Below are 57,347 nucleotides of genomic sequence, written 5' to 3' on the forward strand. Positions count from 1 at the left end.
CCTATGCCCTGGGGAGGGTTGATTCAGACCAACAGCGCCCCAGAAGGGCCTTTTATTTCGTTTTCGAAATAAAACCGGCCACTCTATATCATTTCGGAACCGTACACATGCCGCCCCGCAGACAAGCCCCCCGCCGCCCCGCCCAGCGCCCCGCCCCCGAACCGCCCACGCGCGGACCGGTGGAGGTGGTGATCACCCGTGTCGGGGGCCGCGGCGATGGTCTGGCGGAATGGCAGGGAAGCCGGCTTTATGTGCCGCAGACCCTGGTCGGCGACCGGCTGATGGTGAAATTCGGGGCCCATCGCGGCGATGGCTGGGAAGGGGTGCCTGTCTCCCTGCTGGAGGAAGGGCCGGGCCGGGCGGAACCGCCCTGCGCCCATTTTGGCACCTGCGGCGGCTGCGTGGCACAGCATATGGATGAAGCCACCTATGACCGGTGGAAGCTGGAGGCGTTGACCACAGTGCTGTCGCGCTGCGGCCTGCTGGGTGACGATGTCACACTGCATCCCGTGTCGCGCACCCCGCCGGGCAGCCGCCGGCGCGCCGTCATGAACGCCGCCCGGCGCGGCAGCCGTGTCTGGCTGGGCTTCAACGAAGCGCATTCACACCGGCTGGTCGATCTGTCGGACTGTGCGGTGCTGGCCCCGCCGCTGGTGGCGCTGATCACGCCGCTGCGTCAGGCGCTGGCCCCGCTGCTGGCCGACGGACAGTCGATCGACGTGGCCATGACGCTGCTGGATGACGGGGTGGATCTGGTGCTGGAAGGGCTGGCCCGGCCCGACCTGCGCACCCTGGAACATCTGGCGGAATTCGCGGCGGCCCAGGATCTGGCCCGCCTGTCCTGGCGCGGACGCGAAGGCCAGCCGGCCGAGCCCATCGCCCTGCGCCGCACGGGCCTGCTGGGTTTCGGTGCGGTCAGCATCTCCCCGGCCCCCGGAGCCTTCCTGCAGGCCAGCAAACAGGGTGAGCAGGCGCTGGTCGCCGCGACCCTGGCCGGGGTGGGGGCGGCGGAAACCATTGCCGACCTGTTCGCGGGCAGCGGCACCTTCAGCTTCCCGCTGGCCGCCAAGGCCAAGGTGCATGCGGTGGAGGGCGACCCCACCGCCTATGACAGCCTGATGGGCGGGGCCCGACAGATGGCGGGCAAGGTGACGGCGGAACGGCGCGACCTGTTCCGGGATCCCTTGACCCCCTATGACCTGAACCGTTTCCAGGCGGTGGTATTCGACCCGCCGCGCGCCGGTGCGCAGGCGCAGGCGGCGGAGATTGCGGCCTCGACAGTGCCGACGGTCGTCGGCGTGTCCTGCAACCCGGTCAGCTTTGCGCGCGATGCCGAACTGCTGATCCGGGGTGGATACCGGCTGACGGATGTGTGGCCGGTGGATCAGTTCCTGTGGTCGGCCCATATGGAACTGGTGGGGTGGTTCCGGCGGTAAGGGCGGCCATTGGTCCGTTGTCTGCCCGCCGGCCTCTCATCACCGCAATTCCGCCCCTTTCAAAGTTCATGCACTTTGTTTGCACGGGGCGGGGACCTCGGGCTATCAAAGCGCTGTATCTTTACAAAGGAACGCGGACATGTGCGGCATTGCGGGTTTTCTGTCGAACCTGACCTGGCACCGGGATCATGAAGTCTCCTGGATCGCCTTGCTGGCCGATGGTTTGCGCGATGCCGGGATCGGCGATCTGGCCGGCATTGATGCGGTGCTGGACCAGTTGCATGCCCGTTTCGATGATCTGATGGCCTTTGCCACACATCTGGCCCTGGTGGAACGCGCCGACCTGCGCGACCGGCTTTCCCAGGCCGCCAGCCGGATCGAGGGGTTGGAGGCGGAACTGAAGGCCAGCCCCATCGCCCGCGACCCGGCCGCCGAGCGCACGGCCGAGCGCCTGCGTGATTATGGCTGGCAGTTGCGCAACGAGGTTCTGGCCAATATCGACCGCACCCTGTCGCTGATCGGCGGCGTGCCGACGCCGGCCCGTGCCCAGCATTTCGCCGCCTGGTCCATCGAACAGGTCCTGGAGAATCTGGACCGGCTGGAGGTGCGCGGGCGTGACAGTGCCGGCTTTGCGGTGCAACTGCGCCTGCCGGCCCCCGTCTCCGACGGGCAACTGGCCGACTGGCGGCGTCAGGCGGCATCGACCGGGCGCGACGGTTTTGATGCCGACGGAGCCGTCACCTTCCACGCCCTGGCCGATGGCGGGGCCACGGCGCGCTTCACCTACAAGGTGGCGCAGTTGATCGGGCAGCTTGGTGATAATGGCGCCACCTTGCGGGCCAAGGTGCGGGCCGATGGCCTGCTCTGGTCCATCGCGGCCCGCGCCGATCAGGTGGGCATTCTGGCCCATACGCGCTGGGCTTCGCACGGGGCCATCAACCTGCCCAATTGCCACCCGCAATCGGGCTGGCTGGCCGGGGACAATGCCCCGACCCTGGCGCCCGATGCCGACACGATGTGTGTGCTGAACGGCGATATCGACAATTACCGGGGGCTGAAGGACGGTCTGGTACGCACCGCCGGGCACGAGGTGCCGGCCCAGGTGACCACCGATGCCAAGATCATTCCCGTCACCTTCCGTCTGACGCCGGGCGCCGCCACGCAAGACCGGTTCCTGTCGGCGCTCAGGCAGTTCGAAGGGTCGGTTGCCATCGGCCTTCTGCACCCGACGGAGCCGCAGCGGCTTTATTTCGGGCAGAAGGGCAGCGGCCAGTCGCTGTTCCTGGCCGAAGTGCGCGACGGCCTGATCATCGCGTCGGAGAATTACGGTCTGGCCCCGCGCGCCCGTTCCTCCATCGCCATGGCCAAGGTGGAAAAGGGCGGGTTGCAGGTGACCCTGTCCACCCTGGACGGGGACGCTTCCATCACCGCCCGCACCATTGATGACGGCGCGGCGACGGAACTGAAGCCCGAGACGATCGAGATTTTCAGCCGCGACATCTTCCGCGGCGACTTCGCGCATTTCTTCGAAAAGGAAGTGCATGAAAGTGCGGCGTCGGTGCGCAAGACGCTGGTCGGCCGCTATACCCGCCAGGGCCGCGCGGCCAGCTTCGACCTGGGTCCCGACGGCATCTGGTCGGGTCTGCGCCGCCGTCTGGCCGATCCGGCCAGCCCCGCCATCCGCCGCATCTTTGTGACGGGCCAGGGCACGGCCGCCATCGCCGGCATGGGCGTGGCCCATCTGCTGCGTCAGGCGCTGCCCGGCACGGCGATCCATGTGGAGGCGGCGAAGGCGTCGGAACTGTCGTCCGATCTGGACGGTGTGCGCCTGGACGATGCCATCGTCATCGCCATCAGCCAGTCCGGCACCACCACAGACACCAACCGCACCGTCGATCTGGCCCGCGCATCCGGCGCCTGGATCCATGCCATCGTCAACCGCCGCAACAGCCCGCTGGTCCGCAAGTCCGACAGCCACCTGTTCACCAGCGACGGGCGCGACATCGAAATGGCCGTGGCCAGCACCAAGGCCTTCTACAGCCAGGTGGCGGCGGGCAAGCTGACGGCGCTGTGCATCGCCGATGCGCTGGGCACCCTGTCCGCCACGCAGGTGCATGACGAGCTGGTGGCGCTGGAAGGGCTGCCGGCCCGTATTCAGGAAGTGCTGGACGAGGAGGCGGTGATCGCGGCCTGTGCCGAACGCTATGCGCCGCAGAACCGCTATTGGGCGGTGGTGGGCAATGGCCCCAACAAGATCGCGGCGGAGGAAATCCGTATCAAGCTGTCGGAGCTTTGCTACAAGTCGATCCCCGTGGATTTCACGGAGGACAAAAAACATATCGACCTGTCGACCGAGCCGCTGACCCTGGTCATCGCCAATGATCTGCCGCCGCTGCTGGCCCAGGATACGGCCAAGGAAGTGGCCATCTTCAAGGCCCATGCCGGCAAGCCGCTGGTCATCGCCGCGAAGGGCGAAACCTGTTTCGACACCTATGCCGAAGCGGTGATCCGCGTGCCGTCGGCGGGGGCGGGTCTGGATTTTGTGCTGGCCACCGTGGTCGGCCATCTCTGGGGCTTCCATGCGGCGCGCGCCATCGACCGCCGGTCGCAGGGTTTCCGCGCCCTGGGCGTGGCCATCGAACAGGCTTTGGTCGAAAGTGACCGGCCGCTGTCCCCCATCATCGATGCCATCGGCGTGGAACTGCGCCGCATTGCCGATGGTGAACAGGATGCCGCCCTGCCGCCGCGCGCCGTGGCGCAACTGGCTGCCCTGTCGGTGTCCCTGTCCACGGCCGATGCCGACAATCGTGCCGCCCTGCTGTCGGGCGGCGTGGAGCTGCTGCGCAAGCTGTTTGAGGAGACGAGCCGTCCCGTCGACACCATCCGCCACCAGGCCAAGACGGTGACCGTCGGCATTTCCCGCCCGTCGCGGGAGGTGGCGCCGTCCATCCTGTCCACCCTGTCGGCGCTGGGCGTGTCGCACGAATCCCTGGCCGAGGCAGACCGCCAGACCCTGATCGCCTTCTCATCGGTCCTGACCAATGTGACGGGCGGCATCCTTTATACGCTGAAGGGGGAAGGCAAGGACGGTACGCCCGTGCTGGCGGCCGGCGCGCGGGTCGGCGTGTCGGCGGGGCGGGCATCTGGCTATGATACCGGCCGCGCGGCATCGGGCAGCAAGCGCCGGGCCTTGCGCCTGGGCCGGATCATCTTCTCATCGGGCAATCGCGCGGCGGAAAATCTGGTGCTGATCCCGTTCTTCGCGGGCGCCGACTGGCGCGTGGCGGGGCTGGCCATGCTGCATACCGACCTGATGCAACAGGCGTCGTTGCAGCAGAAGACGGCGCTGCTGAAGGAACTGCACCTGTATGAGGATCTGTTCGACGCCTATCACGATGTCGTGCATGGCGAAGATCGCGACTTCGCCGCCTTCGTGGCCGATATCAGCCCGCGCGACCTGCTGTTCCGCGCGGCGGGGGAACTGGTGAAGGGGTGATCGTCACCCCTTCACCATCATGACCAGCCATTCGGCGGCCAGGGCCGGCTTGGCCGCGCCCTCGGTTTCCACCGTCACGGCATAGCGCATCAGGTACTGGCCCGGTCCCTTGGCCTCCACCGCCAGCAGCGACAGGACGCCCCGGATGCGGCCGCCGCTGCGCACCGGCGTGATGAAGCGCAGCTTGTCGAAACCGTAATTGACAATCATCGCCGCCCCGGCCAGCGGCGGCAGCATCTGCATGCCCAGGGCACCCAGCAGCGACAGGGTCAGGAACCCGTGGGCCACGGTCCCGCCGAAGGGGGTGGCGGCGGCGCGGACAGGATCCACATGGATGAACTGGTGATCGCCCGTCAGGTCGGCAAAGCGGTCGATCATACCCTGATCAATCACCAGCCAGTCGGACCGGCCCAGTTCCGCGCCGATCCGCGCCTGATATTCGTCCAGCGTCAGTGCCGGCTGCGTGGGGCGTTCCATGATGCACTCCCTTCCCAGATTTCAAACACTTGTTTCAGGGTATTGTGGGCAGGAAGCGGCATGATGGCAAGGTCCATGCCGATCTGCCGGAAAGCGGGTTTCCGGCAGATCGGGCCAGGGTGGTGCGGATGCCGTTTCCCGGTTTCTGAATGAACCGGGAAACGATCAATCCTCGAACGGGTCCTTCATCAGGATCGTGTCGTCACGCTCGGGGCTGGTGGACAGAAGGGTCACCGGAGCCTCGATCAGTTCTTCGATCCGGCGCACATATTTGATGGCGGCGGCGGGAAGCTGGGCCCAGGAACGTGCGCCCTGGGTGCTTTCGCTCCAGCCTTCGAAGGTTTCATAGATCGGTTCCACCTGCGCCTGGGCCGTCTGGCCGGCGGGCAGATGCTGGATCACCTCGCCATTCAGCTTGTAGCCCGTGCAGACCTTCAGTTCTTCGAACCCGTCCAGCACGTCCAGCTTGGTGAGTGCAATGCCGGTGATGCCGCCGGTCTTGATGGCCTGACGGACCATGACGGCGTCGAACCAGCCGCAGCGGCGCTTGCGCCCCGTGACGGTGCCGAACTCGTGCCCACGCTGGCCGATCTTGTCCCCGATCTCGTCATGCAGTTCGGTGGGGAAGGGGCCGGAGCCGACACGCGTCGTATAGGCCTTGGTGATGCCCAGCACATGGCCGACAGCCCCCGGACCCATGCCCGACCCGGCGGCGGCATTGCCGGCCACGGTATTGGAGGAGGTGACGAACGGGTAGGTGCCGTGATCCACGTCCAGCATGGCGCCCTGCGCGCCTTCGAACAGGATACGCTTGCCCTGGCGGCGGGCCTCGTCCAGGCGCTTCCAGACAACGGCGCTATAGGGCAGCAGCTTCGGCGCCACCTCGCGCAGTTCGGCCAGGACCTCGTCCTTGTTCAGTTCCTCGGCGCCCAGGCCGCGCAGCAGGGCATTGTGGTGGAACAGAAGCTGTTCGACCTTCTGCTCCAGCACCGCCTCATCGGCCAGATCGCAGACGCGGATGGCGCGACGGGCCACCTTGTCCTCATAGGCGGGGCCGATGCCCCGGCCCGTGGTGCCGATCTTGTTGACGCCGCGCGCTTCCTCACGCGCCTTGTCCACCGCGCTGTGCAGCGGCAGGATCAGGGCGCAGTTCTCGGCCACCAGCAGGGTTTCGGGCGTGATCTCCACGCCCTTTTCCTGAATGGCCGCGATCTCCTTCAGCAGCGCCCAGGGATCGACGACGACGCCATTGCCGATCACCGACAGCTTGCCGGGGCGGACCACGCCCGACGGCAGCAGCGACAGCTTATAGACCACGCCGTTGATCACCAGCGTATGGCCGGCATTGTGACCGCCCTGGAAGCGGACCACCACATCGGCCCGGCTGGACAGCCAGTCGACGATCTTGCCCTTGCCTTCGTCGCCCCATTGGGACCCGACGACCGCCACATTGGCCATGATATTCCTCGCTTGCGTGAGACGTCCGGGAGCATGGCCCTGTCGGACCCGCCCCCTTTGTTGGTTTCGGTCAGGATGGTCAGACGGGCGTGGGCCCGTCTGTCGTCAATAGATGTGAACAGGCAAGGCGCCGGGCTTCCGCATGCGCATCGCCGGTCGGTGCCATGGCGGCCACGGTGTGCCAGCCCTGGGCGCGCAAGGCCTGCGCCTCGGCATAATCGGTGCCCAGCGGCAGCAGCACACGCTTGACCGGCATGGGGCCGGGCAGGGCACGCAGTACCGTGTCGGTGTAAAGCGTGAAGCCCGCGGCGGCTTCGCCGACCGGATCGGCCCCACCCGTGCGATAGCGGCCGCCGCGCCCCAGCTCGCCCCGCACACCGCGGGCGAAGATCGTGAAGCTGACGCCTGTCTGATACTCGAATCCACGCATTTCCACGGGATCGATGGTTACCGCCAGGGCGGGGTCGGCCTGGGCGATCAGGCGGACGACATCGGTCAGTTCCTGACGCGCCTTTTGCGCCACGTCCGGCAGGTCGATGGCCGCCAGCCGTTCCACGGCGGCGGGGGCCGGGCCGCTGGCATTCAGGATGGCCAGGAACAGGGGGGCGTTGGCGCCGGCCGCCTCGGCCACGGCCGCCGCGTCGCGATGGTCCAGGGCGGCGCGCAGACGGGCGTAATCCTCGTCCGACAGGGAAAGGGCACGGGAAACAGCGGGCACCAGCGTCGGCACCGTCAGGTCGATGGAAATGCCCTTGGCCCCCACCGATGACAGGGCGGACGCGGCCAGCAGGATGATCTCCGCATCCGCCTCGGCCCGGTCGGGGCCGATCAGTTCCACGCCGACCTGCCCGAACTGCCGCTCCTGCCGCAGGCTGCTGCCCTTCACGCGCAGCACCTGACCGGCATAGGACAGGCGCAGGGGACGCGGCGCCTTGCGCAGGCGGGTGGTGGCGATGCGGGCGACCTGCGGCGTCATGTCGGACCGCACGCCCATCATCCGCTGGGACACGGGGTCCATGATGCGGAAGGTCTGATTGGCCAGCACGGCGGCAGAGCCGGAAAGCAGCCCTTCCTCGAATTCCACCAGCGGCGGTTTCACCCGCTCATAGCCGTGGCGATGGAATTCCTTCAACAGACGGCCTGTCACCTGCGCCTCATGCTCCGCATCCGGGGGCAGCAGGTCACGCAGTCCGGTGGGCAGCAGCGCCTTGGCCGCCAGGGCCTTGGGGGGCGTATCGGTCATGTCTTGAGCTTACCGATGGTGAGTGCCGTCAAGCGAAGGGAGGAACCCCAACACCGGTAACCGGTCTTAGCCCAGGGGCCGGTTTCACGCAAATGCAAACACCCCGCTTGCGTGGGCGGGCAGCCTTGCGCGCGGCTAAGGCTTTTCCGTCGATCCGTTCTGCTTGAGCTGAATCTCGTTCGCCAGCCACAATTCGTAATGGCGGGGTCGGATCGCGGTGTTCGCTTCAAATCGCTCGCTAAGGTCGGCTATCTTCACCACCGGCGCTGTCAGCAGATCGTTGATCATGGTTTTGATCCGGTCTGCATCCCGGCAATCCGCAGCCTTGAAGCAGCGCAGCACGTTGACCTTGAAACCGCTGACGCGCTGTATGCCTGGGACGACAATTCCGGAATTGTCACCCGGCTTCGCCGGATACGCTTCAAGCAGAAGTTCCAGCTTCCTGGCCGCCTCTCGCTGTCTGTCATCGGCGATATGGAAATATACGCGCGGAGGCAGATTGGCGTTCGGGTCGGTCTGCGCGGGGGGTGCCTTTGTATCACCCGTCGCTTTGCCTGGATCGGTAGCCGAAGCAACGGATTGACCAGAAGAGGCACCGCTTGGCGCGCTATCGGCTTCGGGAGGGCCGAGGGGAGCTGACAACACAGAAGTAGGGGTTTGGTTTATCGCCTGAAGGGCCAGAAGTGCTTTTTTTGCGATCTGTTCGTTGGGGGATACCCGTACCGCCTCTTGCAGCAGTTGAATTCTTAGGGGGTCGTCAAGAATATTCACTTTACCATTGCATATTTCTTCAAACTCAAGAGAGCTGTGCATTAGAGAATACATAATGTTTGGGTTCTGAAATGTATTCTTGTTTGAATAGTAATTTATCAATTGCTCTTGAAGGACTTTTCTTTGATCAAAGCAGCTTAATTTGTGGCTGCTTTGATCAACTGTATATGCAATGATTCCCAATACACATGGAATGGCAATTCCTGACAATATACCTAAAGCGGTTTCAAGTTTCTCTTTCTTTGTATGTTCCGGTCCTGACATGGCGCTTCTCCCCGCGAGCAACCAACATCTGAAAAACAGGTTTCAGCCCTTGCTGAAACCTTACCTCCCACACAATTTGGAATATGCCTATATCTACGTTTTGAGTCAATTTACAAAATTACACAACTTTATAGTGACGGATGGTGGCCGGGGCTAAATTTAGTCGATCTGACTGGCACGCATTATCCCGTTACGCATGTTTCAAACAACGGCACCGTTTCAGCGATCCGCTTCACGCTGCTCGGTTTCAGGTCTGCCGAAAACCGCTAGCCCTGCGCAGCCAGAACCAGTTGCAGGGGCAGGGCGTCGGTCGCCAGCAAGGTCAGGATTTCCAGTGCCACCAGACCGGCGGCCACCGCGCCGGGGCAGCCGAGGGCCGTGCGCACGGCGAACCAGCTATAATAGAGGCTCCACAGCACCAGCCCCAGGCCGACGCCGCTCGCCACCGCTTGCGATGCGTTCAAGGCCACGGACAGGGCAACCAGGCCCGCCACGTTGTTGACCACGCTGCACCAGGCATAGGTGGAAAGGAAAAGCGGGAACCGGTCGTCGCGGCCCGTCGCCTCCAGGATACGCGACACGATCAGCAGATAACCCGTCATCTGCATTGCCGACACAACGGCCGCCAACAGCAGGTAGGGCATGGGTTCCACCCCGTCCGGCAGGGTGGCCAGATCGGCCACGGCACTGGCCAGCAGCAGCGGCACAAGCAACAGAAGGTTGCGCCATGCGGCCGCCGGCGACGGGTCGATCAGGGCGATGCCGCGCGCATCCAGCGCGGCCAGCCGCAAGGCCCCAACCAGCGCGCTCATGCTGCGGCCTTGCCGAAAAAATCGGCCAGGACGCGGTCATAGATGGCGGCCAAGGTACGGATGTCGGCTACATCCACATGTTCATCCACCTTGTGCATGGTCTGGCCGACCAGCCCGAATTCCACCACGGGGCAGAAATTCTTGATGAAACGGGCGTCCGACGTGCCGCCGGAGGTGGACAGTTCCGGTTCCCGGCCCGTCACCGCCTTCACCGCCCCCGCCACCGTGGCAACCAGCGCGCCGGGCGGGGTCAGGAATGCCTCCCCCGATACCGCCATCTTCAGATCCCAGGTTCCCCCCACCTCCTCCAGCACATCGCGGATGTGGGCCTCCAGGCTTTTCGGCGTGTGCAGATCGTTGAAGCGGATGTTGAACTTCGCGGTGCCCTTGGCGGGGATGACATTGCTGGCCGGGTTGCCGACATCGATGGTGGTGATGGCCAGCGTGCTGGGCTGGAAATGCGGCGTGCCCTCGTCCAGCGGGCTGTCGGCCAGCATGGACAGGGCCTTGGTCAGGCGCGGCAGGGGATTGTCGGCCAGATGCGGATAGGCGACATGGCCCTGCGCGCCATAGGCGGTCAGCGTGGCCGTCACCGACCCGCGCCGCCCGATCTTCATCATGTCGCCCATGGCGCGCGGATTGGTGGGTTCCCCCACCAGACAGGCATCGATCACTTCGCCATTGGTCCGCATCCAATCCAGCACCTTGCGGGTGCCATTGATGCTCGGCCCTTCCTCATCCCCCGTGATCAACAGGGAGATGGAGCCGTCGGGCGGACCATTCCGGTCAAGGAATGATTTGACGGCGGACGTGAAGGCAGCGATGGCGCCCTTCATGTCCGACGTACCGCGACCGTAAAGCTTGCCGTTAATTATTTCGGCACCGAAAGGATCGGTGGTCCACGATGCCTCGTCCCCCACCGGCACCACATCGGTATGACCGGCGAAGCAGAAATTCGGGCTGCCGGTCCCCAGCCGCGCATAAAGATTGTCGACCGGGTCGGTCCCCGCCTCCTCGAACACCAGCCGCCGGCAGGTGAAACCCATCTCCTCCAGCACCCTTTGCAGCACGCCCAGGGCGCCGGCATCGGCGGGCGTGACGCTGGGGCAGCGGATCAGGTCCTGGGTCAGGGCGACGGGATCGATGGTCATGGCGCGGGGGCTCTGTCCAGATTGGGTGATGGCCTTTTACTAGCAGATGCGCGCCGCCGCCATCCCGGTGATTGACGCGACCCAGGTTCCGCCCCCCGGCATTGCCCGGCATGAGGGGAAAACTCTTGCTGCAAAAATGCCTATTTTTTAATCTTCGGCCAAGGCCGGGCTGGAATCCGGTCGCGACTCCGCCGGCACCCACAGGTTTATCCACAGATTCTGGGGATTGCGGCGGACATGAAGGGGCTTGTCTTGACCAGCGACCCGCAATACCCATTTATGGACGATCAAATGGTGACCATCCGGTGCCTGTAAGGGCCGGTGGGACCGACGGGGACAGTGAAGCCCCGGACTCGCTCGATCATGAGGGGACCAGACGTGACGACCCGCCTGTCGCTGTTCAACAGCCCGTTCCTGCTGGGCTTCGACCAGTTCGAACGCACGCTCGACCGCATCGCCAAGAACGCGAACGAGGGCTATCCGCCTTATAATATCGAACAGACCGGCCCGGACGGGCTGCGCATCACCCTGGCCGTCGCCGGCTTCACCTCGGAGGATTTGGCTGTCCAGATGGAGGACAACCAGTTGGTGATCCGGGGCAAGCAGGCCGACGACAAGAACCGCATCTATCTGCATCGCGGCATCGCCGCCCGGCAGTTCCAGCGCAGCTTTGTCCTGGCCGAAGGGATCGAAGTGGTGGGCTGCAATCTGGACAATGGCCTGCTGCATGTCGATCTGCGCCGCCCGATCCCCGAACCCAAGGTCCGCACCATCAAGATCGGCACAGGCGAGAATGGCACCGGCGAAAGCCCCCGCACCATCGACGTGTCCCCCGACCGTCGTGGATAGGTGGGGGCGCCTGAAAACAGGCACTGTTTGTCACACGCCGTAAACCATATCTCAACGGTTGACCGCCTAAATAGGGATGCGCCAACCCTATTGTTTCCTGCCGGACGCGGGCAGGGAGAAGACGTGGAGTTTCGGGGGACATGAATCCGACCACCCAGTATTTGCGCCGGTTGAGCCCCAAGGATTTCGCCGCCTTCGGCGTCAATGACCTGGCCTATGTCAAGCCCACCGAGACGGAGGGCAAGCCCGCCTATGCCATCCATGCGGCCGACGGCACCATCCTGACGGTGGTGGAACGTCAGGACGTGGCCTTCGCCACGGTGCGCCAGCACGATATGGAGCCGCTGAGCCTGCAATGATGCCGGCCCGGCGCGGCGCCTATTTCATGCGGGCGATGGTGCTGGTCGTGCTCTGCCCCTCGGTCAGTTCGGCCAGCACGACACGGCCGCCCCAGCCCATTACGTCGCTGGCGCCCACCACATTTTCCACATTGTAATCCGCCCCCTTGACCAGGATGTCGGGCCGCAGGGCCTTGATCAGGGCCAGGGGCGTGTCGTCGGTGAACACCACGACCAGATCCACGTCGCCCAGCGCCGACAGGACGGTGGCCCGTGCCGCCTCGGTCTGCACGGGGCGTGTCGGGCCTTTCAGGCGGCGGACGCTGTCATCACTGTTCAGGCCCAGGACCAGCCGGTCGCACTGCGCCCTTGCCTGGGCGATCAGGCTGACATGGCCCGGATGCAGCAGGTCGAAGCAGCCATTGGTGAAGCCGACGCGCAATCCCTGCCGCCGCCAGCGTTCCACCTGTTCCACGGCGCGGTCCAGCGACACACGCTTGGCCCCCGGCCCCGTGGCGATGGCCAGACCGCTGGCATCGCGCAACTCGCCCGGCCGTACCGTGGCCGTGCCCACCTTGGCCACCACGATGCCGGCCGCGATGTTGGCCAGCGTCGCGGCATCCACCAGATCGGCGCCGGCGGCGATGGATGCGGCCAGCACGGCCACCACGGTATCCCCGGCGCCTGACACGTCGAACACTTCGCGCGCCTGGGCCCGCAGATGGGTGACGGGGCCGTCGGCGGGCACCACGCTCATGCCCTGTTCGCTGCGCGTGGCGATCACGGCGCCGATACCGCAGTCGCGGGCCAGCGCACGGGCGGCGGCCACCACCGCGGCATCGTCGCGTACCCCCATGCCCGTGGCGTCGGCCAGTTCGCGGGTATTGGGGGTGATGCACAGGGCGCCACGATAGCGGCGATAATCCCGTCCCTTGGGATCGACCAGCACCCGGACCCCCAAGGCGGAGGCCAGATCGATCAGGGTGGCGGTCACGTCCGCCGTCAACACGCCCTTGCCATAGTCCGACAGGACCAGAATGGCGGCGCCGGGCAACCGTTCGGCCACGGCGGCCAGCAGCCGGGCGGCATCGGCGTCACCCAGGGGGGCGTCGGTTTCACTGTCGGTCCGCAGCAATTGCTGCCCCCCGGCGATGAAACGCGTCTTGGTGGTGGTGGCGCGGCCGGCGACGGGCAGCAGGCCGGAAGTGTCCAGGCCCAGCCCCGCGCCCAGCGCGCAAAGCTCGCGCCCCGCCGCATCATCGCCGATGACGGCCACAAGCTGTGGCATGGCGCCCAGCGCCGCCAGATTGGCCACGACATTGCCGGCGCCGCCCGGCATCGCCGTTTCGCGCTGGACCCGCAGCACGGGAATGGGGGCTTCGGGCGAAACCCTGTCCACCCGGCCATGGGTGAACCGGTCCAGCATGACGTCCCCCACCACCAGGATGCGGGTACCGGCAAGCGCGTCGATCAGGCGGTGAAGGTCGGTCATCGGGCCAGGCATGGACAAGGGACAATGGCGTGAAAGGACAGGATAACCCGCCCACGGCCCCCGCCGCCAGCGTCAGGCATCATGACCCCGGTATCGGCCGGGAAAGCGGTTCAGCGCTCCGTCCGCCGGAACAGGGTCAGCAGCCGCCGTGCCGCCGCCCCCGGCGTGACGCTGCCCGCCGCCGCCGCCTGTTCCAGGCCTGACAGTTCGGCCCGCACGGCCGGGTCCCTCTGAAAGGCGGCGATCAGGGTTTCCCGGATCTCGTTCCACATCCAGGCGCGTGCCTGATCGGCCCGGCGGCGGTCGATGGAACCATCATCGCCCAGAACGCGCTGATATTCGCCGATCCGGTCCCAGATACCGTCGATGCCGACCTTGTTCAGCGCCGAACAGGACAGGACCGGCACCCGCCAATTGCTGTTGGCGGGGCGCAGCAGGGCCAGGGCATGGCGATATTCCGCCTCCGCATGGCGGGCGGCATTGGCCAGGTCGCCATCGGCCTTGTTGACGACGATCATGTCGGCCAGTTCCACAATGCCCTTCTTGATGCCCTGCAGCTCATCCCCCCCGGCGGGCGGCAGCAGCAGCAGGAACAGGTCGACCATGTCGGCCACGGCCGTTTCCGACTGGCCCACGCCCACGGTCTCCACGATCACCACGTCGAAACCCGCGGCCTCGACCAGCAGCATGGCCTCCCGCGTGCGGCGGGCCACACCGCCGAGCGTGCTGCCGGCGGGGGAGGGGCGGATGAAGGCGCGGGTGTCCCGCGACAGCAATTCCATGCGGGTCTTGTCGCCCAGGATGGACCCGCCGGTCCGCTGGCTGGTCGGGTCGATGGCCAGCACCGCCACCTTGTGCCCGCGATCGATCACATGCAGGCCGAATGCCTCGATGAAGGTGGATTTGCCCACGCCCGGCACGCCGGAAATGCCCACCCGCACCCCCTGTCCGCTGTACGGCAGCAGGCTGGCCAGCAGAAGCTCCGCCTGTTCACGGTGATCGGCGCGTGTGCTTTCCACCAATGTGATGGCCTGTGCCAGCGCACGGCGGTCGCCGCCGCGCACGCGGTCGGCCAGATCGGCGATGGGCAGGGCGTCGGGCATGGGGCATCTCCGCTCGGCAGGGTGGGGCGGTAATGTGTGACAGCGGGGCGGCCTAGTCAAATCGCCAGGGTGAGGGTGCGACACCTACGCCTTTGGTGTGTGGCCTTCGGCAGCACTATCCAGGCGCTGGGAATCCATGCGATTCTGACGTTGTCCACCGTTCTGTCCACAGGCTTGTCCCATGACTGCCACCGTCCAGACCCATGCCGGTCCGACCCGCCCCGTGGCGGCGATGCCGCCGCTGCGCCGATGGCTGACCCGCCTGTTCCGCCGCCGGCCCCAGACCTTTCCACCCTTGGCGGGGGTATCGGCCCTGGTGAATGAACAGGCGCTTGCGGTGACAGAGGTGAATGGGTCCGGCATGTGCGTCGTGGGCTATCGCGGCCTGCTGAACCCGCAGGACCGGTTCAGCTTTGTCCTGTCGCTGGATGGGATCGACATTGCCGGTGACGCGGTGGTCGCCTGGCGCCGCCATGGCGGCCTGGGTGTCGCCTTCTACGACCTGTCCCTGGCGGAGCGTGACCGGCTGGGCCAATGGCTTTGCGCGCGGGGCGAGGCGGTTTGATATCAATCGCCCGGAGTTTGAGCTTATGGGCGGCAGACGGGCATGATGCCTATCTGACACAGGCATCCAGGGCGTCGCGGCGCACGATCTCCATCCGCTGCTGCAACACGCCGCCGCGCGACGCGACATAGCGGCCGGGCGGGTTGGCCTTCCATTTCTGCGGGTTGGGCAGGATGGCAGCCAGCAGGGCGGCTTCGCGGGCGGACAGATCGCCAGCCCCCTTGCCGAACCAGGCCCGTGCCGCCGCTTCCGCCCCATAGGCGCCGGGGGCCCATTCGACAATGTTGAGATAGACTTCCAGGATGCGCTGCTTGGACCAGAAACTTTCCACCAGCAGGGTGAACCAGAGTTCCACGCCCTTGCGCAGCCAGGACCGGTCGGGCCAGAGGAACGCGTTCTTGGCCACCTGCTGGCTGATCGTGCTGCCGCCGCGCAGGCGCTTGCCGGTCTGGTTGCGCTCCATGGCCTTTTCCACGGCGTCCAGGTCCACGCCCATATGGTCGCAGAAGCGGCTGTCCTCCGCCGCGATGACGGCCCGCACCAGATGGGGGCTGATCTCCGCCATGGGCCGCCATTCATGACGCCAGCCATTGCCCTCCACCGCGCGGATGGCCATCAGCGGGGTGGCCGGCACCGGCAGCACGGCATAGGCCAGCACCCACAGGATGGAAAAGCCGAACAGGCCGGCCACGGTCAGCGCCGCGATCCGCACCATCCGCCTTGTATTCCATCGCCTGCCGTCCGCCATGCCGTCCGCGTCCCGCCCGTTTGTCCGAAACGGTCCGCATCTTGTCGCGGACAGGGGCGATGAAGCACCGTAGAAGGGCATGCCCCCGGCACATTCAATGAAGGACCCACCGGCGATGTACAAGCTTTATGGGAATTCGGGCATGGCCAATCTGGCGCCGCACATGGCCCTGGAAACCATCGGCGTCCCCTATGAGATGATCCTGGTCGACACGCAGGCCAAACAGCACCAGATGCCGGCATATCTGCGCCTCAACCCCACGGGCCGGGTGCCGACGCTGGTGGATGGCGACCAGCCGGTCTTCGAAACGGCGGCCATCCTGCTGCATCTGGCCGACCGGCATCCGGCGGCGGGTCTGATGCCGCCCCTGGGCAGCCTGGAGCGGGCGCTGGCCTATCAGTGGCTGATCCACCTGACCAACTCCGTCCAGGTCGCCTATCTGGCCTATTATTATCCGGAGCGGCAGGTGGCGGACCCGGCCTTCGCCGACAGTGTCAAACAGGCCGCCGAATCACGGCTGAACGAATTGTTCGACGTGATCGAGACGGCGCTGGAAGGGCGGGAATGGTTGACGGGCGACCGGCCGGGCATCGTTGATTTCATGCTGATGATGCTGGTCCGCTGGGGGCGGAACTTTGCCGCCCGCCCGCCCCGGACCCTGCCTAACCTGGGCGCCCACGCGGCCCGCACGGCATCCTTGCCGGCTGTCATCCGGGCATTCGAACAGGAGGGGCTGGCCCGGCCCTGGTACTGATGGGGACCAGCCTCACCCCTTTCGCGGTGGGATCAGTCCCGTGGCGCGGGCGGCGTTGGCCGCCTGCACAGCGAATCCATAGACCGCCGCACTGAACGGGGCCTGGACCTGCGGTGTCTGCCACTGGTCCATTTCCTGATACATGCGGCTGGCCTTGTTCCAGACCTCGACCCCCACCTTCTCCACCAGTGGCTTTTGCAGCTCGTACCAGCGCACGGCCAGCCGCTGGGCGTGTTCGTCCTCCGGCGCTACCTTGCAGGCGATGGCCGCCTCGATCTCCGCCACCAGATCGGCCCATTGCCGGGCATAGTCGGCCTCCCCTTCCGGGCTAAAGGCGGCCTTGGCCTGCCGCCATTTTTCCTGTTCCTCCGGCGTATAGTACCGGTCCAGCACCGGCTTCCAATTTTCTTCACTCATGCTCTGTTCTCCCATCTTGATCAGGTCGCACAGGGCATCGACGGAAAGGCATTCCCCATCGGAAAGCCGGCGGCGGGCCGCGCGTAACAGGCCCAGGCTTTGGGTCAGATTGCGTTCGGTCTGTTCCAGCGCCTCGATCTGCGCATCGATCAGCCGGGCCGGCTCAAAGGGCTGCCGGTCCAGCAACCGGCCGATCTGGCCCAACGTGCAGCCGGCCTTTTTCAGCAGCAATATCTGCTGCAGCCGCGCGACATCGCGCGTCTGATAGGCTCGCCGCCCGGCCTGGGTGCGCAGCGGTTTGATCAGGCCCTCGGCCTCGTACAGCCGCAATGCCCGTACCGAAATGCCGGACCGTTCCGCCAGTTCGCCAATGGATAATGCCTTGTCCATCTTCATGCTCCTTGCCCGCCCCTTGTCGGACCTGACGCAGCGTCAGGAGCAAGCGGGAAAATGCAGGTGGTGGCGGAAAAGAAAAAAGCCCGCCGCTGGCTTTCCAGGGGCGGGCTTTTCGACCATGTTCCTTCACCCCTGCCGCAGACGGTGCAGCAGGGCCTGGGTGGGCTTGCCATCCGTGGGCAGGCCGACCGATTTCTGATAGGCCCGGATGGCGGCGACGGTACGCTTGCCCAGAAAACCGTCGGCCTTGCCCTTTTGGAAGCCCAGCTTGACCAGACGTGTCTGGATCTCCCGCACGCCGGCCTGATCCACGGGGATGGGGCGGTCGCCGGCGGCCGCACCGCTGATCGTCACGGTGCGCTTGGGCGGAGCAGGGCTGTCATCCTCGGCCCCGTCCTCCTCATCCCGGCCGGCCAGATTGCCGGATGTGGTGGAACGGCGGATGCTGGCGCTGCCCGGCGGGCCGCCCAGCATGCCGGCCGGCGGCCCGGCCGCCACCTGCACGTTGCGCCCGCCGGCATCCAGCCGCCGCAGCGCCTGACCGGCGCCGCTGTCGCCCGCTTCCTGCGCCTGCCGGTACCAGGCCCGTGCGGCTTCCAGATCGGCGGCGCCATCCACCCCCTGCTCATACAGCGTGCCCAGCATATAGAGCGCGCGCGCCACGCCGGCATCGGCGGCCTGCTGGAACCAGCGTGCCGCCTCGCTGGTGTCGCGCTCCACCCCATATCCTTCGGTGTAGAGCAGGCCCAGGTCGAACGCGGCTTCGGCGTGGCCCATCTCTGCTGCCTTCCGGTACCAGCCGGCCGCCTGTTCCATGTCGTCGGGAATGCCCAGGTCGCCGCGGAACAGTTCGGCCAGGGTCCAGGCGGCGTCGGCATCACCCTTGGCCGCCGCCTGCCCGTACCAGTACAGCGCGCGGCGCATGTCCAGGGCGCTGGTCGGCGTCTGGGAGGTCAGGGCATCGGCCAGTCCCACCTGCGATTCGACATCGCCGTCGCGGGCCTTGGCCTCCATCGCCTTCAATTCGGGATCGGCAGTGGCCGGCAGCGCCGGGGCCACCTGGGTGCCCGCCGCCAGGGCTGCCGCCCCGCCGCCCGCCGCCGCGGCCGCTCCGGCAGCGGCCACCGTCCTGCGCTTCGGCTTGGCGGGTGCGGTCGCCTTTGCCGGCTTGTTCGCCACCGGCTTCTTCACGGTGGGTTTGACCGGTTTCTGCACGGTCGGCTTTTTCGGCTCCGTCACCTGTGCCGATGAGGACGGGGCCGTCCCGGCCAGCAGCAGCGGCAGCAAAAGGGAACAGGCGATTCGGCGTAGCGTGGTGGCGGGGATTTTCAGCGGCATTCTAGACGATTCCGGCGGTGACCGGTCTTTCCGACACAAGGGATAGGGGCTGAAACGCACCTTAGCATGACCGCTTGTGTGCGCCACATCCAAGCCGCCGCAGGGGGCAGTGTTAAAAGCACGCGACCCTATTGCACCCGGCATTCAAACTGACTATGGTGCCGCCCGCCCGTGATCGGGCCAGTGTTGGGGCGTCGCCAAGCGGTAAGGCAGCGGTTTTTGGTACCGCCATTCCCAGGTTCGAATCCTGGCGCCCCAGCCATCCTCCCGTTTTTGCCCACAAATCATGTTGCCGCCCGGCCTGTCGCCGGTGGTCATGCCATGCGCCCGCCTCTATGCGACTGGTCATCTTGCGATCCAAGGCAAACCGTTGGAAAATCACGGTAGGAGCAATAGATAAAATTTTGTATACTTGCCTGATGGTGGATAGTCGAACCTATGTCTTTAGGGTATAAACCCCAAAGGAAGACAAAGGCGGGCCCGACCATCAGTGGAATCGGGGAACCGCCGGCAACGGCATCCAGCGGAAGGGCGCAAGGGCAGCTTCATGAATCGCCAACCGAATGCACCGAAACGCGATTGGGTCCGGGTTAAACCCGGCGAGCGTTCGTCTGCCAATTCGATGAATGAAAAGCCCGAATATGACGACCAGAAACTGCTGACGCTGCTGCAAAGCGCCAAGCGCGAGGTCCAGGGCCTGCGCCTGATTCATCTCCACATGTCACTGCTGAAGGACAAGAGCCAGCTTGATCTCATCTCCATCAAGCGGGCCATGCAGGAGACGGCTGACCAGTCGGCCTATTTGCAGTTGTTCTCCCTGTCCAACGACGACGTGATCGTCCTTTACAAGGGCATCAAGTTTTCGCTGATCTCCGACGTCTGTTCCAAGATCGAAAAGCTGATGCTGTCGCGCACCTCCATGGTGAAGCGCAATCCCTATGGGGAAGACAGCCTCTATTCGATCATGGAACTGTCGCTGAACTTCGTGAACGTCATCCGGTTCATCGAAGGTCTGGCGCGGGAAAACGGACCCGACGCCGCCAAGGCGGAGACGAAGCCGCCCATCACCCTTGAAGAACTGGGCAAGATCGAACGCGCCGTGCAGATGTTCGACCTGTCGCCCTTCATGTTGAACCAGCCGGTGGTCGACATCACCAACGGCGAACAGAACCAGTTCGAGTATTTCGAGCTTTATATCGCCATCAAGGCGCTGGAAGAACGGCTGTCGCCTAATTACGACATCACCGCCAATAAATGGCTGTTCAGCTATTTTACGGCGAACCTGGATAATTCCGTGCTGAAGGCGCTGAATTACGGTGTCGATTTCCTGCGCGGCCGCCGCATCGGCCTTAACCTGAACCTGTCGACCATCATGTCGGCACCGTTCGTGAAGTTCGATGAACGGTTGACGGCCGATCTGCGCGGCAATGTGATCCTGGAGATCAACAAGGCCGATCTGGTGGAGAATATCGACACCTACAAGGAAGTGGTCGATTTCGCCTCCTCCAAGGGCTACCAGATCTGTATCGACGGGCTGAACGATTTCTGGGTCACCCATATGGACCTGGAATATATGGCCTGCGACTATGCCAAGATATTCTGGACCGACGAAATGGACATGATGTCGGAACATGAATATGAGGTGTTCGCGGAGAAGATCCGGGGGCAGAGCAATTGCCGTTTCATCCTGGCCCGCTGCGGGTCGGTATCGGGTCTGATGTTTGCGGAAAAGGCCGGTATTCAACTGGTCCAGGGCCGTATCGTCGACAATATCCTGCGCAAGGGCGTGCTGCTGCGGGACGCCATCAAGAGCGCCAAGATGATGAATGACTGACCCCGCGCCGGTAAGGTTACAAAGGTCTGCCCATTTCCGATAAGGCACAGCCCGGAAATTGACATAAGGGTTCGTCAACCCACCCTTTGGATGATATGCTTCCAGTCGAAAAAAGCCACGGGGCAGCTATACTGTCCGACGTAATGTTCGCGGACGATGGGGACCGGGTTCGCCCGGATGGTTTCAGTGTCTGAAAAAAACCCGACAGATGCCCAGGGCAAGGACCAGGGTGAGCAGAAAGGGGACGCCAGTACCCATTTCATGTTCACCAGCAAGGTCTTCCAGTTGCCGGGCGGCTATTTTTCCCTCTCCAAGGACAATAACGACCCCGTCCTCAATGTTCATTTGGGCGATGTCTGGGGCAAGATCCCGTTTCGCACGTTGCGCGAAAGTTTTCAGATTGAAGACAAGAGCGACGACGCCCGTCTGCTGAGCATCGTTGAAAAGGGCCTGAAATACGTCAAGGAGATCCGGCCCGGCGACAGCATCCCGCGCGAGCTGCTGGATGGATCGGCCTCCTGGCGGGTCGATGAACGGCATCTGACCATCGCGCGCGGACGGCTGACCCTGCAACTGGTCTCCTGGATCACGGGCCGGGAATCGATGATCACCGACCGGTTCCAGTTGGAACAGATCGTCGAGGATCCGCAGACCAAGCAGAAGGCGCAGGAAGCCTTCTCCAAACTGGCCAAGCAGTTCGGCCTTCCGGAGGAGCGTAAGCAGGAGATGGTCGACAAGGTCGATTATCTGGCCCGCGAACTTTCCTATATCGAGGCGCTGCGGGATCGTTATGCCCAGGTGCAGAAGATCATGTCCCGGCTGGTGCAGGCCAAGCGTACATTCAAGGGTGACGGACAGATCGTTGCCGATGTTGCCCGCATGCAGGCGCTGGCCAAAACGCCCATCGCCAATTTCGACGATATTTTCGATCAGGTCGATGCGCAGACATCGGAGGTGATGGCCATGCTGCGCACCTTCGATGCCCAGGTTTCCTTTATCCGCCGCATGCGTGACGAGTTGCACACATCGTTGATGGTCTGGGACGAGATGATCGAGATGTGGGACGGCAACGATATCGACAAGGAACCGGAGACCGAGTCCCGGTTGAAGCGCACCTATCAGTTCCTGGCCAAGAACTTCCTGATCAGCAAGGTCTGGCAGCGCGGTGGTTGAGGGGACGGGGGGCGGTCTTGCCGGCCCCTTTATTTTCCGCTAAAATTCGTGTGAATTGAACGCCAGGGGCCGGCAACGGCGGCGCCCTAACCCTTTTGTTTTGGTGCACACGGTCGCGCCAGGGGGACAAGCGATGCGGCCCCCTTCATTGATCGCTTCACAAAAAGCAGCATAATAATTTGAAATATATGGATATTTGCCGATTTCACAATATTTTCCAGGAAAATCATGCTGTTGTCTGATAAACAACACACATTCAGCGTTAAAAATTCGTATTGACAGTCCTTTTGGGTGAGTACAAAGTCCATATCGCCGATAGGAATTACCCGATCGGCCGCGGCAATTTGATCGCGCAGCTTGCGCCGCGTCACCAAACGCTAAAGCGCCACGAACCAGCTTCGTGGCAGCCGCCTGCTAGGGATAAGGAGTTTCCACGATGAAATGGTTCAAGCGTGTCGCCATCACCACCGCCGCTCTGGCCACCCTGGCGGTCTCGCCTGTGTGGGGCAGCGGGCAGATCCTGAACGTGTCCTATGACCCGACGCGTGAACTCTACAAGGAGTTCAACGCCGCCTTTGCCAAACATTGGAAGGCCACGACGGGTGAGGAGATCGAGATCAAGGCCTCGCACGGGGGCTCCGGCAAGCAGGCGCGCTCCGTCATCGACGGTCTGGACGCCGATGTCGTAACCCTGGCGCTGGCGTCGGACATCGATGCCATTGCGGAGAACACCGACCTCCTGTCCAAGGAATGGCAGGCCAAGCTGCCCTATAATTCGACGCCCTATACCAGCACGATCGTCTTCCTGGTCCGCAAGGGCAATCCCAAGGGCATCAAGGACTGGGATGATCTGGTGAAGCCGGGCATCCAGGTGATCACCCCGAACCCCAAGACTTCGGGCGGTGCCCGCTGGAACTATCTGGCGGCCTGGGGCTATGCCGCCGACAAGAATGGTGGCAGCGAGGCGGCGGCCAAGGATTTCGTGGCCAAGCTGTTCAAGAATGTGCCGGTGCTGGATACCGGTGCCCGTGGCTCCACCACCACCTTCGTGCAGCGCGGTATCGGTGACGTGCTGCTGGCCTGGGAGAACGAGGCGTTCCTGGCCATCAATGAACTGGGTGCGGACAAGCTGGAGATCGTGGTTCCGTCCGTCTCCATCCTGGCGGAGCCGCCGGTGGCCGTGCTGGACAAGAATGTCGACCGCAAGGGCACCCGCAAGGTGGCAGAAGCCTACCTGACCTATCTCTACACGCCCGAAGGCCAGGAGATCGCGGCCAGGAACTATTACCGTCCGCGTCTGCCGCAACTGGCCCAGAAATATGCCGACCGTTTCCCCAACATCAAGCTGTTCGACATCTCGAAGTTCGGCGGCTGGAGCGTGGCACAGAAGGCCCATTTCGCCGATGGCGGCGTCTTCGACGAGATTTACAAGCCCGGTCAGTGATACTTGCATGAACAACCACGGCCCTTGGTGGCGGTGGGGAAGTGAATTACCCTGACCCCCAGACGCACCCCGCCGGACCCCAATGGGACCGGCGGGGCATGCGTGTCGAAAGGGGGCGGATATGGACAGGAACTTTGCCTTGCCTTCGTTTCCATCCCCGCTTCGCCGCGTGGATGCCGCCCCCGGGGGCGCATCATGACGGCTTCATCCGGCTTCTCCCTGTTCCGGCGGCGCAACCGCTCCATCATTCCGGGTTTCGGCCTGACGCTGGGCATCACGCTGACCCATCTGACGCTGATTGTGCTGATCCCGCTGGCGGCCCTGATGCTCCGCCCGTGGGATATCGGCCTGTCGGGCTTCATCAATCAGGTGACCGAGCCGCGTGTGTTGGCGGCATTGCGCCTGTCCTTCGGCGCGGCCTTTGCGGCGGCCGCCATCAATGCGGTCTTCGGGCTGGCCGTGGCCTGGGTGCTGGTGCGCTATGATTTTCCGGGCCGGCGGGTGGTGGACGCCATTGTCGATCTGCCCTTCGCCCTGCCCACGGCCGTGGCCGGCATCGCGTTGACCTCGCTTTACGCCCCCAATGGCTGGGTGGGGCAGTATCTGGACCCGCTGGGCATCAAGGTCGCCTACACGCCGTTGGGCGTGGTGGTGGCGCTGACCTTCATCGGCCTGCCCTTTGTGGTCCGCACGGTACAGCCCGTGCTGGAGGAACTGGATACGGAGCTGGAGGAGGCGGCGGCCTGCCTGGGGGCATCGCGTTTCGAAACCTTTGTCCGGGTCATCTTCCCCGTGATCTTCCCGGCCTTGCTGACCGGGTTCGCCCTGGCCCTGGCGCGCGCCGTCGGTGAATATGGGTCGGTGATCTTCATCGCCGGCAACATGCCGATGGTATCGGAAATTGCGCCGCTGCTGATCGTGATCAAGTTGGAACAGTTCAATTATGCCGGTGCCGCCTCGGTCGGCATCGCCATGCTGATCCTGTCCTTCGCCATGCTGCTGGTGATCAATCTGTTGCAGCGCTGGTCGCGCCGCTGGGCGGGGGTGTGAGATGAGTGGACATTCCCCCAAATCCCGCGTCACCGTGGCCGAGCCCGTCTGGGTCAAGGCCTTGATCATGCTGGCGGCCCTGGGCTTCCTGGGCTTCTTCATCCTGCTGCCGCTGGCGGCCGTGTTCACCGAGGCGCTGCGTCGCGGCCTTGGCGCCTATCTGGAGGCGCTAGTGGAGCCGGACGCGCTGGCGGCCATCAGGCTGACCCTGCTGGTCGCCGTGATCGCCGTGCCGGTGAATGTGGTGTTCGGCGTCGCGGCCGCCTGGGCCATCGCCAAGCATAAGTTTCCCGGCAAGTCGCTGCTGCTGACCCTGATCGACCTGCCCTTTTCGGTCAGTCCCGTGATCTCCGGATTGGTCTATGTGCTGCTGTTCGGGGCGCACGGCCTGATGGGGCCGTTCCTGCGCGAACATGGGGTGCAGATCGTGTTTGCCGTGCCGGGGCTGGTGCTGGCCACCATGTTCATCACCTTCCCCTTCGTGGCGCGCGAGTTGATCCCGCTGATGCAGGCGCAGGGCGTGGACGAGGAGGAGGCGGCCATCACCCTGGGGGCCAGCGGCTGGCAGACCTTCCGCCGTGTGACCCTGCCCAATATCCGCTGGGGCCTGCTCTATGGCGTGCTGCTGTGTAATGCCCGCGCCATGGGGGAATTCGGGGCCGTGTCGGTCGTCTCCGGCCATATCAGGGGGGAGACCAACACCATGCCCCTGCATGTGGAGATCCTCTACAACGAGTATAATTTCGTGGCAGCCTTTGCCGTTGCATCGCTGCTGGCCATCCTGGCCCTGGTGACGCTTGTCGCCAAGTCGCTGCTGGAATGGCGTCATGGCGCCGAACTGGCCGCCACCGCCCGCCGCCATTGATGGGAACGAACCCATGAGCATCAATATCAAGAACCTGACCAAGCGTTTCGGCGGCTTTGCGGCTGTGGACGGGATCGACCTGGATATCCAGTCCGGTGAACTGATGGCCCTGCTGGGGCCAAGCGGGTCGGGCAAGACCACCTTGCTGCGCATGATCGGCGGCCTGGATTATGCCGACGAGGGCACGCTGCTGATCGAGGGGCAGGACGCCACCCTGTCGGAGCCGCATGCACGGCGAGTCGGCTTCGTGTTCCAGCATTACGCCCTGTTCCGGCACATGAGCGTGTTCGAGAATGTGGCCTTCGGCCTGCGCGTTTCCCGCCGCAAGCCGAAAATGTCCGAAGAGGATATCCGCAGCCGGGTGACCAACCTGCTGGAACTGGTGCAACTGGCGCCCCTGTCCGGCCGCTATCCCAACCAACTGTCGGGCGGGCAGCGGCAGCGTGTGGCGCTGGCGCGCGCCCTGGCCACCGAACCGCGCGTTCTGCTGCTGGATGAACCGTTCGGCGCGCTGGACGCCAAGGTGCGCAAGGAACTGCGCCGCTGGCTGCGCGACATTCACAAGGGCATGGGCGTGACCACGGTGTTCGTCACCCACGACCAGGAAGAGGCGCTGGAACTGGCCGACCGGGTTGCCATCCTGAACAAGGGGCGCATCGAACAGGTGGGCACGCCGGCCGAGGTCTATGACCACCCGGCATCGGCCTTTGTCTGCGACTTCCTGGGCGGCGGGACGCGGTTGGATTGTGTGGTGGCCGACGGTGCGGCGGTGATCGCCGGCGCGCGGGTGCCCGTGGTCAATGAATTGCCGCCGCCAGGGCCGGCCACGGCCTATATCCGCGCCCATGATATCGACCTGGCCGAACCGGGGGAGGCGGGGACCCTGTCCGCCACCATCCGCCTGATCCAGCCTGTGGGACCGCAACTGCGCCTGGACCTGATGCTGGACGGGCGCGTGGTGGAGGCTGTGCTGGACCGCCATGCCACCAGCACGCCGCTGGCACCGGGACAGACCGTGTCCCTGCGCCTGCGACGCGCCAATGTCTATGCGGGCTGACGCCGGGAACGGTTATTAGCCCCGCCACGCAAGTCAAAGGGGCCTGTGCCCGCGTCCGGTCGCTTGTTATACCGGCGGCATGAAATCTTGACCTTCGGTCAATCTTTCCTGCCCCTCAAGCGCCGGGCGGCTGCATCCGCAGCCTTGGCTAACGCCGCACGTGCGGCGCGGCGGCAGTCGCCGCCGATACTAACGGTCAAGAATTTTGACCGTTAGTATTATACCTGCGGCTGAAAATCTTGACCGATGGCCAGGATTTTCAGCCCTTCAAGCGCCGGTGCCACCATCCGTTGGCTTGGCTTCACCGCGACGTCACGGAGCCGACGGATTGTCATCAGTGCGTGTTCGCCTGTTGGAAGGCGGCCTGCTGTTCGGCCGTTGCCTCACGCTGGTGCAGGGCCTTCCACTCGTCATAGGGCATGCCGTAGATCTGTTCCCGCGCGGCGGCGTCGCTGATCTCCACCCCCCGCTCTTCCGCCGCCGCCCTGTACCATTTCGACAGGCAGTTGCGGCAGAAGCCGGCCAGGTTCATCAGGTCAATATTCTGGACATCGGTGCGGGCCTGCAGGTGGGCTACCAGGCGGCGGAAAGCCGCCGCTTCAAGTTCTGTCCGGGTCTGGTCGTCCATGGTGGGCGTCCTTGTTCAAGATGGAGCGATGATGCCAATCCATCTGGTGTATCCCAGCCCGGTTTTAAAGGAAACCAATTAAAATTTTAGATGATTATGAGTAATCACTTTTTCTATTGATGCGATCATCAAGGCGTGTATCAATAGCCGCAATACCAAAACACCTATCCTAAAGTATCGACTGCCGCACCAAAAGGGGGCCCCATGGTTATCGACATGCGTACCCGCCTGCCGCACGGGCATATTGCCAACCATGCGGCCACGTTCAGCTTCCACGCCCAACAGTTGAGCCGTTGCGCGGCCGAACTGTCGGAGGCGATCGCCGCTCTTCAGGCGCTGGACATGCGCGCATTGCTGGCGGAATTCGAAGCCATCCGCTGAGTGGGGAACAGGGTTCCCAGGCAAAGGCCCGGCGCCAGTCACGGCGGCCGGGCCTTTTTTATGGCCGCATGTCTCCGGGCGCGGGAATTTTTAGAACAAGCGTTTAAATGCCTCTGGAAACGCGCGGTGGAAAGCCCCAAGCTATAAGCATCCAAGCCATAACAAGAATGCCAGGGAGGAAGATCCGAATGCTTGCTGGGTTGATGATGGACCGGCCGTTGCTGACCACCGGGCTGTTGCGTCATGCGGCGTTTAACTACGGGGACCAGGAGATCAGTTCGCGTTTCGCGGTCGAAAATGCGCATCGCTACACGTGGCGGGATGTCTGGCACCGCACGGCGCGGCTGGCCCATGCGCTGGATGCGCTGGGCGTGCGGCCCGGCGACCGTGTCGGCACCCTGGCCTGGAACGACCATCGCCATGTGGAGCTTTATTACGCGCTGCCCGGCATTGCTGCTGTTTGCCACACCATCAATCCGCGCCTGTTCCCGGACCAGATCACCTATATCGTGAACCATGCCGAGGATCGGTTCCTGTTCATCGATCCGATGTTCCTGCCGCTGGTGGAAAAGCTGTGGCCTGCCTTCAAGGGGGTGGAAGGGGTGGTTGTCATGACCCGGCCCGACCTGATGCCGGCCAGCAGCATCATTCCCAACCTTCATTGCTACGAGACATTGCTGGCCGCCCAGCCGGACGATTATGACTGGCAGGAATTCGATGAGAACACGGCCTGCGGCCTCTGCTACACGTCGGGCACCACGGGCAATCCCAAGGGCGTGCTTTATTCCCACCGTTCCTCGGTCCTGCATGCCTATGGCGTGCTGACGGCGCCGGGCCTTGATATCCGGGCCGATGCCACGCTTCTGGTGGTGGTGCCCCTGTTCCATGCCAATGCCTGGGGCTACCCCTATGCCGCCGCCATCGTGGGTGCCCGGATGGTGCTGCCCGGTCCCAAGCTGGACGGGAAAAGCGTCTATGAACTGATGGAACAGGAACAGGTCACCATCTCGTCCGGGGTGCCCACCGTCTGGTTGGGCCTGCTGGCCCATCTGCGCACCACCGGGGCAAAATTCACCAGCCTGAAAAGCGTGACGGTCGGTGGTTCCGCCCTGCCGCGCGCCATGCTGGAAGAGTTCGAACTGACCCATGGCGTGACCTGCGTCCAGGGCTGGGGCATGACTGAACTGTCACCGGTGGGCAGTGTCGGGGCCCTGTCCCAGGCAGAGGCGAAGCTGCCCGTCGCCCAACAGCATGATGCCAAGATGCGCGCGGGGCGTCCGCTGTACGGCGTGGAGATGCGGGTCATCGGGCCGGATGGGAAGGACCAGCCGCGCGACGGCACCTCTTATGGCGAGCTGGTGGTGCGCGGCCCCTGGATCACCCGTGGCTATTACCGGGATGAAAAGGCCAATGCCGATGCGTTCACGCCGGATGGCTGGTTCAAGACAGGGGATGTTGCGGTGATCAGCGCGGATGGCGCCATGAGCATCGTCGACCGCGCCAAGGATGTGATCAAGTCGGGCGGGGAATGGATCAGTTCCATCGACCTGGAAAACGCCGCCATGGGCCACCCGTCGGTGCAGGAGGCGGCGGTGATCGGCCTGCCGCATCCGAAATGGGTGGAGCGCCCGTTGCTGGTTATCGTGCCCCGCGCGGGGCATACGCCTGACAAGGACGGGCTGATGCGGCATCTGGAGGGGGAGGTGGCCAAGTGGTGGCTGCCCGATGACATCGTTTTTGTGCCGGAGCTGCCGCATTCCGCCACCGGCAAATTGTTGAAGACGGAGTTGCGCAAGCGGTTCCTGGATCATCCGCTGCCCTCGCTCGGTACCGCAGCGGAATGAGCTTGGCGGCAACGTGAAGCAATTCACAGGGGGCATGGCGCCGACAGCGTCTATCCTGGCGACGTCGTGCAACCCAGGATCGCCATGCCATGAATCCGGACCCCCTCGCCGTGCTGATGGACACCGTGGAAGGTATGGATGTCCGCATCGCTGCCGGGGGTGACCGGACGCTGGTGCGGCAGATCATCGGCGCCGATGCCGCGCATATGCTGGCCTCGGTGCCGGCATCGGCCCGTACCGTGCTGATCAGCGTACAGGTGGAAAGCCGCCTGCCCACGCTGTCGCGCCACCACCCGCTGGCGACGCTGCTGCTGCTGGGCGAGGATGGGCGCGCCGTCGGGATGATGATGGTGGATTGGCCGCCGGCCGGCCCCGTCACCCTGCTGGACCTGACGCTGCTGCCCGGCCTGCGGCGGCATGGAAGGGGCACGCGTGTCCTGACGGCCCTTTGCGGTGTGGCCGACCGGTTTGGCCGGCCCCTGCGCGCCAGCCTGTTCTATGATGATCCCGCCCAGCGGTTCCTGGCTCTTTCCGGCTTTGCGATGGCGGGAAGCGAAGGGACGGACATCGTCATGGAACGCCCGCCCGGCCCTGGCATTTGATCCGTTAACGTCTGCTTATCATCCGCCGGTGGCTGTGTGATGGCAGGTCTGAGGGAAATGCGGATTGACGTTGGGCGCGCGAAGGCCCAATTAGCGCCCCATGCATGAAAAGACGTAACCCGCCCCCAGTCCCCATGGGACGCCAAGGGGGGCAACAGCCCGACCGGCACCGTGTAGACGGGTTGGATCGGATGCTTGTGCCGTACCCGGCCCGTCCCGGACCGTGCCCGACACGGTCGCCGCGCCCATCGGGCCGGCGGAAGGCACCGGGATCGCGCGCCGCTTTCGGCATGGCTAATTTGAACGTGACCGGCCCGGCCGGCGCGTTCCCTGTCCACGGTGCCGCCGACCCCGGGTCGGCAGTGGAACCGCCGGACCAACAGAAGGAGACGAGATCTTGACTGAACAACTGCTTGCCGGAAAGAACATCGCCATTCTCGTGGCCAACGGCTTCGAGGAAGTGGAGATGACCGAGCCGCAGCGCGCCCTGCTGAAGGCCGGCGCCAAGCCGAAGGTGATTTCGCCCGAACAGGGCCTGGTCAATGGCTGGCATGGTGCCGCCTGGGGCCATTATTTCCCCACCGACCGCCATGTGGGCGAGGTGCTGGCCGCTGATTTCGACCTGCTGGTCCTGCCGGGCGGGGACCGTTCGGTTGCCAAGCTGGCCGGCAACCCGCACACCCGCCGCATCATCGGCAGCTTCGTCGACAGCGGAAAGGGCATCGTCGCCTTCGGCAAGGGCGTCGAACTGCTGGCCCTGGTGGAGCGTATCAAGGGCCGCACCGTGACCGGTGCCGACAGCGCCAAGGCCGCCCTGGAGGCTGCCGGTGCCAAGTGGTCGGACGACGAGATCGTGCAGGATCGTTTCCTGCTGACCGCCAAGAGCAACGAGGACATGAGCGGCCTGATCGACGCGATGCTGCGCAACTTCGTTGCCGCCGTCGAACAGCGCAAGGCCGCCGCCTGATATCGGTTGCCGTCACCGCGACAAAGGCCCCGTCATCCGGCTGGATGACGGGGCCTTTTGTTTTCTACCGTCTTCTATCAGTGACATGAAATATTGACCGATGGTCAAGATTTCATGCGGCCTCAGGCGCCGGGCGCCGCCATTCGGCGGCTTGGCTCACGGCGTACGTGCGCCGGGCCGGCCATCGACGTCCTGATACGACCCGCACGAGTCAAGAACTCATGCCTGTGGTATTACACAGACCATGTCAGGCGGATCTGGCCGGGTTCCAGCGCCACGATGCGGGCCGCGCGGTCTTCCACCCAGCCATGGACGGAAAACACGCCGACGATGTCCGTTTCCACCCCTTCCGGCCCCGTACAGGCAAAACAGGCGCCCGTGCGCGACAGGTTTATGGTTTCCCCCCGGATGATCCGGTCCTCCAGAGTCAGAAGGGCCGGGCTGCGCACCGGAACACGGGGAAAATGGCGGCGTTCGGTGCCCGGTCGCTTGCGGGGGGCGGCCGTCGGGGCCGGCTGGTCCCCGCGATGGGCCAGCCATTCGGCCATGTCCACCCAGCGCTGGCTTTCATCGGGGTCGTCGGTGTTCAACGCCGCCTGCCAGCAGGCGATCAGCTTGGCGTTCAACACCTCGTCCGGGATCGGACCGGTTTCATCGGCCGTCATCGCCGGTTCCATCGTCGCCACCTGCATCACTGTCCCATCCGCCGTGCGCGCGCTTCCCACGCCTATCGCGCGTGGGAAGCCTTCCTTTGCATATTAACAGCAGAGGGGGGCAGTCCTCGTCAATCAATCCTAAGGACAGGGGCAGCCGGCTGACCCAGGGCCCGCCACGTGCCAATGAAGCCCAAGGTCAGGGTGATACCGGTACAAATCAAGGCTGTGCTGATTACGGCCCAGGGCATGAAGATGAACGGGAAATCCATCACCATTGTCGCCACGATCCAGGCGACGATGGTCCCCAGAATTCCGGCCACGCCCGCCGTGATCAGGCCCAGCAGGCCATATTCCAGCAGGAAGGCGCGCAGCACGGTGGCCCGCGTGGCCCCCAGCACCTTCAGCACCACGGCGTCATAGACGCGGCGGCGATGGCCGGCAGCCACGGCCCCCGCCAGCACCAGCGTCCCGGCCACCAGGGTCACGGCCGCCGTCAACCGGACGGCCAGCCCGACATTGACCAGGATCTCCGACACGGTATCCAGCGCGTCCTTCACGCGCACGGCGCTGATATTGCTGAATTTCACAGCCACGGCCCGCTGTACGGCCGGTTCCGCCGCCTCTGGCGCCCGCACCGTGGCCAGATAGGTCTGCGGCGCGGATTCCAGCACGCCGGGGGAGAAGACCAGCGTAAAATTGATGGTGATCGTGTCCCAGTCCAGTTCACGGACCACGGCCACCTCTCCCTCGATATCGCGGCCCAGGACGTTGATGGTCATGGTGGCGCCGGGCCCGATGCCGAAGCTTTCGGCGATTTCCTTTGAGACGGCCAGCTTGGGCGGCCCCTGGTAATCGGCCGGCCACCATTCGCCGGCCAGGACATTGTCGTTGGCGGGGGCCTGCGCCTGCCAGGTGATGCCGCGATCACCATTCAGCACCCATGAATATTCCTTGGTCTTCAGCGCCTTTTCCGCCTCCACCCCGTTGATGGCCACGATGCGGGCGCGCAGGTTGGGAACAAGGTTCAGGTCTTCCGTGCCCGGCACGGACAGCACGGTCTGGCGGAAATCCTCCACCTGATCGGGCTGGATATCGACAAAGAAGAAGGCCGGCGCGTTGGTGGGCAGGCGGTCGGAAACCTCCTTCTGGAAATTCCCCTCGATCAGGGCGATGGCCACCAGCACCGTCAGGCCCAGGCCCATCGACAGCACCACGGCGCTGGTCGGGTTGCCCGGCCGGTGCAGGTTGGCCAGCGCCAGCCGCAGCACGGGCAGGCGGGGACGCCCCACGGCCCTGGCGGCCCGGGTCACGCCGATGCCGGCCAGCCAGAACAGGCCCAGCACGGCCACGGCCCCGATGACGAAGGAAATGGCGAAGCCCTTTTCGTCCGCCGTCGCCACGGCCAGCACACCCAGCGCCAGACCCGATGCCGCGATGCCCAGCAGATAGGACAGCCGGGGCGTTCCCTTGGCCTTCTGCACCACTTCCCGGAACAGGGCGATGGCCGGCACCTCCCGCGCATGGCCCAGCGGCCAGAGCGAGAAGGCCAGCGCCGTCAGGAACCCGAAGCCGGCGGCAATGGCCAGCGCCTGCGGATAAACGCCGATCCGGGCCGTGATGGGCAGCACCTCCGCCAACGCCGTTCCGGCGGCAAGCGGGCCGGCCGTGCCGACCGCCAGCCCGATGGCGATGCCGATGCTGGACAGGGCCATGATCTGGATCAGATAGGTCTTGAAGATCAGCGAACCCGGCGCGCCGACACATTTCAGCATGGCGATGGTGTTCGACTTGGCATCCATGTAGGCACGCACGGCATTGCCCACGCCCACCCCTCCGACCAGCAGCGCCGTCAGCCCGACCAGGGTCAGGAACAGGGTCATGCGGTCGATGAAGCGGGAAAGCTGCGGCGCCGCGTTCAGGTAATCGCGCAGGCGCCAGGGGGCGTCCGGCATCTCCGCCTTTGCTTGGTCGCGGAAGGTTTCAATGCCGATCCCGTCCTTCAGCTTCACCTGATAGGACCAGGTGATCAGGCTGCCCGGCTGCACCAGTTCGGTCCGGGCCAGCGCCGTCTCCGACAGCATCAGCCGGGGACCGAGGGAGAAGCTGCCCGACCCGGCCTTGTCCGGCTCCCGCGCGATCAGGCCGCGTACCTCCACCTCGATACCGCCGATGCTGATCGCCGATCCTGGTTTCAGGTTCAGGCGGGTGGCCAGCGTATCCTCCACCACCGCACCGAAACGGCCCTGCCGCTCGCCCAGCAGCGCCTGGATGTCCACCGCCTGGGGCAGCCCGTCGGGACCCTGGATTTCAAAGGTGCCGTAGAGCGGGTAGTTGGCGCTGACCGATTTCAGTTCCACCAGGGCGCTGGTGCCGCCATCGGCGGGGTCGCGGGCCATGGCGCGCATCTCGGCCGAGGTCATCACCTCGCCGCGCGCCGTCAGGAAGGCCATCTGTTCCGGCGTCGCCTGCCGGTACAGGATACGGGCGGCCACGTCACCGCCCAGGATGGCGCGTCCGTCGCTGCGCATGGCATTCTCGATGCCGCTGGAGATGGACTGCACCGTGGCGATGGCGCCCACACCGATGGCCAGGCAGGCGATGAAGATGCGGAAGCCCGACAGACCGCCGCGCAGTTCCCGCCGGGCGATCGTGAAGGCCAGTTTCCATTGCGACAGCCAATTGCCCTGGGGCGGCGCGGTTCCGGTGCCGGTGGATAGGGTTGTTGCAGTCATCTCAACGCCCCGCCGCCTGGCGCAGCACATCGCCGCGCGCATCATCCACGATCACCCCGTCCACCAGCCGGATCACCCGGTCGCATTGCCGCGCCAGTGCCGGATCATGGGTGATCAGGATGATGGTGGTGCCCACCCGGTCGGCCATGGCGAACATCAATTCGATAATGCGCTTGCCCGTGTCGCCATCCAGGTTGCCCGTCGGCTCGTCGGCCAGCAGCAGCGACGGCTCCGGGGCGAAGGCACGGGCCAGCGCCACGCGTTGCTGCTCGCCACCGGAAAGCTGGCCCGGATAATGGGTCAGGCGGTGGCCCAGGCCAACCGCCTCCAGCCCCTTGCGCGCCCGGTCGAACGCGTCGGGCGCGCCGGCGAATTCCAGCGGGATGGCCACATTTTCCAGCGCCGTCATGGTGGGGATCAGGTGGAAGGACTGGAACACGATCCCCACCTCGTCGCGGCGGAACCGGGCCAGCGCATCCTCATCCATGCGGGTCAGTTCATGGCCCTTCACCTGGACGGAGCCGGAGGTCGGGGGCTGCAACCCGCCCAGGATCATCATCATGGACGATTTGCCGGACCCGCTGGGCCCGACCACCCCCACCTTTTCGCCACGGCCGACATGCAGATCAATTCCTTTCAGGATGTTGACGCTGCCCGCCTCGCTCTCCAGCTTAAGACGAATATCGCGCAACTGGACAACGGGATCGGCCGGAACAATGGGCATCGCCATGACAAACCTTCAAAGCAAGGGTGATCCGAACCGATATGGCCCCTGGGGGGGCGCTTTCAACCGACTCGGTAACGTGATCCTGCTGCTTTTGTGCCTTTTGGCCCCGTCGGGCGCGATGGCGCAGGTCACACCCGGCCCCCTGAAAATCATTGTCCTGGGTGACAGCCTGTCGGCCGGTTACAAGCTGCCGCGCGAAGCGGCCTTCACCAGCCAGCTTGAGGCGGCGCTGAAGGCCAAGGGCTATGACGTGACGGTGCCCAATACGGGCGTGTCGGGGGAAACCACGTCTGGTGGCCTGTCGCGGCTGGACTGGATTCTGGCGGACAAGCCCGGCCTGATGATCGTGGAACTGGGCGCCAATGATGGCTTGCGCGGCATCGACCCCGCCCGCACGCGCGAGAACCTGGACAAGATCCTGACCAAGCTGCGGGAAAAGAATGTGCCCGTCCTGCTGGCCGGCATGATGGCGCCCCGCAACCTGGGCAGCGACTATGGAAAGGTGTTCGACGCGATCTATCCGGAACTGGCGAAAAAGCACGGCGTACCGCTTTATCCCTTCTTCCTGGAAGGGGTGGCGATGGACCCGAAGCTGAACCAGGAGGATGGCATGCATCCCACGGCCGATGGGGTGGCCATCATCGTGAAGAACATCCTTCCCTCCGTCACGGGGGTGCTGGACACGATCAAGGCCGGGGCCAAGTGATGGAAGATCCGCGCGACGATGCCCCCTTGTTCGCCAGCGCCACCGGCATCGGTGGTGACTGGTCCGGTGCCGCTAAGGACTGTCTGGACCATCTGACCCTGGTGCCCGGCGCCAATTTCGGCGTGCTCTATGTCACCGACCATCTGGCCGATCAGATGGGCAGCGTCGCCACCCTGTTGCGTGGCGTCACGGGCGTGCGCGACTGGGTGGGGACTGTCGGGCTGGGTGTGCTGGGCACGGGCGTGGAGCTGTTCGACCGTCCGGCCATTTCCGTCCTGATCGGGCGCCTGCCCGATGGTGCGGCCCGGTTGCTGGGGCCGCTGACCGATGGGCTGGCGCCGCTGGACGCGGTGCAGCCCTGGCTGCGCGACCACGCTCCCCTGCTGATGCTGATGCATGGCGATCCGCAACATGCGCGGCTGCCCGGCCTTCTGACCGATGTGGCGGGGCGCACCGGGGGCTTCATCGTCGGCGGGTTGACGGCATCGCGCGGGGAACAGGCGGTTCTGTGCGGGCACGATACCGGTCCCGGCCTGTCGGGCGTGATGTTTGATGCCAATATCATGGTTGCGACGGCCCTGACCCAGGGCTGTACCCCCATCGGTCCCGTCCGCACCATCACCAGGGCCGATGCCCAGGTGGTGATGGAGATCGACGGCGCGCCGGCCTTGTCGGTGCTGAAGGCCGATATCGGGCCGGAACTGGCCGGTGACCTGCGCCGCATCGGCGGGTTGATCATGGCGGGCCTGCCCATCCGGGGGGATGACCGGGGTGACCGGCTGGTTCGCGACCTGACGGCCATTGATCTTGAACGCGGCTGGATCGCCATCGGGGAAACGGTGGCCGATGGTCAGCCCATCCAGTTCTGCCGCCGCGATGCCCAGGCGGCGGAAGCCGACCTTGTCCGCATGCTGGACGGGTTGAAGCGCCGTTTGCCACCGGGACGGGAGCCGCGCGCCGGCATCTATGTCACCTGCGTAGCCCGTGGCGCGCGTTTGTTTGGCCGGCAGGGAGCGGAAATTGACCTGATCCGGGACCATCTGGGCGACTTTCCGCTGACCGGTTTCGCGGCGGGCGGCGAAATCTCCAACGCCCAGCTTTACGGCTATACCGGGGTTCTTACGCTGTTTCTTTAAGGAAATGGATAGGCCGGGCGCCATAGGCAGTAATAATGTATTAACCCGAAAGTTACCGGGCCGGCTGCGCTATGGAAGCTTGAAGCCGGCGCGGCGTGCCTTAATTCTAAATTAGTAATCACTTTTGATAGGAGTTCTGACAATGTTGTCATCTTCCCCTGATCGGACGAAATATTACTAAAATCCAAAACATCAAAAAGCCGTGGCCCATAATCGTATAGCGGCCACAGGATTTGTCTTCGTCACTTTATCACCTTCCGTGTGCTGTCTGAATTTCTCAGGCGGTAACGCCCCCCTTTTGTCCGCGTCACCGGATACACGGTTGCGGAATGGAGACAGGCATGCTTGCAACTTTGCGCAATCTCCCGATTGCCCGGAAATTGCTGATCGCTTTCGGGGCCCTTGTCCTGACATCCGTTATTGTCGGCAGCATCAATCGTGCCCAGTTGGCCTTTATCGAGGCCGGCAATGCCGAAACCGTGCATACCTATGAGGTGATGCGGACCGTGCGGCAACTGACCGCCGCGAAGGTGGATCAGGAAACGGGCCTGCGCGGCTATATGCTGACCGCCGATACCAGCTTCCTGGAGCCGTACAATGACGGGCTTCGCAATTTTGACACCAGCTTCGCCCGCATCAGCGACCTGACCAAGGACAATCCCGAACAGCAGGCCCGCCTGCAGGAGATCAAGGACGCGTCCAACGCCTGGAACCGGGAAGTGGCCGTACCGATCATCGCCGGTATCAAGGACCCCGCCACGCGTGAGGCGACGCGCGCCGCCGCCGCCACGGGCGTCGGCAAGAACCGGATGGATGCCATCCGCGCCAAGGTGGAAGAGGTACAGAATGTGGAACGCGGCCTGCTGGACAGCCGGCGTGCGGGTCTGAGCAACGCGTTCTCCACGGCCAATATCGCCACCATCGCCGGTGCCATCGGCTCGCTGCTGATCGCCATCGTCGCGGGTCTGTCCCTGGCCGGCGCCATCGCCCGGCCCATCCGGTCGATGACCGGTCAGATGGGGCTGCTGGCCGGGGGTGACAAAACCATCCATATCGATGGTCTGGACCGCAAGGACGAGGTGGGCGGCATGGCCCGCGCGCTTGAGGTCTTCCGGCGAAACGCCATCCGCGCCGACGAACTGGCCGCCGAGCAGGCGCGCGAGCAGGAGGCCAAGCTGCGCCGGACAGAGGTGGTGGAGGGGCTGATCGCCCGCTTCGACAGCGAAGTGTCGGCCATGCTGGGCTCTGTCGCCGGCGCCACCAGCCAGTTGGACGCCACGGCCCAGGGCATGACCGCCATCGCTGAGGAAACCCGCGCCCAGGCCACCGCCACCGCCAGCGCCGCCGACCAGACCGCCGCCAATGTGCAGACGGTGGCGTCCGCGGCCGAAGAAATGGCCAGCTCCATCCAGGAAATCTCCCGCCAGGTGGTGCATTCGACCGAGGTTGCCGACCGGGCCGCCGATCAGGCCACCCGCACCAATGAAACCGTGCGGACCCTGGCCGAAGCGGCACAGCGCATCGGCACCGTGGTGCAACTGATCTCTGAAATCGCCAGCCAGACCAATCTGCTGGCGCTCAACGCCACCATCGAGGCGGCGCGCGCCGGAGAGGCCGGAAAGGGCTTTGCCGTGGTGGCCAGCGAGGTGAAGAGCCTGGCCAACCAGACGGCCAAGGCGACGGACGAGATCGCGCAGCAGATCCAGTCCATGCAGTCCGTGACGGGCGATGCCGTGGGTGCCATCGGTTCCATCACCGGCACCATCGCCCAGATTAACGAGGCCATGGCCACCATCGCTGCCGCCGTGGAACAGCAGAACGCCACCACCCTGGAAATCAGCCGCAATGTGCAGCAGGCGGCGCTGGGCACCCGCGAGGTGTCGTCCAACATCGCCAGTGTAACCCAGGCCGCGGGGGAGACAGGGGTGTCGGCCACCCAGGTGCTGGGCGCTGCGCGAGAACTGGGTGAACAGGCCGATGTCATGAAGAACCGGGTGGAAGCCTTCCTGTCCGGCATCCGGGCGGCGTGATCCGGCATTCTGTTCATTGCGTGGTCGACCCGGTTCCCGGCCTTGGGAACCGGGTCTTCTTCTGGCAGCATGGGTCCGGTTTTCCCTGTCCGGTGCCCTTCCCATGCGTTTTGCCCTGCTTGCCCTGTTGTCCGTGCTGTTATCCGCCTGTGCGGGACGCCAACCGCTCCTGCCGCCGGGGGCGTCCTATGTGGCCATCGGCAGTTCCTTTGCGGCCGGGCCGGGCTTGACGCCCTATATCGCCGATACGCCCCCGCGCTGTACCCGGTCGACCCGCAACTATGCACATCAATTGGCGGCGAAGCGGGGATTGGCCCTGGTGGATGTCACCTGTTCGGGGGCCACCACCGGGGCCGTGCTGGACGGTTGGAACGAACTGCCGGCGCAGGTGGCGGCCATCGGTCCCGATACAAGGCTGGTCACCGTGACCATCGGCGGCAATGATGTCCTTTATATCGGCAACATGATGTCGGTTTCCTGCCGCATGGTGGCGGAGGATAAGGGGCAGCCGACAGACAGGTGCCGTGCCCCGTCCTGGCCGGATGAGGCGGGGTACCAGCGCCTGGGCGCGTCCCTGGACCGGATCGCGGTGGAGGTGCGGCGCCGGGCGCCCCAGGCCATTCTGGTCTTTGTCGACTATGTCTCCGTTCTGCCACCGTCCGGCACCTGTGCTGCCACGCCCCTGCCGGCGGACGATGCCGACCGGCTGCGCGAGACAGACAGGCGTGTCCGCGACCTGACGGCGGCGGCGGCAAAACAGGCCGGTGCCTTGTTGCTGAAGGCGTCGGATCTGTCGCGTGACCATAGTGCCTGCGGCACAGACCCCTGGATGAACGGATATCCTGCCGCGGCCGGCATGGCGCCGTACCACCCCAATCTTGCCGGCATGACGGCGGTGGCAGAGGCACTGGACCGGTTGCTGCCGCGCTGATGGATTGATCATGTTCCTGTTTTGTTGATGCATGGCGGCGGGACTTCCCTATACTCCGCCGCCATGAGCGAGATTGTCCCCTTCCGCCGGCCCGGTGCCGACATGGCGCCGGAAGCGGCCGCAAAGCTGCGTACGGCACCGCCGCGCCTGCTGCTGCCCGACGCGCCGGCCATTGTGGTGGGCGCGCGCGGTGTCACCTGGGTGACGCCCGATGGTGAGGTGGACCTGATCCCGCATGATGAGGCGGCATACCGGCTGCGGCATCAGAATGTGATCCTGGCCCATGCCCGCGCCGTGGGCCGCCGGTTGAAGACAGATCGCATGGCCGATCCGTTCGATCTTCTGGAACTGTTCGCCTTTGTCCGGCCCGCCCGTTTCTGCCTGCCCACGCCGAAGGGGCTGGCCGAGGCGACCGGTCAGCCCATCCCCGCCGATCCGGAGGCCGAGGCCCTGTCCCTGATCGACAGTGCCCGCGCGCTGCTGTCCGAACTGGCCGAGAATAACCGGCCGGAACCCGACGGGGAGAAGCGCAAGCAACGGCGTGAATTGTCGGATGCCGCCGGCATCGGCTGGTTCATGGGACAGGCGGGATGGTCCTGGGCCCCGTCGGTGATGGCGGCGCTGGGCCTGCCGCATGGGCCGGGCGACGGCCGGGCGCGGCGCGGCCTGATGATCTGGAACCATCTGAAGGAATGGCAGGCGGAAGCACCGGAACCGCCGCCCGGCCATATCCCCGTCGAACCGGCGGAGGCGCGCTGGCGTCTGGCCGAACTGGTGGGCAGCGGGGCCGGCGCCGAACCGCGCCCGCAGCAGGCCGACTATGCCAGCGCCGTTTCCAGCGCCTTCACCCCGCGCGATGAACAGGGCGTGCCCAATGTGGTCCTGGCGGAGGCCGGGACGGGCGTGGGCAAGACGCTGGGTTACCTGGCGCCCGCCACCGTCTGGGCGGAAAAGAACAGCGGCCCCGTCTGGATCTCCACCTATACCCGCCAGCTCCAGCAGCAGATCGACAAGGAACTGGACCGGCTGCATCCCGACCCGGCGGTAAAGGCCAAGCGGGTGGTGGTGCGCAAGGGGCGGGAGAATTATCTCTGCCTGCTGAACCTGGAGGAAGCGGCCAACATCGCCCATACCCAGCCGGCCTATGCCAATGCCATCGGCCTGATGGCCCGCTGGGCGGCGGCAACGCGGGATGGTGACATGGCGGGCGGGGATTTCCCCGGCTGGCTGGTCGATATCCTGGGCAAGGGCCGCACCCTGGGCCTTGCGGACCGGCGGGGCGAATGCGTCTATAATGCCTGCGCCCATTATTCCCGCTGCTTTATCGAAAAATCGATCAGGCGGGCGCGCAAGGCCGATATCGTGGTGGCCAACCATGCCCTGGTCATGGTGCAGGCGGCCCTGGGCGGGGGCGACGACGCCTATATCCCCACTCGTTATGTGTTTGACGAGGGGCATCATGTCTTCGATGCCGCCGACAATGCCTTCGCTGGCCATCTGACGGCGGCGGAGGCGGCGGAACTGCGCCGCTGGCTGCTGGGGGCCGAGGTGTCGGGCCGCAGCCGGGCACGCGGCCTGCGCCGCCGGGTGGAGGATCTGGTGGGCGGCGACAAGGTGTCCCTCGACCTGCTGCAGGAAATCCAGCAGGCGGCCCAGATCCTGCCCGGTGAAGCCTGGTCACAGCGTATCCATGGCGGGGAGGTGAAGGGACCGCTGGAATCCTTCCTGGCCGGGGTGCGCGGACAGGTCTATGCCCGCGCCCAGGGCGTGGACAATCCCTACAGCCTGGAAACCGACTGCAAGCCGGTGGCTGAGGGGCTGGTCGATCTGGCGGTCGAACTGGACATGGCGCTTTTGAAACTGGCCACGCCGCTGGAAAAGCTGGCCGACCGGTTGAAGGAGATGCTGGACGAGGAAAGCGACGAGCTGGAGGCCGAAACCCGCCGCCGCATGGACAGCGTGGCGCGGGCCTGCAAGCGCCGGGCGCAGAACGAGGTCAATGGCTGGCGGCTGATGCTGCAAAGCCTGAAGGATGAGACGCCGCGCAAATTTGTGGACTGGTTCGGGATCGAGCGGGTGGAGGGGCGGGATTTCGACCTGGGCATGTATCGCCACTGGGTCGACCCGACCATCCCGTTTGCCGACACGGTGGGCACGGTTGCCCATGGCCTGGTCCTGACCAGCGCCACCCTGACCGACGGGACGGGCGATGTGGAGCAGGATTGGCAGGCGGCGCATCTGCGCACCGGTACCGTGCATATGGGCGCCACGGCGCTCCGCGCCGCCGTGCCCAGCCCGTTCGACTATGCCAGCCAGACCCGCGTGCTGGTGGTCAATGATGTGCGCAAGGATGATCTGGGCCAGGTGGCGGCCGCCTATCGCGAACTGTTCCTGGCGGCGGGTGGCGGCGGGCTGGGCCTGTTCACGGCCATCCAGCGGCTGCGCGCTGTCCATGAACGCATCGCCGAACCGCTGGAGGAAGCGGGCATCCCGCTGCTGGCCCAACATCTGGACGGTATGGATGTGCCCACCCTGGTGGATATTTTCCGGGGGGAGGAGGATGCCTGTCTGCTGGGCACCGATGCGGTACGCGACGGGGTGGATGTGCCGGGCCGATCCCTGCGCCTGATCGTCTTCGACCGTGTGCCCTGGCCCCGGCCCGACATCCTGCACAAGGCGCGGCGCAATTATTTCGACAAGATCGCGGGCCGTCGCGGTTTTGACGACATGATCACCCGCCTGCGCCTGCGTCAGGCCTTCGGCCGGCTGGTCCGCCGCGCCGATGATCAGGGCGTGTTTGTGCTGCTGGACCCGATGATGCCATCCCGCCTGGCGGGTGCCTTTCCCGAAGGGGTGGAGGTGCGCAAGGTCGGACTGGCCGAGGCGGTGCGGGTGACGCGGGGATTTCTGGGCAGCCGGGACTGACCGGTCCCTATTCCCCGGATCTGCGCGAAAAGGCAGCCGCGCCCCGCATCAGCCGTTCCAGATCGCGGATACGGTCGGCCTGCTTTGCCTGACGGCGCTGTTCGTCCGTCTGGCCCTCCGTTGTGACGACACGCCGCCCGTCGCCCTGTTCCCGGTCATCCATTTCCATCTGTCGTCCCACCTACAAATGGCCCCCGCCGCATACGATAGTCCGTCAGCCGGACGGGGGTGGCAATCCGCCTCCTGCACATGGCTGGCGTCAAAGTGTCGCGGAGCCGACACCGAACCGCAATAAACAGATGCACACATAAAGATATCTTTATGCTTGCCCGCGACGGCTCCGCCTGATACATCCTGCGCCAGATACGGCAACCATTATGGCTTGCCGCTGCTTTGCATTTCGTAAACGCCAAGATCAGCACCCGGACGGGTGCGACCGGGAGCCATCATGACCGCCTTTACCGATTACAAGGTCGCCGACATCTCGCTGGCCGGCTGGGGCCGCAAGGAAATCACCATCGCCGAGACCGAGATGCCGGGCCTGATGGCCCTGCGCGCGGAATATGGTGCCGCCAAGCCGCTGGCCGGTGCCCGCATCGTCGGCTGCCTGCACATGACCATCCAGACCGCCGTCCTGATCGAGACGCTGACGGCGCTCGGCGCCACCGTGCGCTGGTCGTCCTGCAACATCTTCTCGACCCAGGATCAGGCCGCCGCCGCCATCGCCGCCGCCGGCATTCCGGTCTTCGCCTGGAAGGGTGAGACGGAAGAGGAATTCTGGTGGTGCATCGAGCAGACGCTGCGCGGTCCGGACGGCTGGGTCCCCAACATGATCCTGGACGATGGCGGCGACGTCACCCAGATCATGCATGAGAAGTACCCGGAGATGCTGGCCGAGGTGAAGGGCCTGTCGGAAGAGACCACGACCGGCGTGCATCGCCTGTATGAGATGGTGAAGGCCGGCACCCTGAAGGTCCCCGCCATCAACGTGAATGACAGCGTCACCAAGTCGAAGTTCGACAATCTGTATGGCTGCCGCGAGTCGCTGGTGGACGGCATCAAGCGCGCCACCGACGTGATGATCGCCGGCAAGGTCGCCGTCGTCGCCGGCTATGGCGACGTGGGCAAGGGCTCCGCCGCTTCCCTGCGCACCCAGGGCGCCCGCGTCCTGGTCACCGAGATCGACCCGATCAACGCCCTGCAGGCCGCCATGGAAGGCTATCAGGTCGTCACGATGGAAGACGCCGCCCCGCTGGGCGACATCTTTGTGACCGCCACGGGCAATGTGGACGTGATCACGCTGGACCATATGCGCGCCATGAAGGACCGCGCCATCGTCTGCAATATCGGCCATTTCGATAGCGAGATTCAGATCGCCTCGCTCCAGAACTATGTCTGGGACGAAGTGAAGCCGCAGGTCGATGAGGTCGTGTTCCCCGATGGCAAGCGCCTGATCGTTCTGGCCAAGGGCCGTCTGGTCAACCTGGGCTGCGCCACCGGTCACCCCAGCTTCGTGATGTCCGCCAGCTTCACCAACCAGGTGCTGGCCCAGATCGAGCTGTGGCAGAACCATGCCAAGTACGAGAACAAGGTCTATGTGCTGCCCAAGCACCTGGACGAGAAGGTGGCCCGCCTGCATCTGGACAAGATCGGCGCCAAGCTGACGGTGCTGAGCGACAAGCAGGCCGAGTATATCGCCGTGCCGGTCCAGGGTCCGTTCAAGCCGGATCACTACCGCTACTGATGTCGCTGCCCTTTCGGGTGCCGATACACAAACCCCCGCCGGGCGACCGGCGGGGGTTTTGTTTTGGGGCCAGAGAATGTTTGCGATGAGGCCCTGCTTTTCAGTTCCTCAGGCGCCGGGCAGTGGAAAGGAAAACACCCTAAAGCAGGTCCCGCAGGATGGGGATCAGGGGGATGTCGGCGGGGGGCATGGGGTAGTCGCCCATGCGCACCGGCTTTACCCAGGCCAGTTGCTGCCCCTCCAGCGGGGTGGGCGTGCCCTTCCAGACGCGGGCCGCATAGAGCGGCATCAGCAGGTGGAAATCATCATAGGTGTGGCTGGCAAAGGCGATGGGGGCCAGACAGCTTTCAGCCGTGTCGATTCCCAGCTCCTCCTTCAACTCTCGCACCAGGGCCGCTTCCGGCGTTTCACCGGCATCGACCTTGCCGCCAGGAAACTCCCATAGGCCCGCCATGGATTTGCCGGGGGGGCGCTGGGCCAGCAGCACACGGCCATCGGCATCGACCAACGCGACCGCCGCGACAAGCACGGTGCGGAACGGCCCTTTACGGGCCGGTTCCTGCCAGCATTGTGTGTCGCCGCCGCTCACGACCGGTAGCTGCCATTGATGTCGATATAGCCGTGGGTCAGGTCGCAGGTCCAGACGGTGGCCTTGCCGGCGCCCAGGCCGATATCGACCTCGAACAGGATTTCCTGGCCCTTCATATGGGCGGCCACCGGCGCCTCGTCATAGCCCGGCACCTCCATCCCGTTGGCGCAAATCTGCACGCCACCGGCGGAGATAACCAGCAGGTCGCGGTCCGCCCGCTCACCCGCACGGCCCACGGCGGCGACGATGCGGCCCCAGTTGGCATCCTCACCGGCCACCGCCGTCTTCACCAGCGGGGAATTGGCGATGGTGAGCGCGATGCGCTTGGCGGCGGCGTCGCTCTCCGCCCCCGTGACGCGCACCTCCACAAACTTGGTCGCCCCCTCGCCATCGCGCACGATCTGCTTGGCCAGGTCCAGGCAGACGGCGTCGAGAGCGGCGGCGAAGGCGGCCAGACGCGGGTCGGCAGCATCCTCGATGGCGGCATGCGCGGCCTTGCGGGTGGCACACAGGACCAGCGTGTCCGATGTGGAGGTGTCGCCATCCACCGTGATGGAATTGAAGCTGCGGTCCGTGGCCGATGACAGGGCCGCCTGCAACGGGCCCGGCGCGATGTTGGCGTCGGTGAAGACATAGGCCAGCATGGTCGCCATGTCGGGCGCGATCATGCCGCTGCCCTTGGCGAAGCCGGCGACGGTCACGGTGACGCCGTCGATGGTGGCCGTGGCCGACGCTCCCTTGGGGAAGGTGTCGGTGGTCATTATGGCGCGGGCCGCCACCTCCCAGGCCGCACCTTCCGCCGGGACCAGCTTGGTGAAGGCTTCCGGCAGCGACTTGGCGATCAGGTCGGACGGCATGGGCTGGCCGATGACGCCGGTGGAGGCGGGGAAGATTTCGCTGGGCTTGCAGCCCAGCAGGGCCACCGTGGCATCGATGGTGGCGTCCACGAACGCCTCCCCGGCCTTGCCGGTGAAGGCATTGGAATTGCCGGCATTGACCACCAGGGCGCGCACGGCGCCGCCGGCCAGATGGGCGCGGCAGCGATGAACCGGTGCCGATGCGGTCAGCGAACGGGTCAGCACGGCGGCCACGCTGGACCCTTCATCCAGCACCGCCACCATCACGTCGTTGCGCGGCGTCTTGTATCGGATGCCGGCGCGATGCCCGGCCAGACGCACGCCCGGCACGGGCGGCAGCGACGGGAATGAGGTGGGGGCGAGCGGAGAGACGGCGGTCGCCATGGATGCATGCTCCGGGGCAGGGGATTGATCCGCCGCATCAAGCCGATGCAGGGCCACCGGGTCAAGTGTCGCTTCGATGGCAGCGTCGATGTCCGGCCTCAAAAGCAAAAGGCCGTCGGGTCGCCCCGACGGCCTTTACTTACTCAACGCGCATCAGATGCGCCGATCCGTTGCCGGATCAGTCGTTCTGCTGCTTGCGCTTCAGGGCGGCGCCCAGGATGTCGCCCAGCGAGGCGCCCGAGTCGGACGAACCATACTCGGCCATCGCGGACTTCTCTTCCTCGACTTCCTTGGCCTTGATCGACAGGCCGATCTTGCGGGAACCGCGATCGACCTGGGTGACCTTGGCATCGACCTTCTCGCCAACGGCGAAGCGGTCGGGGCGCTGCTCGGAACGCTCACGGCTCAGGTCGGACTTGCGGATGAAGCCGGTGAAGCCTTCACCCACCTCAACCTCGATCCCGCCTTCGGTGATCTGGGTCACGGTGCAGGTGACGACTTCGCCCTTCTTGATGCCGGCAGCGGCGCTCTCGAACGGATCGGAAGCGAGCTGCTTGATGCCCAGGGAGATGCGTTCCTTCTCAACGTCAACGTCCAGGACCTTGACCTTGACCTGATCGCCCTTCTTGTACTCCTGGATCGCCTGCTCGCCGGGGGTGTTCCAGTCCAGATCGGACAGGTGCACCATACCGTCGATGTCGCCCGGCAGACCAACGAACAGACCGAATTCGGTGATGTTCTTGACTTCGCCTTCCAGCTCGGTGCCGCCCGGGAACTTCTCGACGAAGGCTTCCCAGGGGTTCTGCATGGTCTGCTTCAGACCCAGCGAGATACGGCGCTTCACCGGATCGACGTCCAGGACCATTACTTCCACTTCCTGAGAGGTGGAAACGATCTTGCCCGGATGGACGTTCTTCTTGGTCCAGCTCATCTCGGAGACGTGGACCAGACCTTCGATACCGGGCTCCAGCTCCACAAAGGCGCCGTAGTCGGTGATGTTGGTGACGCGACCCTTGAACTTGGCCTGCGGCGGGTACTTGGCTTCCACGCCCTCCCACGGATCGGCCTCAAGCTGCTTCATGCCGAGGCTGATGCGCTGGGTTTCCGGGTTGAAGCGGATGACCTGGACCGTGACGGTCTGGCCGATCTGCAGGGCTTCGGACGGGTGGTTGATGCGGCGCCAGGCGATGTCGGTGACGTGCAGCAGGCCGTCAACGCCACCCAGGTCAACGAACGCACCGTAATCGGTGATGTTCTTGACCACACCCTGCAGAACCTGGCCTTCCTTGAGGGAGGCAACCAGCTCGGAGCGGGCTTCCGCACGGCTTTCTTCCAGCACGGCGCGGCGGGAGACAACGATGTTGCCGCGCGAGCGGTCCATCTTCAGGATCTGGAACGGCTGCGGCGTGCCCATCAGCGGGGCGATGTCGCGCACCGGACGGATATCGACCTGGCTGCCCGGCAGGAAGGCCACGGCGCCATTCAGATCGACGGTGAAGCCACCCTTGACGCGGCCGAAGATGATGCCGGTGACGCGGGACTGGTCCGTAAAGGACTTTTCCAGCAGGGTCCAGGCTTCCTCGCGCTTGGCCTTCTCACGGGACAGGACGGCTTCGCCGTTCTTGTCTTCCATGCGCTCCAGGTAAACTTCGACGGTGTCGCCAACCTTCAGCTCGATCGGCTGACCGGGAACGGCGAATTCCTTCAGGGCGACGCGGCCCTCGGACTTCAGGCCGACATCGATCAGGACCTGGTCATTGTCGATGCTGAGGATGCGGCCCTTGACGACGGTGCCTTCCAGGCTGTCGGAGGAACCGAAGGACTCTTCAAGCAGAGCGGCGAAGCTTTCCTTCGCGGCGGAAACCTGTGCCATTTGAACTCCAATGGGCAGACTGTTTCGGGTTGAAGACAACGGCAACGCTGCCCCCCGTGTCCGGCACGCCCGAGCCGGTCGGAAAGCTTTGCCACCGCCGCGCCGGACACCACGCCCGGCGGCTTTGGTACGCTGATGCCCGCCCGGTCGCCCAGGGCGGGTCCATCCCGAAGAGACCGGCAATGTCAGACGAAATGTCTGGCAGGAACCGGTGAAGGCCATGGCGGCACCGGTGACGGGCACCGGCGAGGACGTTTCAAGCAAAAACGCGGGCACCGACGCGCCCCGGGATTTCCCCTGGCGGTCGTCCGCTCGCGTCACGATCCTTCATGTCCTTCGGGACAGGCGCGTCTTATAGCCGCGATGGGCGGCCCCCGCAACCGATAGAGTCAGGTGTGCGCCTGCGTTTCTGCGGCGCACCGCGCATGGGTGTCAGGCGGGAACCGCCGTTTGGGCCGGATAGGACTGCTTCAGCAGCTTGACCATGCCGATGATCATGTCGGCCCCCTTCTCGCGCACATGGTCGGGCACGCTGTTCGAATGCAGCGTCATCAACGGCGCGCCCGACGGGTTGTCCGGGTCCATGACCGCGATGCCGGCCATCGTGACGCCTTTCACTTTCGGGTCGGGCGTGCCATGGCCGCTGGCCAGATACTCCCCGATCGCACTGCCGCCGACCTGTGCGGCAACCGCGTCACCGGGTGCGAAGGATTTCAGGCTGGCCCGCAATTGCTCCTCGCTCATGCGGGCCAGTTTTTCCAGGGCGGCATTGTCGAAATGCAGGCTGACCTGCTTGCTGCCATTGCCTTCGGTGCCGGGCAGGAAAACCTGGACCTCCGACACCTTGTTCATGATTTCGGGGAGCGGCGGTTCGGAATCGCTGTTGGCGTGGCGGTCATCCTCCCACGCCTGCAACGCCGCCGACTTCGTCACCTGGGTCAGCGAAGGGTTACGCGTCAGCACATCCCCGATGGCACCCGTATAGCTCAGCCCCGTGGCCGGCAGGTTTCCCGGGTCCGGTCCCTTGGGCACTTCCACGCCCAGGGCGTCAAACAGGCTGTGGGCGACCTGCTGTCCCCGCTCTGCCATCTGGTTGCTGTAGGTGCCGAATTCCTGCTGCACCGCCATCCAGCGCTCATGCTGCTCGCGGCCCCTCTCTGCCTCTTCTGACAGGCGCAAGCGTCCGTATTTGGCGATGATTTCGACCCGCATCTCTTGCTGACGGGCGTGGTGTGCCTGCTTGGCCTCATCCGAAAGGCGGATAACATCACCAGGAGGGCTGGAGGAGGCGGGCGTGGGGGATGGCGCGGCGGGGGTGGCCCTTTGTGCCGCCAGTGCTGCCTTTGCCTTGGCAAGGGCTGCATTGGCGTTACCGGCATTGGTCAGTTTGAAAAGACTGTCGCCAGCCTTGTACGCTGATATGGCCATGGCACACCGCCTTACCGCGATTGCAACTCCCGTCTATAGTATCCGCGATGGGTTGTATCGGACAAGCTGATTTCGTTATGTGCGAGGCGGGTGTGGTCAGCGGCTGTTGGCCAGTCTTTCCCGTACCACCGCCAGGGCGGCGTCCAGCACCTGTTGCGGCGACATGTCCGAATTATCGATGATCACGGCGTCGGCGGCCGGCACCAGGGGGGCCACCGCACGCTTGGTGTCGCGGTCGTCACGCGCCCGCATGTCGGCCAGGACATCGGCGAAATCCGGCTTCTCCCCGCGACCCTGCAATTCCGCGAAGCGGCGCTGTGCCCGCACCTCCACGCTGGCCGTCACGAAAAGCTTCACGGGGGCGTCGGGACAGATCACGGTGCCGATGTCACGCCCGTCCAGCACGGCCCCCGGCCGTTCGTCCGGCGGGTTGGCGGCGAAATCGCGCTGGAATTCCAGCAGTGCCTGACGCACGCCGGGCACAGCGGAGACGCGCGACGCGCCCGACGCCGTGTCATCCAGGCGCAGGGCGGGGTCATGGGTCAGCCGGTCGATATCGGCCGCCGTCAGGGCGCGGGCGGTCGCGGTCGCCGCGTCCGCATCGCCCAGGTCGGCGCCTGCGCGGATCATGGTCAGCGCCACCCCGCGATAGAGCGCGCCCGTATCCAGCAGCGCATACCCCATGGCCTCGGCCACCTTGCGGGCCAATGTGCCTTTGCCGGACGCGGCGGGTCCATCAATGGCGATGACGGGGCGGGACATGGGCTTCATCCGGTGTCTGCTGGGAATGCGGCAGGCTTTGCGCCATGCGTCCCGCGCCGTCAAGTCCAGCCACAAATATGAACGTCGATTCAGTTTTCATTTGGCTTGCCGACCGGCGCGGCTTTGCCCATGCTCATCACCAATGCATAATCAAATCCTGGGGGGATCAGATGCGCCTGTTGGGGAAAATCCTTCTGGCCGTCCTGTTGCTGGCCGTTGCCGGCGTGGGCGGCTTCGTCTGGTGGGCCTACACACCCGATCTGTCGCGCGCGGCGGCAGAGGCACGGTTTGCCCGCGGCCCCGACGATTTTGTCGAGGCGTCGGGCCTGCGCTTCCATGTGCGGCAGGAAGGGCCAGAGGGCGCCCCCGTGATCGTGATGATCCATGGCAACGCCTCCATGCTGCAAAGCTGGGACGGCTGGGCGGCGGACCTGTCGAAGGATCATCGGGTCATCCGCTATGATCTGGCGGGACATGGGCTGACGGGACCGGACCCGACAGGGACCTATGGACCGGAACGCGACGCGGTGCAGTTGAAGGACCTGCTGGACCGGTTGAAGGTGGACCGTGCGGTGCTGGTGGGAAATTCCCTGGGCGGGCAGATCGCCTGGCATTTCGCGGCGGCCAATCCGGGCCGGGTGGAAAAGCTGGTGCTGGTCGCGCCGGGCGGCTTCCCCCTGCCGGGCCTGGAATTCGGCCAGAAGGTGCAGTTGCCGGACGCGGCCCGGATGCTGCCCTATACGCTGAAGCCCGAAGCGGTGAAGATGAAGATCGGGGCGCTGTACGGCGATCCGGCCCGGCTTAGCCCGCAGATGCTGGATAATTATTACCAGTCCTGGCTGGCGCCCGGCGTGCGGCAGGCTCAACTGACGCGGTTGTCCGCCTATATGGTGCAGGACCCGACGCCGACCCTGTCCACGATCCAGGTGCCGACCCTGCTGGTCTGGGGGGAAAAGGACCGGCTGGTCCCGTTCGCCACCACGCCGGCCCGGTTCCAGGCGGCGATGCCCAACACTGCGCTGGTCACCTTCCCCGGCCTGGGCCATATGCCGCAGGAGGAGGACCCGGCGGCCACGGTCGCCCCGGTACGGGAATTCCTGGCACTGTGAAGGCCCGGGGGCCGCCGCGCGGCGGCCCCTATGCCAGCCAACTGTTCAGAGCGTAGAGCAGGCCGCCGATGGCCGCCCCCAGCATGGTGCCGTTGATGCGGATATATTGCAGGTCGCGGCCCACGCGCAGTTCCAGGCGGCGGGTAAACTCCCCCACATCCTGGGCCTTCAGCGTGCGGGCCACGAAATCGCGGATCGCCTGACGCCAGCGGGGAAGGGCGGCCGTGAAAGCCTGTTCCACCGCCTGATTCAGCCGGTCGCGCACGGGCGGTTCCTGCATGGCGCCGGCCAGCGACTCGGCCACGCCATGCAGGGCCGACCTTATATGCCCGTCCGGGCGGTCCAGATCGCGCAGGGCGGCATCGCGCAATCCGTCCAGCAGATCATGCAGCAGCGGCCCGGCCACGGCCGGCCCGGTGAATTGCCGCAGCGCCTCCAGCAGGCGTTGTGCCAGTTCGCTGCCTTCCGCCACCTCGTCGGGCAGCGCCTTCAGCCAGTCGCGCAATTCCTGCCCCGCCGGGGCATAAGGGCTGCGCAGGTCCCACAGATGGCCCAGCACCGCCTCGTTGATAGTGTCGGCCAGGGACTTGTCGACCGATGACGGCATCCACCAGCGGGACTTGCCGGCCACCGCCGCCTCCACGAACCCGCGCTTGCTGTGGACCAGATGGATCAGCCGGTCCACCACCTCCCGCAGCAGCGGTTCCAGCGACTCGCTGTTCACGAAATGCCGCAGCGCGCCGGCCACGGCGGGGCGCAGGTCGGCCTGGGACAGGCCGGCGGCCAGGGCGCGGCCCAGCGCCTGGGCCAGCGGTGCGTCCCCCTGCTGCGTCAGCAGTCCCGGCAGCATGCCAGCCACCAGATCGACCAGCTTGCCCCGGTCGGCTGGATCGGCCAGCAGGCCGGCAATGCGTGCTGCCGGGTCCATGCGCCGCACCTGTTCCACCAGCATGGCGGGTTCCAGGAATTCCCGGTCGATATAGGCGGCAATGCCGTCGGCGATGCGGTCGCGGTTGCGCGGCACCAGGGCCGTATGCGGGATGGGCAGGCCCAGCGGCCGGCGGAACAGGGCCGTCACGGCGAACCAGTCGGCCAGACCGCCGACCATCCCCGCTTCCGCCACGGCGCGCAGGGGCAGGGCGAGGTCCGGCGGCATGAAGGGCGCGTGGCTGACGGCCCAGCCGCCCGCCGCCAATGCCAGACAGCCGCCAGCCATCCAGCGATGGCGCGACAGGTCGCGGGCCAGACTTTCATCGTCGGCGGGATCAGGAAGGTTGTGCGGGCTTGGGTCGATACTGCTCATACCTTGATGTTACTCCGGCCAACAGGCCCATGTGCGGGGATTTACCCGCCCGTTACAGGCCCGATACCATTTGTCTCCGCCGCCATCTGGGCGGCCAGTCCCTCCCGATAGGTGGGGTGGACCAGCCTGTAACCCAACACCTGTTTCAGCCGGTCGTTCCGCACACGCCGGTTGTCGGCATAGAAGCTGGCGGCCATGGCCGACATCGAGGCCGGATCGAACGGTTCCAGCGGCGGCGGTTCCACACCCAGCAGCCGGGCCGCATGTTCCACCACCTGGGCCGCCGGCGCCGGTTCGTCATCGGCGATGTTCCAGGCCGTGCCCGGCATCGGCCGCACCATGGATGCGATCAGGGCGCCCCCGATATCGTCCACATGGATGCGGCAGAAGACCTGCCCGGCCTTGTCGATGCGCCGGGCCGTGCCGGCGCGCACCGTGTCGATGGCGCTGCGCCCCGGTCCATAGATGCCGGGCAGGCGGAACAGATGCACCGGTACGCCCCGGTCGGCATGCAGGGCCATCCACCCCGCCTCCGCCAGCACCCGCCGCCGTCCGCGCGGCCCCTCGGCCTTCAGGGGGGAGGTCTCGTCCACCCATTGTCCGCCCGTATCGCCGTAAACGCCGGTGGTGGACAGATAACCGGCCCAGCGCAGGGTGTCGGCCCGCGCCGCGATATCGGCCCCATGCGCGTCCAGAACCGGATCACCCCGGTCATCGGGCGGCACCGACGACAGGAGATGGGTGACCCCGTCCAGCGCAGCCTCTACATCGGTCAGCGGCTGGTCACGGTCGAAGGTGAAGGCGTCGATCCCGGCGGCGCGCATGGCCGCGGCCTTCTCCGCCCCCCGCGTGGTGCCCGCGATGGACCAGCCCGCCTGGCGCAGACGGTCGGCCAGCCGCAGGGACGTGTAACCCAGACCGAAGATGAACAGCCGGCCAGCCGGCGGGGGAGGCGTATCGATCATGACTTTTTTGACACTTGCCAGCAGGGGATGGATCGGGATTTGTACAGCCTCATGACCCGCTTTCTCAATGCCGGGGCGTTGACCGCCCTTACCCTGCTGTGCCTGCCGCTATCCGTGGCGGGGCATGAGGGGACCGTATTCGCCAATCGCGCCGCCTGTCTGGCGCGGGCGGAGGAACTGCCCGACTTCGCTTTTGAGGAGGCGAAGCTGTGGGAAAAGCAGGGGGCGGGGACCGATGCCAGGCTGTGCCAGGCGCTGGCCCTGCTGCTGCGCGGCGACTGGCTGCTGGCGGCCCCCGCGCTGGAGGCGTCGGCGGCGGAAATGACCCGCGAATCGGTGTCGATGCGCGCCAACCTGTTCAGCCGGGCCGCCACCGCCTGGTCCAACGCCCACAAGCTGTCCGAAGCCGAAGCTGCCTTCGGCAAGGCGCTGGATCTGACGCCGCGCGATACGCAGATCCTGATGGACCGCGCCATCGCCCGGGCCGGCATGGAGAAATACTGGGACGCCATTACCGATCTGGACCGGGTGGTGGAACTGGCGCCCAAGACGTCGGAGGCCTGGCTGCTGCGCGCCCAGGCGCATCATGTGCTGGCGCTGGATGCCAAGTCGCTGGTCGATGTGGAGGAGGCGTTGCGCCTGTCGCCGCAAAGCGGAGAGGCGCTGCTGCTGCGCGGCAACCTGCGTGCCGCTAAAAGCGACATGATCCATGCCAAGCAGGATTGGGAAGCCGTGCGCCGCGTTGCCGCCGGCTCGCCTGCCGCCGCCGTCGCCTTGCAGAACCTGAACGCCCTGGACCGGGCGCAGACGGAACAGAAGCGGGAATTGAAGAAGAAAAAGGAACAATAGGGTGGCACGGCAACAGGCCAGCAACCGAGGGCGGGAAATGAAGCGTGTTCACAAGGGCGTTTTGCTGAGTGTCGGGGCGCTGATCCTGTTTGCTGTCCTGTTCCGGTTTCTGCCGCCGGGCATATACCAGTTGCCGCTGTTCGTGGCGGCCATCGTGGCCTTCTGTTTCACGTTCAACCATTTCATCCGCCGGTCCTGACCTTGTCCCTTCCCCGTACCCTGTGTGATGCGGCTGTTGCCGTGCTGACCACCGCCGATGCGATGGAGAAGGCCCGGCTGTCGCGGGTCTTTGCGGCGGCCTGGCGGGACGGGGGCATCGTGGATCTGGGGCAGGCGCAGCCGCCGGGGCGTCCCGCCCGCCCGGCAAGGCCCGAGCTGCGTCATCCCAAGGACATGCCCAAGCGTGGTCGGGGCCAGTCCCAGGCCAACCGTGTCGCGCTGCTGCATGCCATCGCGCATATCGAGTTGAACGCGATTGATCTGGCCTGGGACATCCTGGCGCGGTTCCGGCATCTCCCCGATGGCACGCCCCTCCCGATCGACTTCCATACCGACTGGCTGCGTGTGGCGGATGAGGAGGCGCTGCATTTCACCCTGGTGGCTGACCGGCTGGCCAGTCTGGGTGCTGCCTATGGCGACCTGCCGGCCCATGATGGGCTGTGGCAGGCATCCGAAGCCACGGCGCATGATCTGGCGGCCCGGCTGGCCGTGGTGCCCATGGTGCTGGAAGCCCGCGGCCTGGACGTCACGCCCGGCATCATCGACAGCCTGACCCGGGCCGGCGACGCGGAAAGCGTTGCGGTCCTGCACATCATCCTGCGGGATGAGGTCGGGCACGTCGCCACCGGTCGCCGCTGGTTCCAGGTGGCGGCGCAATGCATGGGGCAGGAGGCCGGCCCCTGGTGGCAGCATCTGGTCCGCACCCATTTCAAGGGGGAGTTGAAACGCCCCTTCAACGGCCTGTCGCGCGAACTGGCCGGCCTGCCGTCCGACTGGTACGAACCGCTGGCCGGAAATTAACCCCCATCTATCGCTTATGAACTATGTTCATTTACCATGACCTGTGACATGCTGCGCAGCAGGGTGGTTGGAACAGGGGTGGGCGATGCGGATGATGCTGGAAGCGGGGCTGCTGGCACTATGTGCGGTCCTGTTCCTTCTGATGACGGCGCTGGCGGTAAAGGCGCAGACAACGCAGCCACAGCCCGCCCAGTCCAAGGAAGCGCCGCCCATGATGGATGAGATCATCGTCAATGGCCGGCGCAATGAGCCCAGTTTCCAGGAAGAATGGGAAAATCACCGTAAGGAATATGATCGCCTCAGCAAGATCTATGGCGATCCGTTCAATCCCAACCGCCGCCTGGACCGCATGACCGACACCCCCAATCCCGACGGCGGCAAAAGCGTGATGCGCAGCCCCAGCAGCGATACGGTGCAGGGCCGCCCCAGCCGCCCCAACTGACTGCGCGCATCGTTACAGCCTGTTTACAATGCACTTCTTGGTCCGATGACGGGAAACGGTAGGATGGCGGCCAGCAATCCAGAGTGACCAAACCGGAGCCACCATGCCCGCTGTTACCCGCCGCACCGCCCTTTCCGGCCTGTTCGCCCTGTCCGCCACCGCTTTGGCACTGGAGGGGATCATGCCCCGTCTGGCGCTGGCCGGGCAGGACAGCCCCGCCGACAAGGCGCTGAACGATTTTCTGGAGAAGTGCTGGCAGGATGACCTGGCGCGCAGCCCGGAACAGCGCACGCGCATGGGCCTGCCCGGTCCCCATGATGGCTGGACCCTGGCGGACGAGGCGTTTCAGCAGTTGAACCTGTCGATCACGGCTGAACAGTTGAAGGCGCTGCGTGCCTTCGATGTCAACGCCCTGTCGCCCACGGCGCTTGTGTCCTACAAGCTGTTCGAAGGACAGTTGCAGCGCGGTCTGGATAGCTATCGCTGGCGCCACCATGGCTATTCGGTCAGCCATTTGCAGGGTGCGCACACCGACATCCCCTCCTTCCTGATCGGCTATCACGCCGTCGCCAATCCCGCCGATGCGCGCGATTATGTGAAGCGGCTGGAGGGCATCCCCACCGTCATCGACATCGCGGCGGAGAATATGCGGCGCGAGGCCAAGGCCGGCGTTCTGCCCCCCGCTTTCAGCTTCGGCCGCATAACGGAAGCGGCCCGCAACGTCATTTCCGGTGCGCCGTTCGATAAGGGGACCAAGGAAGACAGCCCGCTTCTGGCCGACCTGAAGGAGAAGGTGGGCAAGCTCACCATCGCGGAGGGTGAGAAGAAAGCCCTGATCACCGCCGGCACCAAGGCCCTGGTCACGGGCGTGAAGCCCGCCTATGAGCGGTTCCTGGCCACCGTTGCCGAACTGGCGGCGCAGCAGAAGGACAGCAACGGCGTCTGGGCCCTGCCGCAGGGGGCCGATTTCTATACCGCCCAGATCAAGCTGCATACCGGGCTGGACATGACCGCCGATGAGATCCACGCCCTGGGTCTGGCCGAAACCGCCCGCCTGCATGGCGAGTTGCGCGACGCCATGGCCAAGCTGGGCTTTAAGGGCAGCGTGCAGGATTTCTTCACCTTTGTGCGTACCGACCCGTCGGTCCGCTTCCCCGATAGTGATGCGGGCCGCAAGGAATATCTGGCCACCGCCACCCGCTATATCGACGATATGGCGGCCCGCC

Annotated in this window: 51 protein-coding genes and 1 tRNA gene (1 of these 52 running past the window's edge); 29 read left to right on the top strand and 23 right to left on the bottom strand. The window is 65.3% G+C overall.

From position 1 onward, the window contains the following. Positions 1-107: 107 nt before the first annotated feature. Positions 108-1,436 (top strand): class I SAM-dependent RNA methyltransferase, encoded by a 1,329-nt coding sequence (locus KBA48_RS05640; RefSeq protein ID WP_292904070.1) that lies wholly within the window; start codon positions 108-110, stop codon positions 1,434-1,436. A gap of 139 nt (positions 1,437-1,575) precedes the next feature. After that, entirely contained in the window at positions 1,576-4,932 is a 3,357-nt protein-coding gene (locus KBA48_RS05645; RefSeq protein ID WP_292904072.1) for an SIS domain-containing protein, read from the top strand. A gap of 3 nt (positions 4,933-4,935) precedes the next feature. On the opposite strand, the gene KBA48_RS05650 is transcribed toward KBA48_RS05645, so the two are convergent. From KBA48_RS05650 to dapE, 6 genes are all read right to left on the bottom strand, one after another. Further along, on the bottom strand, positions 4,936-5,409 hold the full coding sequence (locus tag KBA48_RS05650; protein WP_292904074.1) for a MaoC family dehydratase: 474 nt from the start codon (positions 5,407-5,409) through the stop codon (positions 4,936-4,938). Between the two features lie 165 nt (positions 5,410-5,574). After that, positions 5,575-6,867 carry an adenylosuccinate synthase gene (locus KBA48_RS05655; RefSeq protein WP_292904076.1) on the bottom strand — a complete coding sequence of 431 codons (1,293 nt, stop codon included), beginning with the start codon at positions 6,865-6,867 and terminating at the stop codon, positions 5,575-5,577. 79 nt (positions 6,868-6,946) lie between these two features. Next, the gene (locus KBA48_RS05660) at positions 6,947-8,110 is read right to left on the bottom strand and encodes an ATP phosphoribosyltransferase regulatory subunit (RefSeq protein WP_292904077.1); all 1,164 of its coding nucleotides are present in this window, start codon (positions 8,108-8,110) and stop codon (positions 6,947-6,949) included. 135 nt (positions 8,111-8,245) lie between these two features. After that, the gene (locus KBA48_RS05665; RefSeq protein WP_292904079.1) at positions 8,246-9,145 is read right to left on the bottom strand and encodes a hypothetical protein; all 900 of its coding nucleotides are present in this window, start codon (positions 9,143-9,145) and stop codon (positions 8,246-8,248) included. A 266-nt stretch (positions 9,146-9,411) separates the two neighbouring features. Beyond that, positions 9,412-9,957 (bottom strand): hypothetical protein, encoded by a 546-nt coding sequence (locus KBA48_RS05670; RefSeq protein WP_292904081.1) that lies wholly within the window; start codon positions 9,955-9,957, stop codon positions 9,412-9,414. Then, a complete protein-coding gene (gene dapE / locus KBA48_RS05675; protein WP_292904083.1) occupies positions 9,954-11,108 on the bottom strand; it encodes a succinyl-diaminopimelate desuccinylase in 1,155 nt (384 codons plus the stop codon). Before dapE ends, KBA48_RS05670 begins: the two co-directional genes overlap by 4 nt. Before the next feature lie 363 nt (positions 11,109-11,471). On the opposite strand from dapE, the gene KBA48_RS05680 reads away from it, so the two are divergent. After that, positions 11,472-11,957 (top strand): Hsp20 family protein, encoded by a 486-nt coding sequence (locus KBA48_RS05680; RefSeq protein ID WP_292904085.1) that lies wholly within the window; start codon positions 11,472-11,474, stop codon positions 11,955-11,957. A gap of 140 nt (positions 11,958-12,097) precedes the next feature. After that, positions 12,098-12,316 carry a DUF1150 family protein gene (locus tag KBA48_RS05685; protein WP_292904087.1) on the top strand — a complete coding sequence of 73 codons (219 nt, stop codon included), beginning with the start codon at positions 12,098-12,100 and terminating at the stop codon, positions 12,314-12,316. 19 nt (positions 12,317-12,335) lie between these two features. Here KBA48_RS05685 and rfaE1 read toward each other — a convergent pair whose 3' ends face one another. Next, on the bottom strand, positions 12,336-13,787 hold the full coding sequence (gene rfaE1 / locus KBA48_RS05690; RefSeq protein WP_292904089.1) for a D-glycero-beta-D-manno-heptose-7-phosphate kinase: 1,452 nt from the start codon (positions 13,785-13,787) through the stop codon (positions 12,336-12,338). A 110-nt stretch (positions 13,788-13,897) separates the two neighbouring features. Beyond that, positions 13,898-14,890: a methylmalonyl Co-A mutase-associated GTPase MeaB gene (gene meaB / locus KBA48_RS05695; RefSeq protein WP_292904091.1), complete on the bottom strand. Its 993-nt coding sequence runs from the start codon at positions 14,888-14,890 to the stop codon at positions 13,898-13,900. Between the two features lie 181 nt (positions 14,891-15,071). On the opposite strand from meaB, the gene KBA48_RS05700 reads away from it, so the two are divergent. Next, the gene (locus KBA48_RS05700) at positions 15,072-15,455 is read left to right on the top strand and encodes a PilZ domain-containing protein (protein WP_292904093.1); all 384 of its coding nucleotides are present in this window, start codon (positions 15,072-15,074) and stop codon (positions 15,453-15,455) included. A 49-nt stretch (positions 15,456-15,504) separates the two neighbouring features. Here the strand turns inward: KBA48_RS05700 and mtgA are convergent, their stop codons facing one another. After that, complete coding sequence (gene mtgA / locus KBA48_RS05705) at positions 15,505-16,170, bottom strand: monofunctional biosynthetic peptidoglycan transglycosylase (RefSeq protein ID WP_292904095.1); 666 nt, start codon at positions 16,168-16,170, stop codon at positions 15,505-15,507. 148 nt (positions 16,171-16,318) lie between these two features. Between mtgA and KBA48_RS05710 the strand changes: the two genes are divergently transcribed. Further along, entirely contained in the window at positions 16,319-16,957 is a 639-nt protein-coding gene (locus KBA48_RS05710) for a glutathione S-transferase family protein (protein WP_292904097.1), read from the top strand. Positions 16,958-16,969: 12 nt separating this feature from the next. On the opposite strand, the gene KBA48_RS05715 is transcribed toward KBA48_RS05710, so the two are convergent. Both KBA48_RS05715 and KBA48_RS05720 read right to left on the bottom strand, forming a co-directional pair. Then, positions 16,970-17,764, bottom strand: a complete 795-nt coding sequence (locus tag KBA48_RS05715; RefSeq protein ID WP_292904099.1) for a MerR family transcriptional regulator — start codon at positions 17,762-17,764, stop codon at positions 16,970-16,972. 132 nt (positions 17,765-17,896) lie between these two features. Beyond that, positions 17,897-19,108 carry an SEL1-like repeat protein gene (locus tag KBA48_RS05720; RefSeq protein ID WP_292904101.1) on the bottom strand — a complete coding sequence of 404 codons (1,212 nt, stop codon included), beginning with the start codon at positions 19,106-19,108 and terminating at the stop codon, positions 17,897-17,899. A gap of 187 nt (positions 19,109-19,295) precedes the next feature. Between KBA48_RS05720 and KBA48_RS05725 the strand changes: the two genes are divergently transcribed. The 7 genes from KBA48_RS05725 (at position 19,296) to KBA48_RS05755 (ending at position 26,531) form a co-directional block, all read left to right on the top strand. After that, a tRNA-Gln gene (locus KBA48_RS05725) sits at positions 19,296-19,370 on the top strand. A gap of 285 nt (positions 19,371-19,655) precedes the next feature. Beyond that, entirely contained in the window at positions 19,656-20,942 is a 1,287-nt protein-coding gene (locus KBA48_RS05730) for a hypothetical protein (protein ID WP_292904103.1), read from the top strand. A gap of 186 nt (positions 20,943-21,128) precedes the next feature. After that, complete coding sequence (locus KBA48_RS05735) at positions 21,129-22,115, top strand: hypothetical protein (protein ID WP_292904105.1); 987 nt, start codon at positions 21,129-21,131, stop codon at positions 22,113-22,115. Positions 22,116-22,551: 436 nt separating this feature from the next. Beyond that, positions 22,552-23,559 (top strand): sulfate ABC transporter substrate-binding protein, encoded by a 1,008-nt coding sequence (locus tag KBA48_RS05740; RefSeq protein ID WP_292904107.1) that lies wholly within the window; start codon positions 22,552-22,554, stop codon positions 23,557-23,559. Between the two features lie 195 nt (positions 23,560-23,754). Then, positions 23,755-24,609, top strand: a complete 855-nt coding sequence (gene cysT / locus KBA48_RS05745) for a sulfate ABC transporter permease subunit CysT (RefSeq protein ID WP_292904109.1) — start codon at positions 23,755-23,757, stop codon at positions 24,607-24,609. 1 nt (position 24,610) lies between these two features. Continuing rightward, positions 24,611-25,474: a sulfate ABC transporter permease subunit CysW gene (gene cysW / locus KBA48_RS05750; protein WP_292904111.1), complete on the top strand. Its 864-nt coding sequence runs from the start codon at positions 24,611-24,613 to the stop codon at positions 25,472-25,474. A gap of 13 nt (positions 25,475-25,487) precedes the next feature. Then, positions 25,488-26,531 (top strand): sulfate/molybdate ABC transporter ATP-binding protein, encoded by a 1,044-nt coding sequence (locus tag KBA48_RS05755; RefSeq protein ID WP_292904113.1) that lies wholly within the window; start codon positions 25,488-25,490, stop codon positions 26,529-26,531. Between the two features lie 334 nt (positions 26,532-26,865). On the opposite strand, the gene KBA48_RS05760 is transcribed toward KBA48_RS05755, so the two are convergent. Further along, positions 26,866-27,159: a DUF1244 domain-containing protein gene (locus KBA48_RS05760; protein ID WP_292904115.1), complete on the bottom strand. Its 294-nt coding sequence runs from the start codon at positions 27,157-27,159 to the stop codon at positions 26,866-26,868. Between the two features lie 204 nt (positions 27,160-27,363). Here KBA48_RS05760 and KBA48_RS05765 point away from each other — a divergent pair, with 204 nt between their 5' ends. The 4 genes from KBA48_RS05765 to KBA48_RS05780 all read left to right on the top strand — a co-directional run bounded on the left by KBA48_RS05765 (position 27,364) and on the right by KBA48_RS05780 (position 30,953). Beyond that, entirely contained in the window at positions 27,364-27,540 is a 177-nt protein-coding gene (locus KBA48_RS05765) for a hypothetical protein (protein WP_292904117.1), read from the top strand. 188 nt (positions 27,541-27,728) lie between these two features. Continuing rightward, positions 27,729-29,384 (top strand): long-chain-fatty-acid--CoA ligase, encoded by a 1,656-nt coding sequence (locus KBA48_RS05770; protein WP_292904119.1) that lies wholly within the window; start codon positions 27,729-27,731, stop codon positions 29,382-29,384. An 89-nt stretch (positions 29,385-29,473) separates the two neighbouring features. After that, positions 29,474-29,986 (top strand): GNAT family N-acetyltransferase, encoded by a 513-nt coding sequence (locus tag KBA48_RS05775; RefSeq protein ID WP_292904121.1) that lies wholly within the window; start codon positions 29,474-29,476, stop codon positions 29,984-29,986. Between the two features lie 397 nt (positions 29,987-30,383). Beyond that, positions 30,384-30,953 carry a DJ-1/PfpI family protein gene (locus KBA48_RS05780; RefSeq protein ID WP_292904123.1) on the top strand — a complete coding sequence of 190 codons (570 nt, stop codon included), beginning with the start codon at positions 30,384-30,386 and terminating at the stop codon, positions 30,951-30,953. A gap of 233 nt (positions 30,954-31,186) precedes the next feature. Here the strand turns inward: KBA48_RS05780 and KBA48_RS05785 are convergent, their stop codons facing one another. The 3 genes from KBA48_RS05785 to KBA48_RS05795 form a co-directional block, all read right to left on the bottom strand. Beyond that, the gene (locus KBA48_RS05785) at positions 31,187-31,645 is read right to left on the bottom strand and encodes a PilZ domain-containing protein (protein ID WP_292904125.1); all 459 of its coding nucleotides are present in this window, start codon (positions 31,643-31,645) and stop codon (positions 31,187-31,189) included. Positions 31,646-31,737: 92 nt separating this feature from the next. Then, positions 31,738-34,341: an FtsX-like permease family protein gene (locus KBA48_RS05790; RefSeq protein WP_292904127.1), complete on the bottom strand. Its 2,604-nt coding sequence runs from the start codon at positions 34,339-34,341 to the stop codon at positions 31,738-31,740. Position 34,342: 1 nt separating this feature from the next. Next, positions 34,343-35,071 (bottom strand): ABC transporter ATP-binding protein, encoded by a 729-nt coding sequence (locus KBA48_RS05795; protein WP_292904129.1) that lies wholly within the window; start codon positions 35,069-35,071, stop codon positions 34,343-34,345. Positions 35,072-35,144: 73 nt separating this feature from the next. Here KBA48_RS05795 and KBA48_RS05800 point away from each other — a divergent pair, with 73 nt between their 5' ends. The 5 genes from KBA48_RS05800 (at position 35,145) to KBA48_RS05820 (ending at position 42,796) form a co-directional block, all read left to right on the top strand. Further along, on the top strand, positions 35,145-35,774 hold the full coding sequence (locus tag KBA48_RS05800) for an arylesterase (RefSeq protein ID WP_292904131.1): 630 nt from the start codon (positions 35,145-35,147) through the stop codon (positions 35,772-35,774). Further along, positions 35,774-36,910: an FIST N-terminal domain-containing protein gene (locus tag KBA48_RS05805; protein ID WP_292904133.1), complete on the top strand. Its 1,137-nt coding sequence runs from the start codon at positions 35,774-35,776 to the stop codon at positions 36,908-36,910. The genes KBA48_RS05800 and KBA48_RS05805 overlap by 1 nt, the downstream gene beginning before the upstream one ends. Before the next feature lie 341 nt (positions 36,911-37,251). Next, positions 37,252-38,940, top strand: a complete 1,689-nt coding sequence (locus KBA48_RS05810; protein ID WP_292904135.1) for a CHASE3 domain-containing protein — start codon at positions 37,252-37,254, stop codon at positions 38,938-38,940. Between the two features lie 103 nt (positions 38,941-39,043). Then, positions 39,044-39,871 carry an SGNH/GDSL hydrolase family protein gene (locus KBA48_RS05815; RefSeq protein WP_292904137.1) on the top strand — a complete coding sequence of 276 codons (828 nt, stop codon included), beginning with the start codon at positions 39,044-39,046 and terminating at the stop codon, positions 39,869-39,871. A gap of 102 nt (positions 39,872-39,973) precedes the next feature. Beyond that, positions 39,974-42,796: an ATP-dependent DNA helicase gene (locus tag KBA48_RS05820; protein ID WP_292904251.1), complete on the top strand. Its 2,823-nt coding sequence runs from the start codon at positions 39,974-39,976 to the stop codon at positions 42,794-42,796. A 7-nt stretch (positions 42,797-42,803) separates the two neighbouring features. Here the strand turns inward: KBA48_RS05820 and KBA48_RS05825 are convergent, their stop codons facing one another. Next, positions 42,804-42,965, bottom strand: a complete 162-nt coding sequence (locus KBA48_RS05825) for a hypothetical protein (RefSeq protein WP_292904139.1) — start codon at positions 42,963-42,965, stop codon at positions 42,804-42,806. Positions 42,966-43,244: 279 nt separating this feature from the next. Here KBA48_RS05825 and ahcY point away from each other — a divergent pair, with 279 nt between their 5' ends. Next, complete coding sequence (gene ahcY / locus KBA48_RS05830; protein WP_292904141.1) at positions 43,245-44,540, top strand: adenosylhomocysteinase; 1,296 nt, start codon at positions 43,245-43,247, stop codon at positions 44,538-44,540. Positions 44,541-44,679: 139 nt separating this feature from the next. Here ahcY and KBA48_RS05835 read toward each other — a convergent pair whose 3' ends face one another. From KBA48_RS05835 to cmk, 5 genes are all read right to left on the bottom strand, one after another. Continuing rightward, the gene (locus KBA48_RS05835; protein WP_292904143.1) at positions 44,680-45,129 is read right to left on the bottom strand and encodes a (deoxy)nucleoside triphosphate pyrophosphohydrolase; all 450 of its coding nucleotides are present in this window, start codon (positions 45,127-45,129) and stop codon (positions 44,680-44,682) included. Beyond that, entirely contained in the window at positions 45,126-46,370 is a 1,245-nt protein-coding gene (gene argJ / locus KBA48_RS05840; protein WP_292904145.1) for a bifunctional glutamate N-acetyltransferase/amino-acid acetyltransferase ArgJ, read from the bottom strand. The genes KBA48_RS05835 and argJ overlap by 4 nt, the downstream gene beginning before the upstream one ends. 178 nt (positions 46,371-46,548) lie before the next feature. Beyond that, positions 46,549-48,243 carry a 30S ribosomal protein S1 gene (gene rpsA, locus KBA48_RS05845; RefSeq protein ID WP_292904147.1) on the bottom strand — a complete coding sequence of 565 codons (1,695 nt, stop codon included), beginning with the start codon at positions 48,241-48,243 and terminating at the stop codon, positions 46,549-46,551. Between the two features lie 432 nt (positions 48,244-48,675). After that, the gene (locus tag KBA48_RS05850) at positions 48,676-49,671 is read right to left on the bottom strand and encodes a hypothetical protein (protein ID WP_292904149.1); all 996 of its coding nucleotides are present in this window, start codon (positions 49,669-49,671) and stop codon (positions 48,676-48,678) included. Between the two features lie 96 nt (positions 49,672-49,767). Next, positions 49,768-50,433, bottom strand: a complete 666-nt coding sequence (gene cmk, locus KBA48_RS05855) for a (d)CMP kinase (RefSeq protein ID WP_292904151.1) — start codon at positions 50,431-50,433, stop codon at positions 49,768-49,770. Between the two features lie 170 nt (positions 50,434-50,603). Here cmk and KBA48_RS05860 point away from each other — a divergent pair, with 170 nt between their 5' ends. Further along, positions 50,604-51,542 carry an alpha/beta hydrolase gene (locus KBA48_RS05860; protein ID WP_292904153.1) on the top strand — a complete coding sequence of 313 codons (939 nt, stop codon included), beginning with the start codon at positions 50,604-50,606 and terminating at the stop codon, positions 51,540-51,542. A gap of 28 nt (positions 51,543-51,570) precedes the next feature. Here KBA48_RS05860 and KBA48_RS05865 read toward each other — a convergent pair whose 3' ends face one another. Then, positions 51,571-52,845 carry a DUF445 domain-containing protein gene (locus KBA48_RS05865; RefSeq protein ID WP_292904155.1) on the bottom strand — a complete coding sequence of 425 codons (1,275 nt, stop codon included), beginning with the start codon at positions 52,843-52,845 and terminating at the stop codon, positions 51,571-51,573. A gap of 41 nt (positions 52,846-52,886) precedes the next feature. Beyond that, positions 52,887-53,810: an SDR family oxidoreductase gene (locus KBA48_RS05870; RefSeq protein WP_292904157.1), complete on the bottom strand. Its 924-nt coding sequence runs from the start codon at positions 53,808-53,810 to the stop codon at positions 52,887-52,889. A 51-nt stretch (positions 53,811-53,861) separates the two neighbouring features. Between KBA48_RS05870 and KBA48_RS05875 the strand changes: the two genes are divergently transcribed. The 5 genes from KBA48_RS05875 to KBA48_RS05895 form a co-directional block, all read left to right on the top strand. Beyond that, positions 53,862-54,659 (top strand): hypothetical protein, encoded by a 798-nt coding sequence (locus KBA48_RS05875; RefSeq protein ID WP_292904159.1) that lies wholly within the window; start codon positions 53,862-53,864, stop codon positions 54,657-54,659. 37 nt (positions 54,660-54,696) lie between these two features. Further along, positions 54,697-54,858 (top strand): hypothetical protein, encoded by a 162-nt coding sequence (locus tag KBA48_RS05880; protein WP_292904161.1) that lies wholly within the window; start codon positions 54,697-54,699, stop codon positions 54,856-54,858. A 2-nt stretch (positions 54,859-54,860) separates the two neighbouring features. Next, positions 54,861-55,679, top strand: a complete 819-nt coding sequence (locus KBA48_RS05885) for a ferritin-like domain-containing protein (protein ID WP_367273812.1) — start codon at positions 54,861-54,863, stop codon at positions 55,677-55,679. Between the two features lie 85 nt (positions 55,680-55,764). Then, positions 55,765-56,121, top strand: coding sequence for a hypothetical protein (locus KBA48_RS05890; protein WP_292904163.1), 357 nt, complete (start codon positions 55,765-55,767; stop codon positions 56,119-56,121). 103 nt (positions 56,122-56,224) lie between these two features. Continuing rightward, a protein-coding gene (locus KBA48_RS05895; RefSeq protein WP_292904165.1) for a DUF885 family protein crosses the window boundary here: on the top strand, positions 56,225-57,347 show its 5' portion. It continues 719 nt past the right edge of the window; 1,123 of the gene's 1,842 nt are visible here — the first part of the coding sequence; it begins with the start codon at positions 56,225-56,227; its stop codon lies beyond the right edge, outside the window.

Source organism: Niveispirillum sp., assembly GCF_017996735.1.
Lineage (GTDB): Bacteria > Pseudomonadota > Alphaproteobacteria > Azospirillales > Azospirillaceae > Niveispirillum.

Coding starts and splice junctions, on each gene's coding strand:
- KBA48_RS05665 (WP_292904079.1), bottom strand. CDS start 9,145: ATGTCAGGACCGGAACATACAAAGAAAGAGAAACTTGAAACCGCTTTA.
- KBA48_RS05825 (WP_292904139.1), bottom strand. CDS start 42,965: ATGGAAATGGATGACCGGGAACAGGGCGACGGGCGGCGTGTCGTCACA.
- cysT (WP_292904109.1), top strand. CDS start 23,755: ATGACGGCTTCATCCGGCTTCTCCCTGTTCCGGCGGCGCAACCGCTCC.
- KBA48_RS05890 (WP_292904163.1), top strand. CDS start 55,765: ATGCGGATGATGCTGGAAGCGGGGCTGCTGGCACTATGTGCGGTCCTG.
- ahcY (WP_292904141.1), top strand. CDS start 43,245: ATGACCGCCTTTACCGATTACAAGGTCGCCGACATCTCGCTGGCCGGC.
- KBA48_RS05760 (WP_292904115.1), bottom strand. CDS start 27,159: ATGGACGACCAGACCCGGACAGAACTTGAAGCGGCGGCTTTCCGCCGC.
- KBA48_RS05700 (WP_292904093.1), top strand. CDS start 15,072: ATGACTGCCACCGTCCAGACCCATGCCGGTCCGACCCGCCCCGTGGCG.
- KBA48_RS05795 (WP_292904129.1), bottom strand. CDS start 35,071: ATGGCGATGCCCATTGTTCCGGCCGATCCCGTTGTCCAGTTGCGCGAT.
- KBA48_RS05770 (WP_292904119.1), top strand. CDS start 27,729: ATGCTTGCTGGGTTGATGATGGACCGGCCGTTGCTGACCACCGGGCTG.
- argJ (WP_292904145.1), bottom strand. CDS start 46,370: ATGGCGACCGCCGTCTCTCCGCTCGCCCCCACCTCATTCCCGTCGCTG.
- KBA48_RS05875 (WP_292904159.1), top strand. CDS start 53,862: ATGACCCGCTTTCTCAATGCCGGGGCGTTGACCGCCCTTACCCTGCTG.
- KBA48_RS05820 (WP_292904251.1), top strand. CDS start 39,974: ATGGCGCCGGAAGCGGCCGCAAAGCTGCGTACGGCACCGCCGCGCCTG.
- cmk (WP_292904151.1), bottom strand. CDS start 50,433: ATGTCCCGCCCCGTCATCGCCATTGATGGACCCGCCGCGTCCGGCAAA.
- KBA48_RS05785 (WP_292904125.1), bottom strand. CDS start 31,645: ATGCAGGTGGCGACGATGGAACCGGCGATGACGGCCGATGAAACCGGT.
- rpsA (WP_292904147.1), bottom strand. CDS start 48,243: ATGGCACAGGTTTCCGCCGCGAAGGAAAGCTTCGCCGCTCTGCTTGAA.
- rfaE1 (WP_292904089.1), bottom strand. CDS start 13,787: ATGACCGACCTTCACCGCCTGATCGACGCGCTTGCCGGTACCCGCATC.
- dapE (WP_292904083.1), bottom strand. CDS start 11,108: ATGACCATCGATCCCGTCGCCCTGACCCAGGACCTGATCCGCTGCCCC.
- KBA48_RS05680 (WP_292904085.1), top strand. CDS start 11,472: ATGAGGGGACCAGACGTGACGACCCGCCTGTCGCTGTTCAACAGCCCG.
- KBA48_RS05755 (WP_292904113.1), top strand. CDS start 25,488: ATGAGCATCAATATCAAGAACCTGACCAAGCGTTTCGGCGGCTTTGCG.
- KBA48_RS05655 (WP_292904076.1), bottom strand. CDS start 6,867: ATGGCCAATGTGGCGGTCGTCGGGTCCCAATGGGGCGACGAAGGCAAG.
- KBA48_RS05650 (WP_292904074.1), bottom strand. CDS start 5,409: ATGGAACGCCCCACGCAGCCGGCACTGACGCTGGACGAATATCAGGCG.
- KBA48_RS05870 (WP_292904157.1), bottom strand. CDS start 53,810: ATGATCGATACGCCTCCCCCGCCGGCTGGCCGGCTGTTCATCTTCGGT.
- KBA48_RS05790 (WP_292904127.1), bottom strand. CDS start 34,341: ATGACTGCAACAACCCTATCCACCGGCACCGGAACCGCGCCGCCCCAG.
- KBA48_RS05805 (WP_292904133.1), top strand. CDS start 35,774: ATGGAAGATCCGCGCGACGATGCCCCCTTGTTCGCCAGCGCCACCGGC.
- KBA48_RS05775 (WP_292904121.1), top strand. CDS start 29,474: ATGAATCCGGACCCCCTCGCCGTGCTGATGGACACCGTGGAAGGTATG.
- KBA48_RS05765 (WP_292904117.1), top strand. CDS start 27,364: ATGGTTATCGACATGCGTACCCGCCTGCCGCACGGGCATATTGCCAAC.
- KBA48_RS05730 (WP_292904103.1), top strand. CDS start 19,656: ATGAATCGCCAACCGAATGCACCGAAACGCGATTGGGTCCGGGTTAAA.
- meaB (WP_292904091.1), bottom strand. CDS start 14,890: ATGCCCGACGCCCTGCCCATCGCCGATCTGGCCGACCGCGTGCGCGGC.
- KBA48_RS05660 (WP_292904077.1), bottom strand. CDS start 8,110: ATGACCGATACGCCCCCCAAGGCCCTGGCGGCCAAGGCGCTGCTGCCC.
- mtgA (WP_292904095.1), bottom strand. CDS start 16,170: ATGGTGCGGATCGCGGCGCTGACCGTGGCCGGCCTGTTCGGCTTTTCC.
- KBA48_RS05815 (WP_292904137.1), top strand. CDS start 39,044: ATGCGTTTTGCCCTGCTTGCCCTGTTGTCCGTGCTGTTATCCGCCTGT.
- KBA48_RS05880 (WP_292904161.1), top strand. CDS start 54,697: ATGAAGCGTGTTCACAAGGGCGTTTTGCTGAGTGTCGGGGCGCTGATC.
- KBA48_RS05640 (WP_292904070.1), top strand. CDS start 108: ATGCCGCCCCGCAGACAAGCCCCCCGCCGCCCCGCCCAGCGCCCCGCC.
- KBA48_RS05670 (WP_292904081.1), bottom strand. CDS start 9,957: ATGAGCGCGCTGGTTGGGGCCTTGCGGCTGGCCGCGCTGGATGCGCGC.
- cysW (WP_292904111.1), top strand. CDS start 24,611: ATGAGTGGACATTCCCCCAAATCCCGCGTCACCGTGGCCGAGCCCGTC.
- KBA48_RS05740 (WP_292904107.1), top strand. CDS start 22,552: ATGAAATGGTTCAAGCGTGTCGCCATCACCACCGCCGCTCTGGCCACC.
- KBA48_RS05810 (WP_292904135.1), top strand. CDS start 37,252: ATGCTTGCAACTTTGCGCAATCTCCCGATTGCCCGGAAATTGCTGATC.
- KBA48_RS05645 (WP_292904072.1), top strand. CDS start 1,576: ATGTGCGGCATTGCGGGTTTTCTGTCGAACCTGACCTGGCACCGGGAT.
- KBA48_RS05865 (WP_292904155.1), bottom strand. CDS start 52,845: ATGAGCAGTATCGACCCAAGCCCGCACAACCTTCCTGATCCCGCCGAC.
- KBA48_RS05850 (WP_292904149.1), bottom strand. CDS start 49,671: ATGGCCATATCAGCGTACAAGGCTGGCGACAGTCTTTTCAAACTGACC.
- KBA48_RS05710 (WP_292904097.1), top strand. CDS start 16,319: ATGTACAAGCTTTATGGGAATTCGGGCATGGCCAATCTGGCGCCGCAC.
- KBA48_RS05685 (WP_292904087.1), top strand. CDS start 12,098: ATGAATCCGACCACCCAGTATTTGCGCCGGTTGAGCCCCAAGGATTTC.
- KBA48_RS05720 (WP_292904101.1), bottom strand. CDS start 19,108: ATGCCGCTGAAAATCCCCGCCACCACGCTACGCCGAATCGCCTGTTCC.
- KBA48_RS05715 (WP_292904099.1), bottom strand. CDS start 17,764: ATGGACAAGGCATTATCCATTGGCGAACTGGCGGAACGGTCCGGCATT.
- KBA48_RS05860 (WP_292904153.1), top strand. CDS start 50,604: ATGCGCCTGTTGGGGAAAATCCTTCTGGCCGTCCTGTTGCTGGCCGTT.